The sequence below is a fragment of the Archangium violaceum Cb vi76 genome (genome assembly GCF_000733295.1).
Lineage (GTDB): Bacteria > Myxococcota > Myxococcia > Myxococcales > Myxococcaceae > Archangium > Archangium violaceum.
Genome location: NZ_JPMI01000273.1, coordinates 1 through 50,868, shown reverse-complemented (window position 1 = coordinate 50,868; position 50,868 = coordinate 1). Strand labels below are relative to the sequence as shown.

38 protein-coding genes and 1 pseudogene are annotated in these 50,868 nt (G+C 70.2%); 16 read left to right on the top strand and 23 right to left on the bottom strand.

Annotated elements, in window-relative coordinates; translation table 11 throughout:
- The first annotated feature begins 9 nt into the window (after positions 1-9).
- Positions 10-900, top strand: coding sequence for a hypothetical protein (locus tag Q664_RS37290; protein WP_043407133.1), 891 nt, complete (start codon positions 10-12; stop codon positions 898-900).
- Positions 901-1,249: 349 nt separating this feature from the next.
- Here Q664_RS37290 and Q664_RS59540 read toward each other — a convergent pair whose 3' ends face one another.
- From Q664_RS59540 to Q664_RS61605, 4 genes are all read right to left on the bottom strand, one after another.
- Positions 1,250-3,439 (bottom strand): PAS domain-containing sensor histidine kinase, encoded by a 2,190-nt coding sequence (locus Q664_RS59540; protein WP_052519150.1) that lies wholly within the window; start codon positions 3,437-3,439, stop codon positions 1,250-1,252.
- A 121-nt stretch (positions 3,440-3,560) separates the two neighbouring features.
- Entirely contained in the window at positions 3,561-4,646 is a 1,086-nt protein-coding gene (locus Q664_RS37280; protein ID WP_043407130.1) for a CgeB family protein, read from the bottom strand.
- Positions 4,647-4,712: 66 nt separating this feature from the next.
- Complete coding sequence (locus Q664_RS37275; RefSeq protein WP_235217029.1) at positions 4,713-5,891, bottom strand: glycosyltransferase family 4 protein; 1,179 nt, start codon at positions 5,889-5,891, stop codon at positions 4,713-4,715.
- 200 nt (positions 5,892-6,091) lie between these two features.
- Positions 6,092-6,901 carry a peptidoglycan-binding protein gene (locus Q664_RS61605; RefSeq protein ID WP_084610601.1) on the bottom strand — a complete coding sequence of 270 codons (810 nt, stop codon included), beginning with the start codon at positions 6,899-6,901 and terminating at the stop codon, positions 6,092-6,094.
- Positions 6,902-7,229: 328 nt separating this feature from the next.
- On the opposite strand from Q664_RS61605, the gene Q664_RS37265 reads away from it, so the two are divergent.
- From Q664_RS37265 to Q664_RS37255, 3 genes are all read left to right on the top strand, one after another.
- Complete coding sequence (locus Q664_RS37265) at positions 7,230-7,955, top strand: hypothetical protein (protein WP_200883820.1); 726 nt, start codon at positions 7,230-7,232, stop codon at positions 7,953-7,955.
- A gap of 92 nt (positions 7,956-8,047) precedes the next feature.
- Complete coding sequence (locus Q664_RS37260; RefSeq protein WP_043407125.1) at positions 8,048-8,791, top strand: DUF2381 family protein; 744 nt, start codon at positions 8,048-8,050, stop codon at positions 8,789-8,791.
- Between the two features lie 17 nt (positions 8,792-8,808).
- On the top strand, positions 8,809-10,704 hold the full coding sequence (locus Q664_RS37255; RefSeq protein WP_160174583.1) for a serine/threonine-protein kinase: 1,896 nt from the start codon (positions 8,809-8,811) through the stop codon (positions 10,702-10,704).
- A gap of 18 nt (positions 10,705-10,722) precedes the next feature.
- Here the strand turns inward: Q664_RS37255 and Q664_RS37250 are convergent, their stop codons facing one another.
- Positions 10,723-11,913 (bottom strand): hypothetical protein, encoded by a 1,191-nt coding sequence (locus tag Q664_RS37250; RefSeq protein WP_043407116.1) that lies wholly within the window; start codon positions 11,911-11,913, stop codon positions 10,723-10,725.
- A 310-nt stretch (positions 11,914-12,223) separates the two neighbouring features.
- Between Q664_RS37250 and Q664_RS37245 the strand changes: the two genes are divergently transcribed.
- Together Q664_RS37245 and Q664_RS56810 are read left to right on the top strand one after the other, a co-directional pair.
- A complete protein-coding gene (locus tag Q664_RS37245; protein ID WP_043407113.1) occupies positions 12,224-12,406 on the top strand; it encodes a hypothetical protein in 183 nt (60 codons plus the stop codon).
- A 19-nt stretch (positions 12,407-12,425) separates the two neighbouring features.
- A complete protein-coding gene (locus tag Q664_RS56810) occupies positions 12,426-13,313 on the top strand; it encodes a hypothetical protein (protein ID WP_043407110.1) in 888 nt (295 codons plus the stop codon).
- Between the two features lies 1 nt (position 13,314).
- Here Q664_RS56810 and Q664_RS37235 read toward each other — a convergent pair whose 3' ends face one another.
- From Q664_RS37235 to Q664_RS37210, 6 genes are all read right to left on the bottom strand, one after another.
- Positions 13,315-13,893: a hypothetical protein gene (locus Q664_RS37235; protein ID WP_043407107.1), complete on the bottom strand. Its 579-nt coding sequence runs from the start codon at positions 13,891-13,893 to the stop codon at positions 13,315-13,317.
- Positions 13,894-13,906: 13 nt separating this feature from the next.
- Complete coding sequence (locus Q664_RS37230) at positions 13,907-14,374, bottom strand: hypothetical protein (protein ID WP_152622565.1); 468 nt, start codon at positions 14,372-14,374, stop codon at positions 13,907-13,909.
- Positions 14,375-14,521: 147 nt separating this feature from the next.
- The gene (locus Q664_RS37225; protein ID WP_084610600.1) at positions 14,522-15,088 is read right to left on the bottom strand and encodes a peroxiredoxin; all 567 of its coding nucleotides are present in this window, start codon (positions 15,086-15,088) and stop codon (positions 14,522-14,524) included.
- A 45-nt stretch (positions 15,089-15,133) separates the two neighbouring features.
- Positions 15,134-16,414: an amidohydrolase family protein gene (locus Q664_RS37220; RefSeq protein WP_043407101.1), complete on the bottom strand. Its 1,281-nt coding sequence runs from the start codon at positions 16,412-16,414 to the stop codon at positions 15,134-15,136.
- A 313-nt stretch (positions 16,415-16,727) separates the two neighbouring features.
- Positions 16,728-17,531, bottom strand: a complete 804-nt coding sequence (locus Q664_RS37215; RefSeq protein WP_043407098.1) for a hypothetical protein — start codon at positions 17,529-17,531, stop codon at positions 16,728-16,730.
- Positions 17,532-17,557: 26 nt separating this feature from the next.
- Complete coding sequence (locus Q664_RS37210; protein ID WP_152622564.1) at positions 17,558-18,586, bottom strand: hypothetical protein; 1,029 nt, start codon at positions 18,584-18,586, stop codon at positions 17,558-17,560.
- Positions 18,587-18,836: 250 nt separating this feature from the next.
- On the opposite strand from Q664_RS37210, the gene Q664_RS58360 reads away from it, so the two are divergent.
- The 4 genes from Q664_RS58360 (at position 18,837) to Q664_RS37195 (ending at position 21,968) form a co-directional block, all read left to right on the top strand.
- Positions 18,837-19,022, top strand: a complete 186-nt coding sequence (locus tag Q664_RS58360; protein ID WP_152622563.1) for a hypothetical protein — start codon at positions 18,837-18,839, stop codon at positions 19,020-19,022.
- The gene (locus tag Q664_RS37205; protein WP_152622562.1) at positions 19,019-19,894 is read left to right on the top strand and encodes an extracellular catalytic domain type 1 short-chain-length polyhydroxyalkanoate depolymerase; all 876 of its coding nucleotides are present in this window, start codon (positions 19,019-19,021) and stop codon (positions 19,892-19,894) included. Before Q664_RS58360 ends, Q664_RS37205 begins: the two co-directional genes overlap by 4 nt.
- 125 nt (positions 19,895-20,019) lie before the next feature.
- On the top strand, positions 20,020-21,186 hold the full coding sequence (locus Q664_RS37200; protein ID WP_152622561.1) for a DUF8173 domain-containing protein: 1,167 nt from the start codon (positions 20,020-20,022) through the stop codon (positions 21,184-21,186).
- Positions 21,183-21,968: a carbohydrate deacetylase gene (locus Q664_RS37195; RefSeq protein WP_052519149.1), complete on the top strand. Its 786-nt coding sequence runs from the start codon at positions 21,183-21,185 to the stop codon at positions 21,966-21,968. The genes Q664_RS37200 and Q664_RS37195 overlap by 4 nt, the downstream gene beginning before the upstream one ends.
- Here the strand turns inward: Q664_RS37195 and Q664_RS37190 are convergent.
- The gene (locus Q664_RS37190; RefSeq protein WP_063934829.1) at positions 21,957-25,937 is read right to left on the bottom strand and encodes a DEAD/DEAH box helicase; all 3,981 of its coding nucleotides are present in this window, start codon (positions 25,935-25,937) and stop codon (positions 21,957-21,959) included. The genes Q664_RS37195 and Q664_RS37190 overlap by 12 nt on opposite strands.
- Before the next feature lie 213 nt (positions 25,938-26,150).
- Here Q664_RS37190 and Q664_RS37185 point away from each other — a divergent pair, with 213 nt between their 5' ends.
- Positions 26,151-28,607 (top strand): S8 family serine peptidase, encoded by a 2,457-nt coding sequence (locus tag Q664_RS37185; protein WP_235217028.1) that lies wholly within the window; start codon positions 26,151-26,153, stop codon positions 28,605-28,607.
- A gap of 242 nt (positions 28,608-28,849) precedes the next feature.
- Here the strand turns inward: Q664_RS37185 and Q664_RS37180 are convergent, their stop codons facing one another.
- Positions 28,850-29,470 carry a glutathione S-transferase family protein gene (locus Q664_RS37180; RefSeq protein WP_043407088.1) on the bottom strand — a complete coding sequence of 207 codons (621 nt, stop codon included), beginning with the start codon at positions 29,468-29,470 and terminating at the stop codon, positions 28,850-28,852.
- Positions 29,471-29,544: 74 nt separating this feature from the next.
- Between Q664_RS37180 and Q664_RS37175 the strand changes: the two genes are divergently transcribed.
- Positions 29,545-31,497 (top strand): carboxypeptidase regulatory-like domain-containing protein, encoded by a 1,953-nt coding sequence (locus Q664_RS37175; protein WP_052519148.1) that lies wholly within the window; start codon positions 29,545-29,547, stop codon positions 31,495-31,497.
- 24 nt (positions 31,498-31,521) lie between these two features.
- Positions 31,522-33,606 carry a neutral/alkaline non-lysosomal ceramidase N-terminal domain-containing protein gene (locus Q664_RS37170; RefSeq protein ID WP_043407085.1) on the top strand — a complete coding sequence of 695 codons (2,085 nt, stop codon included), beginning with the start codon at positions 31,522-31,524 and terminating at the stop codon, positions 33,604-33,606.
- A 12-nt stretch (positions 33,607-33,618) separates the two neighbouring features.
- On the opposite strand, the gene Q664_RS37165 is transcribed toward Q664_RS37170, so the two are convergent.
- The 3 genes from Q664_RS37165 to Q664_RS37155 form a co-directional block, all read right to left on the bottom strand.
- Complete coding sequence (locus Q664_RS37165) at positions 33,619-35,082, bottom strand: glutamate synthase subunit beta (protein WP_043407082.1); 1,464 nt, start codon at positions 35,080-35,082, stop codon at positions 33,619-33,621.
- Between the two features lie 3 nt (positions 35,083-35,085).
- The gene (gene gltB, locus Q664_RS37160; RefSeq protein WP_043407081.1) at positions 35,086-39,642 is read right to left on the bottom strand and encodes a glutamate synthase large subunit; all 4,557 of its coding nucleotides are present in this window, start codon (positions 39,640-39,642) and stop codon (positions 35,086-35,088) included.
- A gap of 141 nt (positions 39,643-39,783) precedes the next feature.
- Positions 39,784-41,688: an ATP-binding response regulator gene (locus Q664_RS37155; RefSeq protein WP_043407079.1), complete on the bottom strand. Its 1,905-nt coding sequence runs from the start codon at positions 41,686-41,688 to the stop codon at positions 39,784-39,786.
- Positions 41,689-41,870: 182 nt separating this feature from the next.
- Here Q664_RS37155 and queF point away from each other — a divergent pair, with 182 nt between their 5' ends.
- Positions 41,871-42,275, top strand: coding sequence for a preQ(1) synthase (gene queF, locus Q664_RS37150; protein WP_043407076.1), 405 nt, complete (start codon positions 41,871-41,873; stop codon positions 42,273-42,275).
- A gap of 3 nt (positions 42,276-42,278) precedes the next feature.
- Here the strand turns inward: queF and Q664_RS37145 are convergent, their stop codons facing one another.
- Both Q664_RS37145 and Q664_RS37140 read right to left on the bottom strand, forming a co-directional pair.
- On the bottom strand, positions 42,279-42,497 hold the full coding sequence (locus tag Q664_RS37145) for a hypothetical protein (RefSeq protein WP_043407074.1): 219 nt from the start codon (positions 42,495-42,497) through the stop codon (positions 42,279-42,281).
- Between the two features lie 27 nt (positions 42,498-42,524).
- A complete protein-coding gene (locus Q664_RS37140) occupies positions 42,525-43,541 on the bottom strand; it encodes a serine/threonine-protein kinase (protein ID WP_043407152.1) in 1,017 nt (338 codons plus the stop codon).
- A 210-nt stretch (positions 43,542-43,751) separates the two neighbouring features.
- Here Q664_RS37140 and Q664_RS58355 point away from each other — a divergent pair, with 210 nt between their 5' ends.
- Both Q664_RS58355 and Q664_RS37130 read left to right on the top strand, forming a co-directional pair.
- Positions 43,752-43,952: a hypothetical protein gene (locus Q664_RS58355; protein ID WP_043407072.1), complete on the top strand. Its 201-nt coding sequence runs from the start codon at positions 43,752-43,754 to the stop codon at positions 43,950-43,952.
- 105 nt (positions 43,953-44,057) lie between these two features.
- Positions 44,058-45,152 (top strand): phospholipase D-like domain-containing protein, encoded by a 1,095-nt coding sequence (locus Q664_RS37130; RefSeq protein WP_052519147.1) that lies wholly within the window; start codon positions 44,058-44,060, stop codon positions 45,150-45,152.
- Positions 45,153-45,155: 3 nt separating this feature from the next.
- Here Q664_RS37130 and Q664_RS37125 read toward each other — a convergent pair whose 3' ends face one another.
- The 5 genes and pseudogenes from Q664_RS37125 to Q664_RS53175 all read right to left on the bottom strand — a co-directional run.
- Positions 45,156-45,521, bottom strand: coding sequence for a response regulator (locus tag Q664_RS37125; RefSeq protein WP_043407066.1), 366 nt, complete (start codon positions 45,519-45,521; stop codon positions 45,156-45,158).
- Positions 45,518-47,098 carry a DUF7125 family protein gene (locus tag Q664_RS37120; RefSeq protein WP_052519146.1) on the bottom strand — a complete coding sequence of 527 codons (1,581 nt, stop codon included), beginning with the start codon at positions 47,096-47,098 and terminating at the stop codon, positions 45,518-45,520. Before Q664_RS37120 ends, Q664_RS37125 begins: the two co-directional genes overlap by 4 nt.
- Complete coding sequence (locus tag Q664_RS37115; protein WP_160174582.1) at positions 47,091-48,170, bottom strand: sensor histidine kinase; 1,080 nt, start codon at positions 48,168-48,170, stop codon at positions 47,091-47,093. Before Q664_RS37115 ends, Q664_RS37120 begins: the two co-directional genes overlap by 8 nt.
- Positions 48,171-48,356: 186 nt before the next feature.
- Positions 48,357-49,193, bottom strand: a pseudogene (locus Q664_RS61600) (Imm52 family immunity protein).
- A gap of 21 nt (positions 49,194-49,214) precedes the next feature.
- Positions 49,215-50,868, bottom strand: a 1,654-nt coding sequence (locus Q664_RS53175; RefSeq protein ID WP_052519143.1) for a Tox-REase-5 domain-containing protein, incomplete at its 5' end; no start/stop codon positions are given.

Below are 50,868 nucleotides of genomic sequence, written 5' to 3'. Positions count from 1 at the left end.
ATCTAGCGGATGAGCCTCGACAAGGTCATTGGCTCGTACATCGCCGGCATGGCACTGCCCGTGTCGGCGATGTCTGGCTCCACTTTGTCCTCTCGCCAGATGGAGGACCTCTCGGGCCTCCCGAGGCACGAGAACATCATCCTGGGCCAGATCTCAAGCGAGCACGATAAAGGACTGAGCGAAGTACGCGCCGGAGCGTTCGACAAAGCCCTCAAATGGTTTGGGCGCGCTCATCACATCATGGAGACCGGACTCGAGACGGAGGAATCTCGACTGGTTGGGACTTCATTCCACCTCGCCGCTGTAGCCTACCTGGACTTTCATCTTGCCAGGTATCAAGAGGCGGAACAGGGGCTCCACGAGGCGATGGTCGCCTGCAAGCGACTGGCGGAGGAGCACGGGCACCGCCATGCCGCGGCGCGGAGGGTGCATCTGGCGCGGAATCTCGTGCGTGTGTCGTGGATGCATGGCAAGCATGGCGACGCGGTGGCGATGGCCTATCAGCTCCTGACGTATTTGTGGGCTGACAAGACGGTCTGGCCGTTTGGTGCCGCCAGTGATGTCCGTGTCGAACTGAAGCCCAGCGAAGAAGAGGCGTTGTGGCTGTCCGACGAGCTCCTGTCGGAGCTCCCTGCCATGGTGGACTCCGCGCGGAAGAGGAAGCGTGGCTTTCCACCGGAGCCCATGGGTCTCGCGGCGGCCCTGGGACATTGTCCCGTGAGAGAGCGGGTACGTGCCACCTATGCGCTTTGCCAGTCCGCGACCGACCGGCGCGAGCACGAGCTCGACACGGCCTTGTCCACGTTCTTCGCCTTGGGCAGGGGCAGTTTCGTCTTGACGTGGCGCAAGGTCGAGTGGCTCTCCCGGCAATGTGGGGTGGCCTTGCCTTTGGTGGAGTGATTGGGCCACCCGCGCATGGACGTGGTCAGCACCCACACCGTGAAGGGCAGGGAGGGGAGGAGAGCCGGCACACTCAGCGAGGGGAGCTGGTCGAAGCCCTCCAGCCACCGCACCAGCGCGAACAGGCCCGAGAGCACGGCGAGCTGCGGGAACATCGCCCCCCGACAGGAATCCGGGCTGGCAGGCATGCCCATCGGGCAGGAGCGCGCGCGCCCTGGCCGGCAAGCCGGGCGCCGCCCGGGCCCATGAGCTGCGCCTGAAGAACGAGGGCTGGGGCTCGCGCCACGACTCCTCCGTCGGCTTCCTCCGTCGGCTGCCCCGGCCCGCGGTAGGAGCGGCCTCCCCCGCCTCAGGGGGCATCGGGTGCCGGCAACCGCGGCAGCTCCACCGTGAAGGTGGCGCCCTGGCCGGGAGTGCTCTCGGCGGAGATGGTGCCCCCCATGGCCTGGAGCACCTGCTGCGTCACGTACAGCCCCAGCCCCAGCCCGCCGTAGTGCCGCTCCGACACGCCCCGCTCGAACTTGTGGAAGATGCGGGGCAACGCGTCCGGCTCGATGCCGATGCCCTCGTCCCTCACCACCAGCCGGGCCCGCTCGCCCATGTCCTCGACACGGATGGACACGGGATGGCCTCCCCCATACTTGAGGGCGTTGGAGAGCAGGTTGGACACCACCTGCTCCAGCCGCAGCCGGTCCCACTGCCCCACCACCGGCCCGTCCGTCACCAACCGCAGGGGGCTCTCGCTCCGCTCCGACTCCTCCTGGAAGCGCGCCGACACCTCCCGCGTCAGCTCGGACAGATCCACGGCCTCCCGCTCGAGGCGCAGCCGCCCCGCGCTCAGGTGCGACACGTCCAGCAGGCCGTCCACCAGCTCCGACAACCGCTTCACCTGGCGGCGGCTCACCTCCAGGTGCCCGAGCAGGCGCTGGGCCAGGGAGGGCTCGCACCGGGCCTCTATCTCCCGCCAGAGCACCCGCAGCTTGAGCACCAGGGGCGTCAGCGGCGTCTTCAGCTCGTGGCTGGCGATGGAGAGGAACTCGTCGCGCAGCCGGACCGCGCGCTGCGCGTCCCGGTAGAGCCGGGCGTTGTCCACCGAGAGCGCGGCGCGCCGGGCCAGGTCCTCCGCGGCCTCGAGCTCCACCGCCCCGTAGTGCCGGCCGGAACGCGCGGTGGTGATGAAGGTGAGCGCCCCCAGGGTGCGCCCGCGGGCCAGCAGGGGCACGGACATGAGGGAGATGGGACCGGTGGCGGCGATCGTCCGGGCGTGCTCCTCGTCGTGCACAGGGGAGGAGAATCGCTCGGGAGGCATCTCCGGCAGCAGCACGGGCCGGCCCTCGAGGATCGCCTTCGTGGGAGGGTGCTCGGAGTTTCCGTTCGGCCGGGCCGGAGAGCGGCGCAGTTGCTCGGCCAGGGCCCCATCGGCCGGGTCCGCCGACGACACCTCCACCCGGCGCACCGAGCCGTCCTCCTCCAACAGGTCCACCAGGCACCAGTCCGCCAGCGTGGGCACGGCCAGCCGCGCCAGGGTGGAAAGCGTCGTGCCGTAGTCCAGCGTGGAGGCCAGCGCCGTGCCCGCCTCCGCCAGGAAACGCTGGAGCTCCTCGCGCTGGCGCCGCTCGGTGATGTCGATGACCGAGCCGATATAGCCGAGGAACGCCCCGCCCGGCCCGAAGCGGGGAGCCGCCGAGTCGATGGCCCAGCGGTACTCCCCATCCGTGCGGCGCAGCCGGTAATCCAGCCGGAAGGGCGCGCGCCGCGCATTGGCCTCCACGAAGATGGCTCTACTCGGCGCGGCGTCCTCGGGATGGACGGCGTCCAGCCACCCGAAGCCCAGCCCCGTCTCCTCCGTCTGGCCGGTGAACGCGTACCACTGCCGGTTGAGGTAGGTGCACCTGCCGTCCGGAGCCGTCACCCACATCATCACCGGCGCGTGGTCCGCCATGTTGCGAAAGCGCGCCTCGCTCTCCTGGAGCGCCCGCTCGGCGGCCTTGCGTTCACCAATGTCCATGAGCGTCACCAGCACCCGGTCCGCCCGCCCCACCACCGCGTCCCAGCTGAAGGTGAGGAGCACCTCCAGGCGCCGCCCGTCCAGCGTCCGCACCACCGTCTCCGACTGCAGGAAGGGACGGCCCTCGGCCAGCGTCACCAGCTGCTCGACGAACACCTTCAGCGTGTCCGGCAGGAAGATGCGCTCCAGCGAGCCGAGCATCTCCTCGTGGCTGGAGGCACCGAACATCCGCAGCGTGGCGTCGTTGACGCCCAGCACGCGCACCCGCCGCACCGCCTCCAGGATGAAGTCCGGGTGGGCCAAGCACCAGGCACGCACGTCCCGCACACCCTGGTGCCGCAGCTCGAGCAGCAGCTCCTGCACCCCCGAGAAGTCCTCTTCCCAGATGGAAACGCCTACCCGCTGGACGATGTGGCGGGCATGTGCCGCGCGCTCCTCCAGCTCGGCGAGCCGCCGCAGCAGGGCTGCCCGGTCGTCATCGGAACGAGCGCCCCGGCGTCCCTCGGTGGTCTTCCTGGGTGCCTTGGGCATGGGTCTCCGGCTCGCCCCGCCGCGTGGTTCCAATCGCGCGGGCGCATGCTAGGCGCAACCCGTGAGGGGGCGCGGGAATTCACCAGGAACTGTGACGACAGGAACATTCCCGGGACGCGGCTCAGCCCAGGCCGAGTGCCTGCTCCACCTGGACCGCGCGGTGCGCGTACGTGTGCTCGGCCAGGACCCGGCGGCGCGCCGCCTGCCCCAGGTCCCTCACACCGTCGTCGGTGAGACACAGCACCGCCTCGGCGACCTCCAGGCCGTCCTGCGCCACCAGACACTCGCGCCCCGGCTCCAGGAAGAGCTCGATGCCCTCCCAGGCGTCCGTGATCAAACAGGCACCCACGCTCGCGGCCTCGAAGAGACGCGGCGCTGGCGAGAAACCGAAACGCGCCATGCCATCCCGGCTGATGTCGAGCACCGAGCGCGCCGAGCAGCGCAACGCGTTGTGCTCCCGGAGCGGCACGGGGCCCACGTACCGCACGTTGACGGGCCGCGGCCGCTCGCCCCACCCCTCACCGCCCAGCAGGAAACGCTTGTCGGGCAGGAGATCCGCGGCACGCAGGAAGAAGGACTCCACGCGCCGCTCCAGGTCCGGCTGCCGGTCGTCCAGCAGCGCCAGGTCACAGTCGAACCGGTGCTCGGCCCCCACCGGCGGGTGCGCGTCTGGATCCACCGCGCCGTAGATGGGGACACACTCGCGCGCGCCGAGGTCGCGGTAGGCCAGCACCACCGGGTCTCCCCCGCCCAGCGTGAAGACGCGGTCATAACGCGGCACCAGCGCCCGGAAGGGGTCCTCCGGGTTTCCCGCCATGCGCTCCAGGGAAACGGGAGCGTCCAGATCCCAATACACCACCTGGGTGCGGCCGGACCGGAGCTCCAGCACGCGGGCGTCCAGCCACTCGTCGAGGAAGCCCACGTGGCTGGCCTTCACCACCACGTCCGCCTCCCGGGCCTCCTCCAGACAGCGCTCGAGCCCGGCGGTGCCCTCCACCGAGTACACCACCACCGTCGCCCAATCCGGAGCCACCTTCAGGTCCCGGTGGCGCTGACGCTCGGGGAGCGCCGGCTCGTAGAACGTCACCTGGTGGCCCCGGGCGTGGAGCGCCTTGAGCAGGCCGCGGTAGTACATGACGGCCCCGTTCCACCGGGCGGAGACGAGACTCGCGCCGAAGAAGGCGATCCGAAGTCCGTGGCTGCGCATGCGACATCCTTTCCCGCTCGAACCGGCCCCCCAGTCCGGTATCGACGCCCATCCAACAGCCGCCGCTCAGGTGGCACGCGCCAGCTGGGGCTGGACGGTGGACACGCCCCCGGACGCACGGTCCAGGTCGGCATAGACAGCAAGGTAGGCATCCGCCATGCGATCCGGGGAGAACTCCAGTGCACGCGTCCGTGCAAGGGTGGACATCCGGCTGCACAGCACGGGCTCCGACACCAGCCGGCGCAGGGCGCGCGCGAGCATGTCCGTGTCCTCCGGTGGAACGAAGACGGCCGCGTCCTCCCACATCTCGCGAAGGGAGGGGATGTCTCCCAACACCAGCGCACACCCGGCGAGCGCGGCCTCCAGCACCGGCAGGCCCGAGGGCTCGTAGCGCGCGGGGAGCACGTAGATGGAGGCCCGGCCCATGTAGCCGGCGAGCTCCGCCTGCGGCAGCCGCCCCAACGCGCGCACATAACGGGCACGCACCTCACCGCCATGGGGGTGCAGGCAGTCGCCAGCCACGAGCACGGGCCAGTCCAGCCGGGGCGCCACCGTCTCCAGCACCTCCAGGTTGCGCGCCTCGTCCCACAGCCGGCCCGTGGCGAGGATGAAGGGCTCGCGCACGGGGCCCGGCGGGAAGTCCTCGTGGCGGCGTGAATGGGGGATGACGCCGGAGGAGCGCAACGGCCCGTAGTGCCGCGACAGGGAGGCCAGCAACTCGGAGGTAGGCGCCACCACATGGCCCGCGGCGCGCAGCCCCCGCGTCACCTCCCAGCGGTAGCGCACGTCCCGCTCCAGCGCTGGCTCGCTCTTCACCGCCTCCCACCACGACAGGGGACACGCGTGGGCCACCACCAGCGGACGGTGCCTCCAAGGCAGCGCGGCGTGGCAGTAGCCGTTGAGGTGCACCGCGTCCGGCTGGAAGCGGGACTCCAGCTCCATCAACCACTCCCCCGCCGCCGCCACGTCGTCCCAGGCGTCCTCGGGGCCCTCCAGCCGCCAGGTGCTCTGCTCGACGGTGAGCCCCGGCACGCTCCGCACCTGGGCCCACTGCAGCGCGGTGAGCGGCACGCCCTGCACGGCCAGCGTCACCTCCACCCCCCGGCGGCCCAGCGCCCGGCTCAGCTCCAGCGCGTACGTCCACACGCGGCCCCCGGTGCTCGCCGTCATGAGCACACGGCGCACCTTCCCGGACACGCTCGAGCGTGCGGAAACGGTGGCGGGCAGCGAGGAAAGTTCGCGCATGGTCATAAGCGGTAACACACCCGGGGCCCCGAGCCAGACGGGGGGGCCTCCTGGAGCCCCGGCTGCTGAACGGATCAACGCCCCGGATGCTCGTGGGTCAACGTCTCCGCCGTGCGAAACCGGACAGGGTGCTCCAGCGGTCTGAAAACGTTCTTGTCACACCCCGGTACAACGCAGGGAGCCCGGGCACCGCACCCGGCTCAGTGGGTGAGGACCTCCAGGGCGCGCCGGTAGTAGGCCTCGCGCTGCGCGAGCCCGTTGAAGCCGCCATTGATGCGGCGGGTGATCTCCCGGAAGTCGCCCACGTCCGCGAGCGCGTTGAGTCCCCGGCTCGTCCAGAACCAGGCCGCGACGCGGAAGCCCACGTCGACATCGGCGGCCCGCTGGGGGTTGCCCTCCAGATCGATGCCCAGGGCACGGCCCGCGGCCCGGTAGTTGTTCCGGCCCGTGAGCTGGATGGGGCCGCGGCCCTTGTAGCGCATGCCATCGCCCGGCCTCGTGTTGCCCAGATCCCTACGGCCCTCGTACGCCTCACCGGTGGCGAGTTCCTCGAAGAAGCGCAGCTCGGCGCTCTCGTGGGCGAGCTGGGCGAGGAAGGCCGCCTGGCGCTGGGGGGTGAGGATGTCGGCCTCGACCATGGCCGCGTCGAGGTGAGGCAGGCACTCGCCGGCACGGCTGGCGAGCAACCGGGGCATGATCTCCCGGAGCTGCTTCTCGTTGAGCCGCACGGTGATGGGGACCTCGGGAGGCTCGCCCTCGACGTGGACACCGAGCGCGGTCCAGGTCCGCGTCCCGACGATGCCATCCACGACCAGGCCCCTGGACTGCTGGAAGGCCTTCACGGCGGCCTGGGTCCTCCGGCCGAAGATGCCATCCGCCACCCCCGCGTCGAAGCCGGCCGCCAGGAGCTTGCGTTGCAGCTCGGCGACCTCCGGGCCACGCGACTCCAGACGCAATTCGCGAGGCGTGGTGGAGGATTGAAGGGACGAGATGTCGAGCGAGGGGGGCATCGGAAAACCTCCGCGTGGAATGTCACTTTCACGATGGAGGGGGGCCCGCGGATTCGTGAGCAGCCCGCCGGTCGGACCAGCCACGCATCACCCGCCCTACCGGCGAGCAACAGAAGAAACGGTTGGACGTCCGACTGCGTGGCATGGATGGTCGCCGCGTGAAAACGACATCGGACTGGAGGCTCATGGCCATGAGCCTCGGCTCCCAGCTTGCGCGGGTGAAGCCATGACATACCGGCCCCTTCCATACGAGCTGTACGACACACAAGAAGCGGTTGGGAAACAATGGGTCGCACATCCATCTCCGGAGCACAGGCGACTCCTCGGATTGGCACGAGATGCGCTCCTCTTCGTCTACGCGACTGGCCAACCGTATCGCTTCGAGGACTTCCGCAGGGCTCTCGAAGCTCGCGGTCACCCGCCGCCCGGCACATTCGAAACACCTGGAAATGACTTCGCGAGTCTCGAGGAGCAGCTGAACAGCACGAGGAACTTCCTCACGGGGCGCCGCGACGAGGCCGATTCCACCCGAGACAAGGAGGTGCTCCAGGCCATCGTGGACACACTCCATTTCATCTCCTCGACCGGGCAGCACCGCGCATTCAATGAATATCTCGAGCATCTGGAAGCGGATGCACCTCCGTATGTCATTGCCTCGTTCGAGACGGAGAAGGCAGCGAAGGCATGGCTCGAGAATCAGCCCATTCCTCCCGATTCCGCCAGTGTGCTGATCGCAGACGCCTATCACTGGGTCGTCCATGACGAGCGGGTGGGCATCTTCCGTCTACCGCGCGTCCGCGACCTCGGGTACCACCTCGCCGATCTCAAGAAGAGACATCCACCCGCCGCCGTCGCGTCCTTCGCCACGCGCGAGGAAGCAGAGGCCTGGTGGAAGGCCCAACCCACGCCCGCCAGATGGGCCTGGGTGTCCATCGCGGCTGAGCCCTATCTCGCGGTGTATCACCCCAACATCCAACACCACGCCCTCTACCCCCTCTCCATGGCCGATGGTTACGAGGTGGAGGATGACGAGGTGGAGCCCGGCGAGCCGTAGGGACACGGCTCCAGGTCTCTCGCCTCCGGGGCGAACATCTCCGTGCATTCCGGCTTGACCTCGCAGGTTCGGCGGCAGGAAGTTCCCAGCCCATGCTGCCCACCCTCTGCGGTCACCTCGCCCTGCTCGCCGCCCTGTCCGCGGACCCGCCGACTCTCCCGCTTCCCCAGGTCACCTCCCCGCGACCCCGCCCCACACAGGAGGTGATTCCAGAGGTCACCTCCCCACCGGCCCCGCCGGGCCACGCCGCCCCAGGCACTCCCCCCACGTTCCGCTTCATCCCCCCGCTCGACCCGGCGGCCCTCTCGCGGCGCAACGGCGAGCCGGGTACACCCACCCTGACGGCCGAACCCGGGACCGCACGGCCCGAAGCCATGAACACCGGGTCGCCTCCGCTCCGGCCCGAGGACGCCCACGCCCACGAGGAGCCGGGGCTGCTCGCGCGGCTGGTGCTCTCGGGACGACTGCGCCGCGGCGGCGTCACCGTCGCGTGGTGGAAGGGCCCCGACGCGCCCTCCCCCGAGGATCCGATCTCCATCGACGAGAGAACCCTCTACCTCGCCGAGACGCTGGCCGTGGTGGCCATGACGCTGGAGTTGTCCCCGGCGGCCACGACGCCATGGGTGCCGGGCGAGGCCTGGCTGTTGGATGCACGCGGTGGCGTGGTGGGCCGCTTCCCGGTGTGGATGGAGGGGACACAGCTCAGCCCGGGGGAGAAGCGCACCGTGGTCTTCGAGGTGGAGCGTGTTCCCGGCGCACCGCCCCGGACGCTCCGGCTGGAGCTGCGGGAGCGGAACGGTGGGCCCACCGTGCGGGCCGGAGACGTGAATCTATGAACGGGGAGCGATTGGACATGAACGAGCCCATCCTGAACGTGGCATGGCTCGAGCCCGGCACGGTGGTGGCCGGCTGGCGCCTCGGAGAGAAGCTGGGGGTGGGAGGTTATGGGGCCGTCTACCGGGCGGAGTCGGTGACGCAGCCGGGCACCTTCTGCGCCATCAAGGTGTTCCTCAACCCCGCGGACGTGCGGGCTGGACGCGAGGCGGCCCTGCTCATGGACAAGGCGGTGCACCCCAACGTGGTGCGCTGCCTGGGCGTCGGCCGCTGGCCCCACCCGGCCCGGGGACACCTCTTCCTGGTGCTGGATCTCGTGCCCGGCCTGCCCCTGCACCTGTGGGTGGAGGAGCACAACCCCGACTTCGCGCGCGTGGCCTACGTGAGCGCGGAGGCCGCCCTGGCGTTGGGCACGCTGCACAAGCGGGGCGTCCTGCACCGCGACCTCAAGCCCGAGCACCTGCTCGTCCGGGAGACGGACACGCGCCCCGTGCTGGTGGACTTCGGCTCGGGCGACTACGAAGGGGCGGGGACGCTCACCGAGACGCCGCTGCCTCCGGGCACCACCCACCTGCGCAGCCCCGAGGCCGCGTGCTTCTGGCTGGCCCGGGAGGACAACCCCCGGGCGCGCTATGCCTACAGGCCGGCGGACGAGCTGTACGCGCTGGGGGTGTGCCTGTACCGGGCGCTCACGGGGCACTACCCCTTCCCTCCGGGGGACATGAAGTTCATGCAGTACCTGGACATCGCGCACCGGGAGCCGGTGGCGCCCATCGACGTCAACCCCCGGGTGCCACGCGCCTTCAGCGACGTCGTCATGAGGCTGATGGCCCGGCACCCCGAGGCGCGCTACCGCGATGGTGAGGAGACGCACGCGGCCCTGCTGGCGGCTGTCACCTTCGGAGGGCGCGAGTCCTGGGAGGCCAGCGTCTTCGAATGGGACGAGTCACCCACGGCGGAAGGGCCCGAGGGAGCGGTCACCTCCAAGCGGAGCATCCGCCGGCCGCCTCCGCCTCCCGTGCGGGAGCAGCCGCCACATTCTCCGCCCTCTCCGGAGCGGCCACCGCGCTGGCGGTTGGCCCCGCTCGCGGGACTCGCGGCCCTGGTGGGCCTCACGGCGGCAGTGCTCCTCTTCACTCAGCTCGTGACGAGGTGGGGCACGCCACCGGAAGCCCCACCTTCGTCCCCCCACCCCACCGCTCAGGTAGCCAGACACCACCCGCCCGCAGTGGTTCAGGAAGTGGCGCCCGGAACGGACGCACCGGACACTGCGCCCACCGCGGCCCCGCCCTCCCCGGCGGACGTCGCCCCCGCGGCCACTCCCCCAGTGCGACAAAAGGATGAAGCGTCGATGAAGAAGAAGAACGGACCTGGAAGCCCCCAGCCCGAGCAGCGGCCCTCCCCTCCCCAGACGGCCTCCTCCGATGCCTGGAAGCGAGCGCTGCTGATCTGCCTGGTCCAGGGCGGAACCGCCTGCGCGGGTGCCCAGCTCAAACCCCAGCGAGGCCCCTGCCCTCCCGAGGCCCTCGCCGCCATGAAGGCCCTGCGCATCGACATCCATGATGGACGGGAGGCCTGGCTCGATGTCACCAAGCCGCTTGCGCTCGGCGGGGACAACTACGCGGATGGCCCCGTCATCAGCAGTTTCGTCCGTGAGTTCGGTGGCATCCCGCGGGGCTCGATGCTCTACGGCCGGCTGTGGGTGACCGGCAACGGGACGGACAACGAAGGGCGCAAGCAGATCTTCGGCCGCTGGGACAAGGTGAAGCTGCCGGATGGACGGGAGATGCCCGTGTGCTTCAACCTCATGAACCGGGATGGCACCTATGAGTCCAGGGTGGGCCCCCCCGGCTACGCGCGGCTGCCGCGCACCGTTCCGCTGGTGGCCGTCGACCGCTTCGTCTTCGAGGATTGAAGCCCCGCGGTCCTCTCTTCAGGGCCCGGCGGGCTCCGCCACCTCGGAGCCGCCGTCCCGGCCCTCCCGCGCGCGCTGCCGCTCGAGCCACGCCTTGTACTCCGCCGACTCCATGAAGGCCCTGGCTTGCGGCCCCTCCTGGATGCGCACCCGCATCTGACGCCCTCCCGCTCCGCGCTCCATCTCCTCGAGAATGTGCACCGCGCCCGCGTGGTCCGCCTCCTCGATGGCCACGCTCAGCAACTCCACCCGGGGCTCCCACAACCCCGGGTCCTCCTCGAGCGCCTTCTGCAACAAGCGCTTCGCCCCCTCCAGATCGTCCTGCCCGTGCAGCATCCGGCCCCGCAGGTAATCCATGTAGGGGTCCGCCACCCTCCGGTCGAGCCGGTCGATCGCCGCCATCATCACCGCGCTCTCTCCACGCAGCATCGGGTTGTCCAACGCGAACAGGTCCAGCAGCGGCTCCTGGGGGAAGGCCTTCTCGAAGGCCAGCAGCCCCAGCGCGTACTCCGCCTCGTCCAGCGACGCGAGCACCTCCAGGCGCTTGAGCTGCACGAACTTCTCCCCGCGCACCCGCGGCGGAAGCCGGTCCATCTCCTCCACCGCCTCGCGGCCCTGGCCCGCTCCGAGCAGGCGCTCGATGCGCCGCCACCGCGGCAGCTGCTCCACCCATTGCCGCTCCACGCCGCGCAGCTTCTGGGTGAGACACTGCCCGCGTTCGGCCGCGGCCAGCAGGAACACCCGCCACATGGACTCGCTGATGCGCTCGCCCTCCAGGTAGGGGAAGAGGTCGACGATGACGGCCTCGTTCCGGGCGTTGCGGCCCAATTCCAGCTCGAGGTAGTTCAACCCCGAGCCGGACAGGATACGGAAGAGCGCGAAGGGCGTGCGCCCCCGCATGCGCACCTGGAGCAGCCGGGCATGAAGGCCCTGCCCTTTCGAGCCCAACAACCGGCGGCCCATGGGCCATCCGTCCGCGCGCACCTCGCCGGTCAGCGCCTCGAGGAAGGTGCTCGAGACCGGCAGGCCCCGCGTCACACGCTGGAGGAACTGCTCTCCATCGAGCCGCGCATCCAGGGTGGCCTCGTCTCCGGCGAGAAGCGCGGCCTCCACCTCCCGGGCCAGTGACAGGAAGGCCGGGTCCACGGGCGAGGACACGGCGGGGGGAGACGTGGGCACAGCGAGCAACAGCCAGAGCAGGGGGAGCATGCGCCCCGGTCTATCACAGATGATGACTCGCGAGGTAGCCCGGCCGACTTGACTCCCGCAGTCACGGGACCGCAGACTCCAACGGACGCAGGCGCCGGTCTCGCGTCCAGGACCACCCGCTCCAGCGCTGCCTTTCCTCCGACGTCTCCAGGGTTTGCGCATGGGCATGGCGTCAATCCCATGAAGTCTCGACGCGCGTTGCTCCTGATACGTCAGGTGTCCCGATGTCACCCGGACCACTGGGAGGGGATGATGCCGCGAAGGCTGCTGCTACTGGTTCCGCTGCTCGTGCTGGAAACGGGTTGTCCGCATGCCTGGGGGCGCGGAGGGCACCATCGACGAAGCCCTGGCCAAGGACATGAGGCAGTACCTGTCGAATCAGAACTGCACACTCGAGGAGGAGGAGGAGTGGGAGGAATGCGGCGAGGACTTCTGGAGCAGGCCGAGCAGCGAGCAGCGGTCGTGTCCGCTGGAGTGCCAGCCTCCCAGGTAGCAGCCATGGGGGTGGGTGGATGAACTGGCGCACGGTTCTCCCAGGCCTGCTCGGCCTGCTGCTGCCGCTGCCCTTGCTGGGACTGCTCTACCTGGCCATGTTCCACCAAGGCACCCAGCCCTCCCCTCCCGAGGGACACATCCTCGTGCCCATGCTTTCGCCGCAGGTGCGTCAGGGCCTGCGTACCTACGAGCAGGACTGCCGCACGGATGCGGACTGCGAGTCGCAGCTCCGCTGCTTCCACAACCTGCGGACGGGGCGCCAGTACTGCACCGACAGCACGTGCTGGGCAGACCAGGACTGTCCGGAGGACTTCGCCTGCCGGACCCTGAGGGCCAGCAACAAGGAGGACCTCATCCGCGTCTGCTCGCTGCAGGGCAGCCGCAAGGAGGGCGAGCTCTGCGAGGAGCATCCCGCCCTTCTCGTGGACGGGTGTGAGAAGGGCCTCATCTGCTCGGGATTCTGTGGCCGGCCCTGCCGTCTGCATGAGCCCTCCAGTTGTCCCGAGGGGTACGTCTGCAAGGAGGGGGACCACGCTCCCTCCTGCGTGCCTACCTGCGAGGGCCGCGCCTGCCCCGAGGGCCAACGGTGCGTCTCCCTGATGGGAGGGCATGGCTCCGTCTGCATGACGGTCCACGGCCAGGACTGCGAGCTGAATCCCTGTCCCCAGGGGATGTCCTGCACCCGGAGTACCTACCCGACGACCCCGGGCAAAATCTGGATGCAGTGTCTACGCCGATGTGGCCGGAGCACGCTGCCCTGCCCCGAGGACTCGGCCTGCTTCTTGTTCCAGTGCCGCAAGGCGTGCTCGCCAGAGGGACCACCGGTCTGTGAGCCGGGCTTCGCGTGTGGGAGCAACCCATCTGGCCAGCAGTGGGTGTGTCTGCCGAGCACACGGTCCGAGTAGCTCACCAGAGGTCATCGGAGAAGAGGCAGTGAAGAAGCCTCACCTTTCCAAACCCTGTGTTGCCAATCTGGAGATCCGGCACGGGCGTGAAGAGCACGTCGTTGGGCAGCCGGACGGAGCCGAACGACTCCTGGGCGAGTGCCTCCAGCTTCGCCTCGTACGGCTGGTACTCGGATGGAAGTGGAGGAAACCATTCCTGGGAGGCCGACCGTTCCTCGTCCAGGTCCACCTCCCGCGAGGCGTGGAGGAGGTGAACTGGCGCGAGAATGCTCGTGAGCACCACCACGGCCTTGTGCTCCCCCGCGGGCACCTGGGAGTCGGGCAGGTAGACCCGGACACGACGGCTCGGGTCATAGGGAAGACCCGGCAAATCCCACACCGTGCACTCGGGAAGCTGCTCGCGAATCCGCCGAAGGAAGCGCTGCCACGCCGTATCGTCTCTCTGGGCCGCCCGGCGCAAGGCATCCAACCTGAGGAACTCCTCACTCGTCCTGTGTCGCGGGTCGTCACCGTGGATTCCCACCGGGTAGTAGCGGTGCACGAGTTCGATGAGGGCTTCCACGGAAAAAGGTGCGTCCATGGGGCTCTGACTTTCAGTCCTCGGGGAAGGATCTGGGCTTGATTCCGAGTGTGGCGAATTTCGTCACCTTGACGCCTTTGATGGACTCGTTCAGGCGTCTCGACATTCCCAGCCGGAAGTGCTCGCAAGCAATGGCCGTGACGGTCTCATGTCCAAGCAAGACCACTCGAGCGGACTCGTCCGCGGCACCGGAGGCTCTCTGCTGTGCGACCGTATTCGAGATGGAGCGCTGCTTGTTGGCGAAGGGCACTCCGACCTCGACATCGCACCATGCATACAGCGGTCTGCGTTGAGAGGCCCGGGACAGGAGGATGTTCACCTGAGCCACCTTCCACCCACCCGGCCCTTTTCCTTCATGGGACACGATGTCGTGGAACTCAAATGCACTGGGCGGGATGTGCCCTCCGGAAAAGGTCGTGCACGCACCCAACGGGAGTGCGGCAAGTACCACGAGAATCCGCGTCCAGACGTTGCGACTCATGGTCCCCCCCCTCAAGCTCAGAGACTCTTCGACAGGCAGCAGGCCGATGACGCGAAACGGAGGGGCCGGAACCCGGGAGCTCCGGCACCCTCACCCCGTCCCTCTCCCGAGGGGAGAGGGGATGGGGGTACTGTGACTTCACGGGCGCTACTTCTTCGTGTCCGGGCCCTTGCCCGCGTCCGCGTCCTTGCCGGCTTCCTTCACCGCCGCGTCGGCATCCGCCTTCGGCTTGCGGATGGGACAGGACACGATCGCCCCGTTCGGATCGATGGCGTCCTTGCCGGACTCCACCTTGAGCACCTTGCGCTCCTCGCCAATCACGAACGTGTAGCGGTTCGCCAGCTTCAACACCGGCGTCTTCACGTCATAGAGGTTCGTCAGCTTCGCGTCCGGATCCGGGATGAACGGGAACTGCGCCTTCAACGACTCCTTGAACTTCGCCAACGTCTCCTTGTCATCGGTACTGACGGCCAGGACCTGGCCGTGGAGCTTCTCGACTTCCGCGTAACGGTCGCGGTACGCCGAGAGCTCGCGGGTTCAACCCCCTGTGAAGGCCTTGGGGAAGAAGGCCAGGATGACCGGGCCTTGCTTCACCATCTCCGACAACGTGTACGACTTGCCGGCGGTGTCCTCCACCGTGAAGTCCGGCGCGACGTCCCCTACCTGGGGGGAGGCTCCCGCGAGGAAGCCCGCTACGAGCGTGGGAATGAGCATGCCCCGAGTTAACGGCTTCGCCGTTTCCGGCGCAACCCGGGCGCCCTACTTCTCGCTCATCCGGGCCCACACCGCCGCGGCCGCCTCGCGCGCCTGCTCCGCCACCACCGAGGGGTTCACCGACAGGGGCCGGCGCGCCCACACCCGCCACACGCCGTCCACCATCACCGACTCGACATGGCGCGAGCCCAGGCCGAACACCACGTGCCAGGCCAGGTTCTCCGCCGTCAGCGGGGTGGCCGGCAGGTAGTCCATGATGAGCAGATCCGCCACCGCGCCCTCGCGCATCTGCCCCACCTGCAGCCCGAAGGCCTGCGAGGCCAGGCGCTGCCCGTTGGCCAGGTAGCGCAGCACGTCGATGGGCTGCCCCGCGTCGCGCGAGCGCAGCCACGCCGCCTGGGCCTCGGCGAACATGTCCGCGCTCACCCCGTCGGCGCCCAGCGTCGCCCGGTGGCCGAACTTCAGCGCCGGCGCGTAACCCACCTCGGCCTCCATGTTCGAGCGCGGCGTGTGCGCCAGCCACGCGCCCGTGGGCAGCAACTGCGCCAGCTCGGGCCACGCCAGGTGCCCCACGTGCGCCAGCAGCGCCTGCGGAGACAGCAGCCCGCCATCCACCAGCCGCATCACCGGCGAGGAGCCGTAGCGCTCCACCGAGAGCTTCTCATCCAGCGGATCCTCCGCCAGCGGCACGTGCAGCCCGGCGCCGGTGCTCTTCACGGCCTCGGCGATGCCCTCCAGGGCCTCCTTGCTCACGGTGAAGAGGGGGGCCGAGCCCACCTGTCCCCGGAGCCGCCCGCGCGCCTTGCGCGTGAAGGCCACCGTCTCCTCCAGGCCCTCCTCGCGCCCCAGCGCGCCGCGCCGGTCCGTCACCGCGTAGGCGAGCACCCCGCGCAGGCCCACCTCGTGCAGCCCACGCCCCACCCGCAGCAGCGAGCCCTGGACGGCCCGGGGCGAGGAGTGCAGATCGAACACGGAGGTGGTGCCACACTGGAGGGCCTCGAGGCCCCCGGCGGTCGCGGCCACCTGCACCGCGTCCAGGTCCAGCGCGTCCTCGTAGCGCCAGCGGACCTTCTCGAGCAGCTCCTCGTAGCCGTCCAGCTTGGGCCGGGGCATGCCGCGCCCGAGGCTGGCATAGAGGCGCTGGTGTGCGCTCACCAGGCCCGGGAAGACGAGCTTGCCCGAGAGCGTGAGAACCTCGTCATCCGGGGCGGCCGGCAGCTCGGGCCCACGGGCCACGATGCGCTCGCCCTCGATGCGCAGGTCCACCCGCTCGACACACGCGGGTTCGAGCTCGACGACGATGCCACCTTTCAGGAGCGTGCCCACCCGTCCCTCCGGTTGTCCGAGACCGTTACGTCAGCGCGCCCCGCCCCCGGACGCCGACCGGACGGTAGGTTAGCACTCCGCACGCGTCATGGGGCGCTACAGCGGGAAAAGAACCATCCACCCACGGAGGGCTCCCAACGCGCTGCGCAACAGGAAGGTCACCGCGAGCCTCCGCCAGACGTCCGGTGGAAGACCCGGACCCACCGGGGGCACCAGGAGATTCACCCCGGGTAGGGGGTACACCGCCCGCCAGGCACCACAGGTGGGCCCACGGCCCGGGTGGAGTACCGGGCACGGCCCTCCGCGTCACCTTCTATTGCAGACCGAGCTCGTGCTCCCAGTCGTACAGCTTCTCGAGCAGATCCGCCGTGCACGCACCGGACACACGCTCGAACGCGGAGGGTTCGAGTGCGGCGAGGCGCTCGCGCTGGAAGGAGGGGTCGGCCACGACAGCGCGGTGCTTCAGGTCGCGCGCATACGCAAGGGCACGAGGCATCTGCCGGAGGATGGCCTCGAGGCTGTCCTCCCGCGTCGCTCGCGCCATGCGCTCCGCGGCCGTCTTCAGGCGTGCGTACACCGGGGTTTCACCCACCGGGCACCACGCATCCATGGCCCAACCGCAAGAGGCCACCATCAGTTCCTCCAGGGTGAGCGCGGGCCCCAGGGTCTTGAAGAGGTAACGCACGGACTGGAGCGGCTCCCAGAAGCGCAGCACCGCCTGGAGGCGCAGTGCCGACAGTTCGGCACTCCGTGGAGCATCCTGCGCGGTCACGAAATACAGCGCGCCCCAGGCTGTCTCACGGAAGCAGGCCTCGTAGGCATCCCTCACGGGAAATGGGTCCTGCCATTCCGGAGCTTCGGACAAGGCGAGCATGACCTCCGACACCATGTACAACCGCCAGGCCGGTTGCTCGTGCTGAAAGTCGGCCACCCCGTGGGTCAACACGACTCCGCCAGGGGAGACCTCCAGCATCTGACGGGGGACGGGAAAGGAACCATCCTTCCGGAACTGCTCGCCGCACCGCAGCCCCTCCTTCTTCGTCTTCTGGTGGACCGCAGGATGGAGACCATGCAGGAAGGACGGCAGTTGCAGCGAAGCATGCTGTCCAGGTGCCATGACACGCCTCCTATCAGAGCGGGTCATCAATGAGGAAGAGACATGCCCGCGGCAGCGGGAACCTGCGCCGGAGGCGAGGTAGGCCCAGGCCGCGCTGGAAAGGGGATGACCTGTCCACCTCCCTGCGCAGGAGGCTGCTGGACGCCCGGACCTGAGCTCAACCGGCCGAAGATCGCTCCCGAGAAGAAAGCTGTCGCGGCATTGCCCACGACGTCGATGACGATGCCGACCGCTCCGCTGAAAGTGGTGAGCTGTTCTCGCCGGTTGAGCATGTCATCCACTGCTTGCCCTACCCACGCGCCATATTGCCGCATCTCCTGTTCGGTCAGCTCCACCCACTGCCCGGCCTCATAGGCTGCCGCCTGGGACTCGAAGCGTTGCTGACTGCGAGTCCACCGATACTGGACCACGCCTGGCTCGGTGGTCTGCCACTCCAACCGCCAGATGTATTGTCCCCGGGCGAAACGAATCAGGATCTCTCCGCTGAACTCCTTGCCACCCGTGAAGGGTCTGCCGACCCGTACCGCACGATTCAATGCGGTCAGGTAGAGTTGTGCCTCCTGGCGGCCCTCCTGAAGCCCCTGCGCATTCCAGGGTTTGATCTCGAAGAGGCTTCGGCTGGATACATCGGCGATGTCAGGGCGTAGACTGTGCTCGCCAGGGAGCAACCGAGACGTATCCCCGATCCTCGATTGTTCGAGGATGCTCTTGAGCGACTCGACGTTGTAATGAACCTGATTGCCTGGATGCTTCACGCTGTACATATAGACAATGAGCCGGTGCGCGGCGTTGCCGAGGAAGAACTCCCAGGGCATCAGTGAATCCGGATTCCGGCCGGGGACGTTGTAGCCCCGAACAGCAGGACCCGAGGACGGCTCGACCGGCGCCGGGCCATCGCTCATCGCCAGCAGGCACCGGGGTACCTCCGCATTCCATGCAGGTGGCCCACTCTGGCTGGAAGTCGTGGCGCAGCCGATGAGCATCCACGAAACCAGCAGTGCCACCCCACACCGCACGGGATGAGAGCTGGACAGACTCCAGATGACGGTATTCACGGACGTCTCCCGCTCCGCTCACACGGACAAGCACGGAGTCAGCAGGCAGTAGAGGACGGGGAGTGTGGGAAGGCCATGTCTTCCCAGGTGGGGTCATACCCTCTCCGACCTGGGGGCAGTCCTCTTCCAGCGGGACAACATCTCCGGCCCCCTGCGCGCCCGCCGGAGCGTTCACTGTCGGCCCGATGCACGGAGAAGGCGTAGCCGCGTGCTGCCAGCCGCGCACCGGAGCCTTAGTGCTGAGGGCGCCATGAATACTCGCCCTTCCCCGCTGAACATCCTCGGCGCCACCGCGCTGCTGTTCACGGCGGCCTGTTCCGGCCGCACCGCGGACCCCGAGCCCGAGCCCCCTCCCCAGGTCCCCGACTACGGCCCCCCGCCGCCCCCGCCCCCGCGCCGCTTGCCGAGCGCACCTCCTGCACCGGACTCACCGTGAGCCCAGGTACCTACGACTGGAGCATCACCCACGAGGGACGCACCCGCCTCTTCCGCATCCACATCCCCCAGAATTACGACGCGACCCGGCCCACACCCGCGGTGCTCTCCTTCCATGGCTATGGCTCCAACGAGCAGGAGCAGGAAGACCTGAGCCAGATGTCCGTGCAGGCCGAGCTCCGGGGCTTCATCGCGGTGTACCCCCGCGGGCTCAACCAGAACGACATCGCCGGTACCAACGACCCCCAGTCCGAGGACACGCGCAGTTGGAACGCGGGCGTCTGCTGCGGCCCGGCGCAGATGGCCACCCCGCGCGTGGACGACGTGGCCTTCGTGGACGCGATGCTCGCGTACCTCGACACGCGCGTCTGTCTGGACACCCAACGCATCTACGCCACCGGCCTGTCCAATGGCGGCTTCTTCTCCTACCGGCTCGCCTGCGAGCGCGCGGGGCAGATCGCCGCCATCGCCCCCGTGGCCGGCATGGCGGGCTTCGAGCCCTGCGAACCCGTGCGCCCCGTCTCCGTGATGCACTTCCACGGCACGGACGACCAGGCCATCCGCTACGAGGGCGGCACCATCCCCTTCCTCGGCGGACCCTACATCTCCGCGCAGGCCTCGGTGGCGCGCTGGGCCGCCTACAACGCCTGTCTCACCAGCGCCATCACCACGTACGACCAGGGCGACAGCACCTGCAGCACCCTCACCAACTGTGGCCAGGGCACCGCCGTCACGCTCTGCACCGTGCAGGGCGGTGGCCACACCTGGCCCGGGGGCCTCATTCCGCCCGAGGCCGGCCTCGGCTACACCACGCAGGACCTCGACGCCACCGAGCAGATGTGGCTCTTCTTCCAGGCCCACCCGCGCCCCTGACGGAAGGCCCGCGCTCCGGGCGATGGTGCCTGCGGCGGAAGGCATGGCCGCTCCCGGTGCCTTGCCCGGTCGAGGGGGAACCTCCAGCGTTGGACATGAACCGTCACACGCGGGAGGGCTGCATCATGTCCACCAAGGCCGAGTGGTACCGGAGTCCCTGGCTCCCCTGGCTCCCCTCCCTGCTGGTGCTCTGGGCCCTGGCGCCCGGCCTGGCGGGAGCCGCCGAGTTCCGCAGCGGCGACGTGGTGCGGGTGGGTCCCCAGGAGGTCATCGACGAGGACCTCTATGCCTTCGGCAGCGTCGTGGACATCCAGGGCACCGTCCGGGGCGACGTCATCGCCATGGGACGGCAGGTAGACATCTCCGGCACCGTCGAGGGGGACGTGATGTCCGCCGCCTCGAACACCCAGATCTCCAGTCCGGTGCGCGGCAGCCTCCGGGCCGCGAGCGGCGATCTCTCCGTGAGTGGGCCCGTGGGCGAGGACGCCATGCTCGCCGCCAACAACCTGCGGCTCACCCCCGAGTCCCGGGTGGGCAAGGATCTCTACCTCGCCTCGGGCGATGCGCGGCTCTACGCCCCCGTCCAGGGCGAGCTGCGGGCCGCGGCGAGGACACTCACGCTGGCGGCCCCGGTGGGCCAGGACGCGCACGCCGAGGTGGGCACGCTGCGGCTCACCGACGAGGCCCGCGTCGGCGGGAACCTGAGCTACCGCAGTGACCAGGACGCACAGCTCGCCTCGGGCGCCGTCGTGTCGGGCACGGTGGAGCATCTCGCCCCCCGGCACGACCAGGGAAGGAGCCCCGCCATGGGCCTCTACTTCTGGGTGCGCTCGCTCGTGGGGCTGTTCGCGCTGGGGCTGCTCTTCTCCCTGCTCGCACCCCGGTTCGCGCGCCGGGTGACGGCCATGCTGCGCCAGCGGCCCCTGCCGAGCCTGGGCTGGGGGGCCGCGCTCCTCGTGAGCGTCCCCTTCCTCGCCGCCCTCGTCTTCCTCGTGGGCATGCTGCTCGGCGGCTGGTGGATCGGCCTCTTCATCCTGGCCCTCTACGCCTTCGCCATCGCCCTGTCCTTCCCGGTGGTGGGCCTGTTCCTCGGCCGGTGGCTGCTCGAGCGCTTCCACAAGACGGGGGCCCACCTGGCCGTGGCGCTGCTGCTGGGGCTGGTGCTGCTGACGCTGGTGGGGCTCGTGCCCATCCTGGGCGGGCTCGTCGCCCTGGCCACCATCCTCTTCGGCCTGGGGGCGATGATGCTCAGCCTGCTGAGGGGCCGCGAGCCCACCGGGGCCACGGTGTGAGCGAGCCGGAGCGAGCCCTCATCATCAACGCCGATGACCTGGGGTACGACCCGGCCGTCACCCGGGGCATCCTCCGCGCCATGCACGAGGGCATCGTCTCCTCGGCCACGTTGATGGTGAACACGCCCTACTCCGAGGCCGCCGCCCACGAGGCCCGGGGCCTGCCCATCGGCCTGCACTTCAACCTCGCCCGGGGCCTCCCGGTGTGGGCGGCCTTCCCCGGCGAGCTCCTCCAGGGAGGCGTCTTCTCGGAGCCGCTCGCCCCGCGCCTGACGCCGGACGTGGTGGAGGCGGAGGCGCTCGCCCAGTTGGAGCGGCTGGACGTGCTGCTCGGCCAGCCGGCCACGCACGTGGACGTGCACGAGCAGCTGCACCAGCACCCCGGTGTCTTCGCGGGCCTGGTGCGTGCCGCGCGAGCGCTCCGGCTGCCAGTGCGCTCCACGAGCCCGCCCATGCGCCATGCGCTGCGGGCCCACGGCGTGCGCACCAATGACCATTTCCTCGGGGAGGTGGGGGCGGAGGCGTACTGGACGCTGGAGCGCCTGGAATGGCACCTCGCCACGCTGCCCGGGGAGGGCGTCACCGAGCTGATGTGCCACCCGGGATACAGGCCCGAGGCCGTGAGGAGCGGCTACGCCCGGCAACGAGAGGTGGAGCTGGCCACCTTCCTCCACCCGAGGGCGCACATGGCGCTCACGCGGCTGGGCGTGAGGCCCACCGACTTCCGCGTCCTCACGCGGCCCGGCCTCGCCCCCAGCCCCTGGCTGCACTCACCCCGGTGACAGGCCCCGCTCCGCCGGGACACCGTGTGCCCTGGCCGGACGCGCGGAGAGCAGGTGCGCGGAGGAGTCCTCCCCCTCGGCCCCGTAGCGCAGCAGCCCGAGCAACTGCTCGGTGGACAGCGCCGCCGCCCCATCCGCCTCGGACAGCAGGCTGTTGGCCAGATCCCGCTTCTCCTCGTGCAGCGCGAGGATGGCCTCCTCGATGGTGCCCTCGGAGATGAGGCGCGTCACCGTGACGGGCTTCGTCTGGCCGATGCGGTGCGCCCGGTCCGTGGCCTGATCCTCCACCGCCGGGTTCCACCACGGGTCCAGGTGCAGCACATGGTCCGCCGCGGTGAGGTTGAGGCCCGTGCCCCCCGCCTTGAGCGAGATGAGGAAGACGTCCCCCTCGCCCCGCTGGAAGGCCGCCACCCGCGTCTCCCGCTCGGCCGCGGGCGTCTGGCCGTCCAGGTACTGCATGGGTACACCCCGCGCCTCCAGCGCCTCGCGCACCAGCGCCAGGTGCTTGACGAACTGGCTGAAGACGAGCGCCCGCCCTCCCCCGGCGCGCACCGCCTCCACCACCTCCACCAGCCGCTCCAGCTTCGAGGACGGCAGCGGCGAGTCCCCATCCACCAGCCGCGGGTGACAGGCCGCCAGCCGCAGCCGGGTGAGCGCCGCCAGCACCTCGAAACGCTTCTTCGGGCCCTTCGCGTCCGCCAGCCGCGCCAGCGCCGCCAGCCGCGTGTCCTCGTACAGCCGCCGCTCACCCTCGGAGAGGGTGATGGGCACCACCGTCTCCACGCGGGCGGGCAGCTCGCGCGCCACCTCCGCCTTGGTGCGCCGCAACAGGAAGGGCCGCACCACCCGCGCCAGCGCCGCGCGTGCCTCCGGATTCTTCGTCCGCTCGATGGGCCCGGCGAAGCGCGTCCGGAAGGACTCGCGGCTGCCCAGCAGCCCCGGGAAGACGAGCCGGTACAGACTCCACAGCTCCGACAGCCGGTTCTCCACCGGCGTGCCCGAGAGGGCGATGCGCGCCTCGGCCTTCAGCGCCCTTACCGCCTTCGCCCGCGCCGTGTCCGGGTTCTTCACCGCCTGCGCCTCGTCCAGCACCAGCGTGGCGAAGGACACCTCGGAGAAGCGCTCGGCATCGCGCATCAGCAGCGTGTAGCTCACCACCACCACGTCACCCGCGCCCAGGCCGGAGAGCAGCTCCTCGCGCTCCGCCTCGCGGTAGCCGTGCATCTTCAGCGAGGGAGCGAAGCGCGCCGCCTCGCGCATCCAGTTGAAGCACACCGAGGTGGGCGCCACCACCAGCGCCGGGCCGGCCTCCGCGCGGTGCAACAGCAGCGCGAGCGTCTGCAGCGTCTTGCCCAGCCCCATGTCGTCCGCGAGGCACCCGCCCCCACCCCAGGCCGCCAGCCGCGCCATCCACACGAAGCCCTCGCGCTGGTAGTCGCGCAGCCGGGCCTTCAGGGCGTGGGGCACCGGCACCTTCATCTTCTGGGCCTCGCGGATGCGCCCGGCCAGGTGGCGCCAGTCCGGGGGAGCCTCCACCGTCGCGCCCGCTTCCGCCAGCCCGTCCAGCGTGGGCGCCGCCGCCGCGCTCACCTCCCACTTGCCGTGTGAGGGGTGCGCCAGGTCCGCCAGGGGCGCGAGTTGCTGGCGCAGTCTCTCGGTGAGCCGCATCCAGCGGCCCGGCGCCAGCGGCACGTAATGGTGCCCGCGCCGCATCGCATCCAGCAGCAGGGCCAGCTCCACGCGCTCCCCTTCCAGCTCCACGCCCCCCCGCACGCCGAACCAGTCGTGCTCCCGGAGCACCTCCACCCGCAGCCCCTGTGCATCCGGCGAGCGCACCACGCTCCACGGCCGCTCCTCCCACTCCACGCGCAGGGAGGGGCCCGTCAGGGGCTCCAGCCGCTCCAGCAAGCCGAGCGCCGCCTCCGGGCCCTCCAGGGTGAAGTAGCCACGCGTCTCCACCGGCAGGCCCAGCCGCTCCAGCAACGCGGACGCCTCGGCGCGCTCGGCCTCCAGGTTCCTCCGTGCCCTCACCCGCTCCGTGCCCCGCAGGCCCCGGACGACGTCCGCGCCCTCGCCCGGCACCAGCGGCGGAGCCTCGGGCAGGGGCCGGACGAGCAACGAGCCCTCCAACGTCTCCCCTCCCGTGGGCCGCAGGCGCAGCAACAGCCCGGGCACGGCGGGGACCTCGCGCGCCTCCAGCGCCGGGGGCAGGGACACGGGCACGGCCGACTCCACCCCGCCGAGCCGGTGCAGCAACTCCGCGCGCGACGAGGCGGGCAGATGTCCCCCGTACTCCACCAGCGGCGTCAGCACCGCCAGGGCCTCGGGCGAGGCGGACACCATCGTCACCCGCGGAAACTCCCGCTCCACGTACAGCCAGGGCAGCGGCGCCCGCCCCGCCATCAACCCCTGGAGGATGCGCATGGGCACCGGCTCTCCACCGAAGGTGGGGCGTACCCGGAGCCCCTCCCGCGCGTCCTCGCCCTCCTCGATGGAGAAACCCAGCGACGCGGAGCGCACCCTCAGCGGTGTCTCCGGATTCGCCTCGAACACCAGCCGGGGGTGGTGCTCGAGCAGCTTCAGCGCCTGGACGAGCAACCGCCGGCGATCCGCGGGCTCGTGCAGCATCCGCGCCGAGAGGCGGCACAGCTCGAAGGCCTCCACCTCCTCGGGGGAAGCGAGCGCGGCCCGGGCCTCGGCCTCGTCACGCAGGGCCACCTGCGCTCCCTTGGACAGCCCGCCCCGCTTCAACGGCCGGTGGAGGTAGGGCCGCAGCCGGGGCTCGCCCTCGGCGAAACCCTCCAGGCGGAAGCTGACCTGGGCGGGGGTGGAAGCGGACTCCTGGCGGGTACGGAGCCCGAGCCCCACCTTGTCCATGGCGGCCAGCAACCGCTGGCCGGGCACCACGAAGAGCCGCTCGGCGAGCCGTGTGTTCTCCTTCGCCCGCCGCGAGTCCCCGAGCGCGGCGAGCACCACGTCGATCGCGGTGAGGGCGTGAACGCAGCGCGCCGGCCCGCTGCGAGCACACGTCGAGCACGTGAGGGCGCCCTCGTCCCCTTCGAGCAGCAAGGGCAGATCCACCCGCGCGCACTGGTGCTCGGAGTACTCGGGATGAGCATGCGTCCCGGAGCGCCCATACCCGGACTCGTGCACGTGCGCGACCGGGCGATTCTCCGGGAAGTGGAGCACACGCTCGTTGTCGGGCAGGAGGCGGGGAGCGGCGTGCTCCCGGACCCGGGCCCGCTCCCGCTGGAGCAGCGGCACGAGGGGCTCGAGCCGCGCATCCGTGGGAGGCGGAAACCCGCGGCGGGTGCGCTCCAGTTCCAGCCCCAGGCTCACCCGGTGGGCCTCGACGCGGGCCCGGAGCCACGCGGCGCGTTTGAAGAGCTCCCGCTCCTTCTCGGACCAGTCGTCGGGGAGCGGCCGTGAGCCGTCCAGGATGGAAGCGACCGGGTCATTCCCCAGGAGGTAGAACCTGTGGGAGAGGGCGAAGCCGCGGGGCAGGAGCGAGTCCAGTTCCAGGATGGGAACGACGCGCAGATGGGAGACGTGGTGCGCCTCCATCCAGGCCGTCACCTCCTCGGGACTGGAGGGCGGGGACTCCTCCTGCCCGGCGGAAGCCTCCTCGCCCTTCTCGGGACGAATGGCATCGAGCACGGCCACCCCGAGCGCCACCACGTGCTGACAGATGACGGCGGACCGGAAGCGGGAGCACGGGCAGTTGCCCAGCAGCCCCTGCTGGGTCGCGGAGACCGTCACCGGGAGAGGACCCCGGCCCCGGCCGCGAACCTCTCCGTGCAGCACGTCCGTCACGGCGAACCAGGTGAGCACCCCCCCGTGTCCGGCCAGGGTCGCGCCCTGGGAGTAGATGTCATCCCCCGCGAGCAACTGGAGCTGTTCCCGGGTGAGCCAGTGCCGCAGCCACTTGCCGGGCAGGGATGTGGACTTTTGTGGTAATGCCTTCGGCATGACCTCCAAGATAACGTCGGAAAACGCTCTTGTCCGCGTCCACGTTCACGGACTGGCGGCCGCCGGGCGACCGGCCAGGTAGGACCCGGAGCGCGAGCAACATCGGACGTGGACGAACAGCCTCGAGCACCCGATGGCACCCTGGACGCACCGACTCATGACCTTCTAGCGTCTGGCCCGCGCCACCTCATTTCCCGCATCCAAAGGACCCGTATGATCCGCCGCCTTGCGCTCCTGGGGCTATTGGGCCTCACCGCCTGTACCCTCTTCGACGACGATGAGCCCTCGACCCCCCCTTCCTCCGGCACGGTGCAAGGCGCCCTGACTCCGTTCCAGGGACAATCCGCCGGGGCGGCCATCACCCGGGCTCCGCTTCTGGAGGAGGCGGGTGCGCGAAACCTCTCGCGGGCCGTGGCCAGCGCCCTGGCCGCCAAGGGGGTGCTGCGCACCGGTTACCCCACGACCCCGCTCCCGGCGCGCGAGTCCGTCATCACGGGAGAGGTCATCGTCCGCTTCGACGAGGCGAACCTGCCCGTGGAGACGGTCCTCGCCCGGGTGCGGGCGGCGGGCTACCGCGCCGTGCACAAGGGCCACATCAGCGAGCACCTGCACGTCATCCGCTACGAGCCCACGGGCGTGCAGGCGCAGTCCGGCACCCAGGGGACGGCGTCCGTGCGCGCCCTGACGAGCGAGGAGCACACCTCGCTCGTCCAGAGGCTCTCGGCGGTGCCCGGGGTGCGCTACGCGGAGAGCAACCTGCGCGTGAAGGCCTTCTCCGTCCCGAATGATCCGCTCTACTCCCGCCAGTGGCACTACCCCAACATGAACCTGCCGGCCGCCTGGGACATCACCACCGGTCTGGACTCCATGGTGGTGGCGGTGGTGGACACCGGCATCGTCCGGCACCCGGACCTGGACGCCCGCGTCATCCCGGGCATGGACCTCATCTCGGACCCCGCCAACGCGGGGGATGGCAACGGCGTCGACAACGACCCGACGGACATGGGCAAGGACTCGCCCAACGGCGGCTCCTCGTTCCACGGCACGCACGTGGCCGGCACCATTGGCGCGCTGTCCAACAATGGGCTGGGCGTGGCCGGCGTCACCTGGAAGGGCAAGCTGCAGCCGGTGCGCGTGCTGGGCGCCTCGGGCGGCTCGCTGTCGGACATCGCCGCGGGGATGAACTGGGCCGCGGGTGGCTCGGTGCCCGGCGTGCCCGCCAACCCCACGCCCGCGCGTGTCATCAACCTGAGCCTGGGCGGCACCGGTACCGCGCCCCAGTCGGTCCAGGAGCTCGTCAACCAGGGCGTGGAGAGGGGCTCCATCTTCGTCATCGCCGCGGGCAACGAGAACCAGAACGCCACCAACACCTTCCCGTGCAACATGCAGAACGTCATCTGCGTGGGCTCGGTGCGCTTCAACGGCAAGCGCAGCAGCTTCTCCAACTACGGCGCTCCGGTGGACGTCATGGCCACGGGGGGCCAGACCAGTGAGGACCGCAACGGCGACAGCTACCCGGACGGGGTCCTCTCCACCCTGCCCGACGCCCGGAACCAGCCCGGCTATGACTGGTACAACGGCACGAGCATGGCGGCCCCCCACGTGGCGGGCATCGTGGCGCTGATGTTGGCGGTCAACCCCGCGCTCACCTCCGCCCAGGTGGAGGCCATCCTCAAGGAGACGGCCGACACCTCCAGCCAGTGCACCGAGGGCTGTGGCGCGGGCCTCGTCAACGCCCAGGCCGCCGTGCTGCGGGCCCAGGGCACCACCGGCCCGGAGGCGGCGCCCAGGCTCGGCGTGAGCACCACCCAGCTCTCCTTCGCGGGAAGCGGCTCCCAGCAACTCACCGTGCGCAACGTGGGCGGCGGCACGCTCCAGGCGAGCGTGGGTGTCACCGGCGCTCAGGCCTCCGCGGTGTCCGTCTCCAGCCGCACGCTGTCGATCGACGCCTACAAGTCCGTCCCGCTCACGGTGAACGTCAACCCGGGCTCGCTGCCCGACGGCAACTACGTGGCCCAGCTCTCCCTCCGGGCCACCACCGGCACGGGCTCCGCCGACGTGCTGGTGAAGTTCCGGGTGGGCGCCACGCAGGACAAGGACGCCGTCATCGCCTTCGCCTACAAGGATCTGTTCGGGGAGTGGAAGGTGGACGATGCGGGGGTGGCGCTGGTGCCAGCGAGCGGCGGCTACAGCTACTCCCTCGAGCTTCCTCCACGGACGTACTACGCGCTGGCCACCATCGACGATGACGAGGACAACGAGTTCTTCGAGGAGGGCGAGCGCGTGGGCTTCTGGCGCGACGCCACCGAGCTGGAGTCCATCGAGGTGGAGACGGAGCAACTGGTGAAGGACGTCAGCTTCACCCTGGTGCCCTACCGGTCCACGGAAGAGGAGCCGGCCTCGGTGGTGGGACAGCCCTGCACCAGCGATTCGCAGTGCGGCACGGCGGGCCTGTGCGTGACAGCCGCCTCGGGCTACCCCGGCGGATACTGTACGAAGGACTGCCTCGAGTCCGCCTGTCCGGCGGGCTCCAGGTGCTACTCCAACACCGACAGCACCCGTGCCTACTGTTTCGCGACATGCTCGGGCATGGGAAGCCAGGGCACCTGCCGGACGGGCTACTTCTGCTACGACGACGGCACCGGCGGCGGGGCCTGCGACATCCCGTGACGCCGTGACGCGGAAGGGGTGCCCGGCTTCATCCAGGGCCGGGCCCCCCGCGCGGGGACAGCGGGGACGGCGGACCAAACCATCGGAACAAAGTCCATTCAGGGGTGAGTGAGTCCGCCTTCCGGGCGCGCTCGTCACGAACTTGTCCAGTTGTTGGACAAGTCTGGCGAGACCGGGCCCGGAGGGGTCCCTCCTGCTTTCGAGCTGAGGACAGACCCCTGAACGGACTTACTTCGGCTGGCTTAGCCGTTCACCTTCTTCCACGAGGGACGGGTGCTGAGGCGCTGCCACCACGACTTCACGTGCGGACGCTCGGTGATGAGGGTGCCGTGGGGCGTGGCCGAGAGGTACTGCAGGTAGGGCATCCAGGAGATGTCCGCGAGGGAGAACCGGTCGCCCGCGAGGTAGGCCTGCGACATGAGCGCGCGGTCGACGACGTCGAGCGCCTTCGCCGTCCCGTCACGGCCCTTGTTCACCTTGTCCATGTCGGGCTTCCCACCGCCCATCATCGGCTTGAAGAACGTCTCCATGATGATGGCCATGCTGCTCGGGGAGAAATAGGACTGCTCGACGCTGAGCCACTGCTCCATGCGGCCCAGCGAGGGCAGATCGCTCGGGGTGAGCTTCTCGCCCGGCAGCTTCGCGTCGAGGTAGCGGATGATGGCGCGCGACTCGTACATGGTGAAGCCGTCATCCTCGAAGAAGGGGATGACACCGAAGGGGTGCCTGGCCACGTACTGGGGCGCCTTGTGCTCGCCCTTCGTCAAATCCACCATCACGAACTGGGCCTCGTGGCCCTTCTCCGCGAGCGTGGTGAGGACCTTGCGGGTACAGGTGCTGAACGGATGACCGTAGACCTTCATGAAAGTGCCTCCTGGGGAGTGAAGCGGCGCGAAGCTATAAGAAGGACCCGGGGGTTGCGCTAGCCTTCCGTGCCATGGATCGGAAGCGCACATTCGGGTGGCTCGCCGTCGTGCTGGTGCTCCTGGGAGGCCTGCTGCTCGTCCTCGGGGGACGGGGCGGACCGGACCCCCAGGCCACGCGGTCCCCAGGCGCCACGGCCCAGAAGCCCGCTCCCGCCACGACGGCAACGGAGACGGCACCGGAGCCGAAACCCACCCACACCACGGCGGCCCCGCCCACGCGCCTGGTGCCGGCCACGTATGCCGAGCGCTCGACGGAGCCACACGGGGCCTTCGAGGGCCGTGTCATCTCGGCCACCACGGGAGATGGCGTGGAGGGCGCGGAGCTGACCTTCGCGGGCCCGGGAGGCGCCACGTCCACGCGCACGGATGCGAGTGGACGGTTCCGCTTCGTGCCGTACTCGGGGGGCACGTGGCAGCTCGCGGTGGTGACGGCGCGGGGCTACCTGCCCTTCGGCCCCGAGTGGGGGCAGAGCCCCATCCGCTTCACGGCCGTGCCGGGCCAGCGCCTCTCGGACCTCGTGCTCGCCCTGACGCCCGAGGTGGAGCTGCTGGGGCGGGTGGAAGGCCCGGACGGGAAGCCGGTGGCGGGAGCACAGGTGCGGGTGCTCACCGGCCGGAGCGGGGAGTCGGTGCTCTTCCCGACGCCGGACCGTTACACGTCGGATGCGAGTGGGGAGTTCCGCTTCCACGGCCCCGAGGGCGCCATCGTGGAGGCCCGCCACCCGGCCCACGCCTCCGCCCAGGCCGAGGTGACAGCGGGGACCCTGCTGACGCGCCGGCTGGTGTTGAAGCTGGGCAGGCACGAGGGCTCCGGGGACGTCCCCCTGGACGAGTCGCTGGCGGGGCGGGTGGTGGACGCAAGTGGAACGGCCGTGGCGGGGGCGCTGGTGTCGGTGGAGTCCGCGGAGAGCGCATGGCCCAAGCAGTACGGAGACGCGCACGGCTACGAGCAGGTGACGGACGACGAGGGGCGCTTCACGATCGAAGGCGTGGCGCCGGGGCTCTATGACGTCACCGCGAGGTTGATGGGGCTGGCGCCGGGAGAGCTCCAGGACGTGACGGCGGGGAGGAAGGACCTGGTGCTGACGCTCGCGCGGGGAGCGAAGCTGGTGGGCACGGTGCGAGACGCGGCCACCGGCAAACCCATGCCCTCCTTCACCCTGGCCGTGTTCACGAAGCGGGGGCCCCTCCAGCGAATCCCCTTCGCGCAGCTCTCGTTCATCGACGCGCGGGGCCACTACGAGCTGGCCGGAGTGCCCACCGGGGGCTACGTGGTGCAGGTGGCCGCGTACGGCTACGCCCCGTCCGAGACCCACGTCGAGGTGCCACGAGGAGCCTCGGGGACGGTGACGGCGGACGTCTCGCTCGGGCGAGGGGCGAAGATGACGGGGCGGGTGGTGGAGGAGGGCACGAACCTGCCCCTGGAGCGCGCGCGCGTCTCCGTCGAGGGCATGGGCGCGGAGAGCGCGCTGTCGGTGCGCTACGACGCCCTCACGGACGCGGAGGGCCACTTCACGCTGGATGGACTGCCCTCGGGGCAGATGTCCCTGCACGTCTCCGCCGAGGGGCACCACAGCCGCATCATCTCGGGGATTCGCGTGGGCCCCGAGAGCACGGCCCCCCGGATCCTCGAGTTGAGGAAGACGGAGGAAGGCGAGGAGCCGCAGGTGGACATGGTGGGCATCGGCGCGGTGCTGGCGCCGCGAGAGGACGCGCTGGTGGTGGGCCAGGTATTCGAGGGAGGAGGCGCGTGGGAGGCGGGGCTCGCCACGGGGGACGCCATCGTGCGCATCAACGGACGCCCGGTGGTGGAGCTCGGCTTCCCGGACGCCATCCAGAGCATCCGAGGCGTCGAGGACAGCCTGCTGGTGCTCGGGGTGCGCAAGGCCCCGGCGCCGGGCACGGAGGGGAGCCCCGCTCCCATCGTGGACATCACCGTGAAGCGGCGACGCATCCGCAAGTAGGCCACACGAAAGGAGCGACATGCCATGACCAGCCTTCCGTCGATCGTGCTGGGTCTGGAGGAGCCACCCGAGGATCTCACGGTCGCGCGTGTCCCGCCCGGGAGGACGCTCACCGATGGAGTCCTACGGGCCGGAGCCGCCCGGGTGGACATCACGCCCGGCTTCCTCACGCCCACGGCGGGCTGGTCCCTGTCGGGGCACAGGATGCGAGCGATGTGGGGACGGCTCCACGCGCGCGTGCTCGTGCTGGATGATGGGCACGGCGAGCGGGTGGCGCTCATCGCGGCGGACCTGCACGCCGGCTCGCGCTACCTGGCGGAGCGGCTCGCGGAACGCACCGCGCCCCTGGGCCTGCACATTGGCCGGCTCTTCCTCGCGGGCACGCACACGCACGGCGGACCGGGCAACTTCTACGGCAGTCCGTTCTACGACTCCTTCGCGCAACCCAAGCCAGGGCTGGACGCGCGAGGTGTCGCGTACCTCGTGGAGCGGCTGGAGCGGGGCGTGCGCGAGGCCTGCGAGCGCCTGCGCCCGGCACGCGTCGGGCACGGCGTGTCCCGGCTCTGGGGGTACTCGCGCAACCGGAGCCTGAAGGCCGCCCGCGACAACGTCCCCGGGGTGGAGGACGCCGCGTTCCGCCGTGAAGCGGAGTCCCTGGGCTTCCCCGGGGGCACACCGTCCGCCGTCCCCTCGGGGCTCTCACTCGAGCAGGTGAGCGTGGATCCACGCGTGCAGGTGCTCTGGGCGGACGAGGCGCAGCCGCCCCACCGGCCCATTGGAGCCTTCGGCACGTTCGGGGTGCACTCGGCGATGCTGGCGCTGAACCACGCCCTGGGAAGCGCGGACCTCTTCGGGGTGGCCACCCACCATGCCGAGCACCTGATGCGAAGCGCGGAGCCGGGCACGGAGCCGATCCTCGGGCTCGCCGCGGGCACCGTGGGGGACTCGGACCCGACGCTGCCTGGCCTGTCGGTGGACGAGCTGAAACGGCAGCGCCACGGCCGGACGCGGAACCTGGAGCTGGCGGAGAAGGTGGGGCAGGAGCTGGGCCAGCGCCTCTTCGAGGCCTGTGGAGATGCACGTGCGCGGGCGGAGACGTCGGTGCGCCTCTCGGTCCACTTCGACGAGCCCACGATTCGCGACGCCACGCTGTCGGATGGCACGCGGCTGCCACATGAGGCCCAGGTGGGAGGCCCCACACTCGGTGGCTCGGAGCTGGGTGGAGGGGTTCCCCTGCTCTTCCGCGAGGGGATGCGGAACACGCTGGGCGACACCGATCCACAGTGGCCCAAGGAGCCACCGCTCCTGCTGGAGAGCATCCTCTCCGATCTCTTCAAGTACCAGCCTCCGGCCCTGCCGCTGCGGTTGCTGAAGGTGGGGAGCGTGTGGCTGATGGGGCTTCCAGGCGAACCCACGTCCTGGCTGGGTAACCGCCTGGACCGGGAGCTGCGGCAGATGGGGGCACGGGAGGTGATGGTGGCGGGCGTGTGCGGCGACTACGTGGGCTACCTCACCACGGGGGCCGAGTACGAGTGCCAGCACTACGAGGGCTCCAGCACGATCTGGGGAAGGAACACGGAGCGCTGGCTCGTCGAGCACAGCCGGGCCCTTGCGGGGAGCGCACCGGGCCGAGTCCCCTCGAACGAGGCACGCTTCCCGGTGAGATGGGGCAAGCACGAGGAGCTCTCGATCCCGAGGCCGCCCATGAAGGACGCCCTCCCCTTCTGGCCCCGGCGGCCCCGATTCGACGAACCGAGGCTGTTCCGGGGGCGCCTGCTGCTACGGGGAAGCTGGTTCGCCTGGGCGCCCCAGGAGGGCCGGGAGTTGGGGCGAGGGCCCTGGGTCCAAATCGAGGACGCAGCCACGGGAGAGGTGGTGCACAGCCGCGGGCTGCCCGTGGATGACCAGCATCAGCGCTTCCTGCTGGAGTTCACCGACGACGAGGACCACATCGATTGGCGCTGGTCGGTGATGCTCGAGGACTGGCGGCACCTGGTGGGGCGGAGGGTGCGCTTCCGCACACTGGGACCGCGAGGCGTCCGCGTGCAGCCGCCTCCGGGAGCACAGTGGCCCGAGCGCCAACTGGTGGCGGACCCACCGGAGGACTGAGAGACGTCCCGGTCACCCGAAGGCGCAGTCCTTGCCCTTCGTTGGCAGCGCGGAGGCCTCTCGGGTGAGGTACGTGTCGACGGCCTTCGCCGTCTCGCGTCCATCCGCGAGGGCCCAGACGATGAGGCTCGCCCCGCGGCTCGCATCTCCCGCGCAGAACACGCCGTCCACCGACGTGGCGAAGTGCGAGTCCACCTGCACGTTGCCGCGCGGCGTGAGCTTCGTGCCGAGCTGCTCGGCCAGCAGCCCCGTGTCCGGCCCCGTGAAGCCCATGGCCAGCACCAGCAGGTCCACCTCGTAGACCGTCTCGGAGCCGGGCACCTCCACCAGCCGGGGAGCGCCATTCGCTTCCCGCTGCACCTCCACCCGCACCGCGTGCAGTGCCCGCAGCTGCCCGTTCTCACCCACGAGCTGCTTCGTCATCAGCCCGAACTCGCGCGCCCCACCCTCCTCCTGGCTCGACGAGGTGCGGAAGATGAGCGGCCAGCGCGGCCACGGGTTGCCCTCGGCGCGCACCTTCGGCGGAGCCGGCATCAGCTCCACCTGCGTCACGCTCGCCGCGCCCTGGCGCAACGCCGTGCCCAGGCAGTCCGAGCCCGTGTCACCGCCACCCAGAATCAGCACCCGCCTGCCCGCCGCGTTCAACCGGGGCTCGAGCGTGGCCAGCCCCGACACCACCCGGTTCTGGTGCTCCAGGTAGTCCATGGCCTGCACCACGCCGGACAGCTCGCGCCCGGGCACCTCGAGCTCTCGCGCCTTCCTCGCGCCCATGGCCAGCACGACGGCGTCGTACTGCTCGCGCAGCGCGGCGTAGCCCGGCTCGCGGCCCACGTCCACGCCACAGCGGAACTCCACGCCCTCGGCCTCCAGCAGCTTCAGCCGCCGGTCCAGCACGGACTTCTCCAGCTTGAAGTCGGGAATCCCATAACGCAGCAGACCCCCGAGCCGGTCATCCCGCTCGAATACGGTGACGCTGTGGCCCGCCTGGTTGAGCTGTGCCGCCGCCGCCAGCCCCGCGGGCCCCGAGCCCACCACCGCCACGCGCTTGCCCGTGCGGCTCGCCGGAGGCCGGGCACGTACCCACCCCTCGGAGAAGGCCCGCTCGATGATCTCCTTCTCCATCTGCTCGATGGTGACGGCGTCCTGGTTGATGCCGAGGACGCACGCCGCCTCGCAGGGAGCCGGACACAACCGTCCGGTGAACTCGGGGAAGTTGTTGGTGGCGCTCAGGGCGAGGAAGGCCTCCTTCCACTTGCCCCGGTACACCGCGTCGTTGAAGTCCGGGATGGGATTGCCCAGCGGACAGCCCTGCTGACAGAAGGGCACGCCACAGTCCATGCACCGCCCCGCCTGCCGCTTCGCCTCCTCGGCGGACAGCGGCAGGACGAACTCACGCGAGTCTCCCACGCGCTCGGACTTCTCGCGCTTGGGGGCGTGCACGCGCTGCCACTCCATGAAGCCGGTCGTCTTTCCCATGGCTCAGCCCTCCCCTCCCACGACCTGGAGCCGTGGCAACGTGGCGGGAGGCGGCTTGCGAGCCGCCCGGCGCGCCTGGAGCACGCGCTTGTAGTCGGTGGGCATCACCTTCACGAACTGCGGCACCATGCGCTCCCAGTTGTCGAGCACCCGCTGCGCCAGCTTGCTGCCCGTGTGGTGCAGGTGCCGTTCGATCATCCCGTGGACGAGCCAGATTTCCGACTCGTCCACGAGCGACTCCAGCTCCACCATCTCCAGGTTGCAGCGCTCGCGGAAGGAGCGCTCGCGGTCGAGCACGAAGGCCATGCCGCCGCTCATGCCCGCGGCGAAGTTGCGCCCGGTGGGGCCGAGCACCACCACCGCGCCGCCCGTCATGTACTCGCAGCCGTGGTCGCCCACGCCCTCGACGACGGCCTGGGCGCCGCTGTTGCGCACCGCGAAGCGCTCGCCGGCGAGCCCGCGCAGGTACACCTCGCCGGCCGTGGCACCGTAGAGGACGGTGTTGCCCACCAGCACGTTCTCCTCGGGGGTGAAGCGGCTGTCCGAGGGCGGGTAGACGATGACGCGCCCGCCGGAGAGCCCCTTGCCGAGGTAGTCATTGGCATCGCCCTCCAGCTCCAGCGTCACGCCGCTGGCGAGGAAGGCCCCGAAGCTCTGTCCCGCCGAGCCCTTCAGCCGGATGCGCAACTGCCCGTCCGGGAGTCCGCGAGCCCCATGGCGCCGGGCCACCTCACCCGAGAGCATGGCGCCCACCGCGCGGTGCGTGTTGCTCACCGGGCGCACCAGCAACGTGGGAGCCCCGCCCTCCAGCGCCGCCTGGGCGTCCTTCAGGAGGTCATGGTCCAGGTGGTCGGACACGTCCTTGCTCCACGCCGAGTCGCACCGCCGGGGCTCCTCGGAGGGAGCGTGGGGGAGCGTGAGCAACCCGGAGAGGTCCACCCGCTTCACCTTCCAGTGGTCCGAGGCGGGCCGCTGGCGCAGCAGGTCCACGCGGCCCACCAGCTCGTCCAGCCGGCGGGCGCCGAGGGCCGCCATCTGCCGACGCAGGTCCTCGGCCACGAGGTAGAAGAAGTTCACCACGTGCTCGGGCTTGCCGTGGAAGCGCTCGCGCAGGCCCGCGTCCTGGGTGGCGATGCCCACCGAGCAGGTGTTGAGGTGGCACTTGCGCAGCATGATGCACCCGAGCGCGATGAGGCTCGCGGTGGCCATGCCGAACTCCTCGGCGCCGAGCAGCGTGGCGACGAGCACGTCCCGGGCGGTACGCAGGCCGCCGTCCACCTGGACGCGGATGCGCCCACGCAGACCGTTGTGCACCAGCACCTGCTGCGTCTCCGCGAGCCCCAGCTCCCACGGGAGGCCCGCGTGCTTGATGCTGGAGAGCGGCGAGGCGCCCGTCCCGCCCTCGTAGCCGGAGATGACCACACCGCCCGCGCCGGCCTTGGCCACGCCCGCAGCGATGGTGCCCACCCCCACCTCGCTCACCAGCTTCACGCTCACCCGCGCCGCCGGGTTCACCGACTGGAGGTCGTAGATGAGCTGTGCCAGGTCCTCGATGGAGTAGATGTCGTGGTGTGGCGGCGGGGAGATGAGCGTCACACCCGGCGTGGACCAACGAACCCGGGCAATGCGCTCATCCACCTTGTGGCCCGGGAGCTGTCCGCCCTCGCCGGGCTTGGCGCCCTGGGCCATCTTGATTTGGAGCTCGGCCGCGTTGACGAGGTACTCGGTGGTGACGCCGAAGCGGGCGCTGGCCACCTGCTTGATGGCGCTGCGCCGCAGGTCTCCGTTCTCGTCCCGGGAGTAGCGGCGAGCCTCCTCACCGCCCTCGCCGCTGTTGGAGCGCCCCCCCATCCGGTTCATCGCGATGGCCAGCGTCTCGTGGGCCTCGGCGCTGATGGAGCCGAAGGACATGGCGCCGGTGACGAAGCGCTTGACGATCTCCGACGCCGGCTCCACCTCCTCCAGGGGCACGGGGGTCTGCCTCTCGGCCGCCACCTCCAGGAGCCCGCGCAGGTTGCAGAAGGCACGCGACTCGTCGTCCGCCAGCTTCGAGTACTCGGCGAAGACGGCTGCGTCATTCGCGCGAGCCGCCTGTTGCAGCTTCGCGATGGTGGCGGGGTTCCACTTGTGCGTCTCGCCCCGGCGGCGCCACTGGTAATGGCCGCCCACGGGGAGCAGCTCCGCCTCGTGCTCGGCCGCCGGACCGAACCCGAGCCCATGCCGCTCGCGCACCTCGCGCCCCAGCTCGGGCAGGCCCACGCCCTCCACGCGCGAGGGCGTCCCGGTGAAGTGCCGCTCCACCAGGCTCCGCTGAAGGCCCACGGCCTCGAAGAGCTGCGCGCCGCGGTAGGACTGGAGCGTGGAGATGCCCATCTTGGACATCACCTTGAGCAGGCCCTCTTCAATGGCGTGGATGAAGTTCTCCTGGGCCTTCTCCTGGTCCACCGGCAGCTCGCCGGCGTCGGCCAGGGCGCGCAGCGTGTCCAGCGCGAGGTACGGGTTCACCGCCGAGACGCCGTAGCCGAAGAGGCAGGCGAAGTGGTGCACCTCGCGGGCCTCGGCCGTCTCCAGCACGAGGCCCGTGTACATGCGGATGCCGTCGCGCACGAGCCGCTGGTGCACGGCGGACACGGCCAGCAGCGCGGGGATGGCGGCATGGGCCGCGTCCACGTCCCGGTCGCTCAGCACGAGGATGTTGGCGCCCGCGTCCACCGCTTCCACGGCCGAGCTGCACAGCCGCTCCACGGCCGCATCCAGCGCGTCCTCTCCCCCGTTCACCGGGTACAGGAGGCTGAGCGGCTGCGTCTCGAAGATGCCCTCGTTGCGGATGGCGGCCAGCTTCGCCAGTTGCCCGTTGGTGAGGATGGGGCCCGGCAGCGACAGGCGGTGGCAGTGCTCCGGCGTCTCCTCGAAGGTGTTGCCCTCGGGGCCCAGCCCGGTGGCGAGCGTCATCACCAGCGACTCGCGGATGGGGTCGATGGGCGGGTTGGTCACCTGCGCGAAGAGCTGGTGGAAGTAGTTGAAGAGCGAGGGGGCCTGGTCACTGAGCACGGCCAGGGGCGTGTCGGTGCCCATGGAGCCCACGGGCTCCTTGCCGCCCTCGGCCATGGGCCGCAGCAGCAGGCGCACGTCCTCGTCCGTGTAGCCGAAGGCGCGCTGGAGCCGCCACAGCTCCTCGCCGCCCAGCCGCCGCGGCGCGGGCACGGTGGGCAGGTCATCGAAGGTGAAGACGTTGTGCTGCAACCACCGCCGGTAGGGCCAGCGGGTGGAGATGTCGCGTTTCACCTCCTCGTCCTCGAGGATGCGGCCCTCGAGCAGGTCCACCAGCAGCATGCGGCCGGGGGTGAGGCGGCCCTTGCGGCGCACCTGGGAGGCGGGCACGTCGAGCACGCCCGTCTCCGAGGCGAGGATGATGCGATCGTCCTCGGTGACGAGGTAGCGCGCGGGGCGCAGGCCGTTGCGGTCCAGCGTGGCGCCGATGAGCTGTCCATCGGTGAAGGCGATGGCGGCCGGCCCGTCCCACGGCTCCAGCAGGGAGCTGGAGTACTCGTAGAAGGCGCGCCGCTCGTCGCTCATGAGCGTGTGGCCCTCCCACGCCTCGGGGATCATCATCATCATGGCGTGGGGCAGCGGACGGCCGCCCAGGTACAGCAGCTCCACCATGTTGTCGAACTGGGCGGAGTCACTCTTCCCGGGGACGATGAGGGGGAAGAGCGGCGCCAGGCTGCCGCCGAACCTGGCCGACTGCAGCAGCTCGCGCCGGGCGTTCATCCAGTTGCGGTTGCCGTGGAGCGTGTTGATTTCGCCGTTGTGGGCGATGTAGCGGAACGGCTGCGCCAGCTCCCAGGTGGGGAAGGTGTTGGTGGAGAAGCGCGAGTGCACGAGGCCCAGGGCGCTCACGCACTCGGGGTGCTGCAGGTCCACGTAGAAGCGCGGGAGCTGCCGGGGCAGGAGCAGGCCCTTGTAGATGAGCGTCTCGGCCGAGAAGCTGGCCACGTGGAACTGGCCGTCCGGGTCCAGGGCGCGCTCGCGGATGCGGCGCTCGGCCAGCTTGCGGATGCGGAACAGCTTGCGCTCGAAGGCGCTGGGCACCACGCGGCGCCGGGCGACGAAGAGCTGGCGGAGGACGGGGGCGCTGTCGCGGGCCAGCCTCCCCAGGTGGGAGGAGTCCACGGGCACGTCCCGCCAGCCGAGCACGCGCTGGCCCTCGTCGGCGGTCACCTGCTCCAGGGCGGCCTCGCAGGCGATGCGCGCCTCCGCGTCCGAGGGGAGGAACACCATGGCCACGCCGTACTGGTGGCGCGGAGGCAACGCGAAGCCCAGCCGCTCACGCTCGAAGAGGCGATGGGGAAGCTGGATGAGGATGCCGGCGCCATCCCCCGTCTCGGGGTCCCTGCCGGCCGCGGCCCGGTGGCTCAGCCGATTGAGGAGCTCCAGCGCGTCCTCGACGATGCCGCGGGATTTCTCTCCCTGGATATGGGCCACGAAGCCGACTCCACAGGCATCGTGCTCGGTGTCCGGTTCGTACAACCCATAGCGGCCCGGGCCTCGCTGCGACATCAGCACTCCCTCTCGGCGGGTGAATTCTTCAACGCGGAGAGTCTAGTGCACTGCGTCAGCCCGTGTAAGCAGGCAAGAAAGATTCAGTGACGTCCGCAAGCGCCCGGAGCGCTCAGGGGAGCGGGGGCCCGGTGGGGGTCCTCACGGGAGCATGAGGGCTTCCAGGGGGACACGCTCCGGCTCCTCGGTACGCTCCCGCTCGCCGGCCAGCCCGAGCGTGGCGCGGACGGCGGTGAGCAGCTCCTGCTCCCGGTAGGGCCGCGAGCACTGGGAGTGCTCCGGGTGGGCCCAGGCGGGCCGCGAGGCCCCGGCCAGGACGATGGGGATGGGCCGGGCGCGCGGCAGCTCGGCGAAGGCGGACAGGAAGAGGCCCAACTGCGTGGGCGGGGCCCCCTCGGACAGCAGCACCAGGTCCACCGGCAGCGAGGCGGCGCGGCGCAGCGACTCCACGCCCCCGTGCGCGGTGAGCACCTCGAAGCCCTCGGCGCGCAGCACGCGCTCGGCGGTGAGCTCCTGCACCGGATCCTCGTCCAGCAGCAGCACCCGGCGAGGCAGACGGCGTACCTCGTTGGCGGACATGCGCGGCAGGCCCAGGGTGAAGGTGGAGCCATGGCCCTCGGCGCTGGACATGGACAGCGCGCCGTGGTGCAGCTGGGCGATGGAGTGGCTGATGAAGAGCCCCAGCCCCAGCCCGCCGAAGTGGCGGTGCGAGGAGTTGCCCGCCCGGTGGAAGCGCTGGAAGAGGCGCGACTGGTCCTGCGTGGGGATGCCGATGCCCCGGTCCTTCACGTGCAGACGGGCCTCACCGTGCAGCGCCTCCACCTCCACGCAGATGGGCTCGCCCTTGGGGCTGTACTTGTCCGCGTTCTCCAGCAGGTTGATGAGCACCTGCTCCAGCCGCTCCCGGTCCGCCTGCACCCAGAGGTGCTCGCGCGGCACCACCAGACTGAAGGGACGCTCCAGAGTGTGGCGGAACTGGTCCACCACTTCCGCCACCAGGTGGCCCAACTCCAGCGGCGCGAGCTGCAGGGACAATTGGCGCTCCTCCAGTCTCGAGACATCCAACAACTCGTTCACCAGCCGCTCCAGCCGCTCCACCTGCCGCTTGGACTTGGTGACGGCGGCGGGATCCACACGCTGGCCCTGGGCGAGGCAGCGCTCCAGGAAGCGCAGGTTGAGCTTGAGGGGCGTGAGCGGCGTCTTCAGCTCGTGCGAGGCGATGGACATGAACTCCTCGCGCACGCGCAGGGCCGCCTGGGCCTCGCGCAGCAGGCGGGCGTTCTCCACCGTCACCGCCACCTGCCCGGCGGCGGCGCTCCACAAATCCAGCTCCCGCAGGGAGAAGGAGGTGCCCTGCTCCTTGTAGAGGACGAGCAGCCCCAGCGCGCGCTTCTGGGACAGCAGCGGCACCGCGGCGAAGATGGAGCCCACCGCGTCCCCGTAGCCGCGCTGGACGCCAATCTGGGGCTGGCGGGTGATGAGGGCCGCCTCGAAGGAGTCGGCATGGTCCTCGAGGGCGTCCTCGGGGGAGTCGGCGCTGGCCAGGTCGGACACGGCCACCCGGCGCAGGGGCTGGCCCTCCTCGGACAGGTACACCTCGGCGCGGCGCACCTGGGCGCAGCGCACCACGGCCAGCACGGCGGCCTTGCAGACGCTGTCCACGTCCAGCGTCTCGCCCACCTCGCGGGCGATCTCCTGGAGGGCCTGGGCGAAGGCCACGTCGTCATCGGCGCCGGAGGGCTCGAAGAGCAGCCAGGCCCCGGGGTTGGCGCCCGGGCCCGAGGGCCGGGTCCGGATGCGCATCTGCTTGAGGCTGGAGGTGATGGCATGGCCCGAGTGGGAGCGGCCCTCGCGCAGGGCGCGCTCGAGGGCATCCCGGCCCCAGCCGCCCTCGAGAGCCGAGAGCACCGGGTCTCCCACCTGGAGGACCATGCCCGTCTTGGCGCCGAAGTCCGGCTCCAACCATTCCACTCGCAGATCCGGCCCGAGCCGCACCACGGCCTGGGGAACGCACGCGAGGATGTCCTGGAAATCGGAGGGCAGCATTCGGGGCGAGGATCTGAGTTACGCCCCTGCCACCGGAGACACAAGATGGGTCGGCCCCGGCTGCTCCCCCCTGGACAGAGGGGACGTTGGGGGGCGGACAGGAGGGGGGACCCGGCAGCCTGGGGAGCGTTCGCCGTACAGGGGCTGAAATCGGCTCAGTGTGTGTTAGACGACACCCCGCCATGCCTTCCCAACCGACCAAGGAACTGAAGACCTTTCCCAACCCCGCCCGGGATCGCGACTACGAGATCGCGTTCGACGTGCCGGAGTTCACGTGCCTCTGCCCGCTGACCGGGCAGCCGGACTTCGCGAAGTTCAAGATCCGCTACGTGCCGGACGAGCTGTGCGTGGAGCTGAAGAGCCTGAAGCTCTACATGTGGTCGTACCGGGACGAGGGGGCCTTCCACGAGAAGGTGACCAACACGATCGCCGACGACATCGTGCGCGCCATCAAGCCGAGGAAGCTGACGGTGGAGGGAGACTTCTTCGTGCGCGGCGGCATCGGGACGCTGGTGACGGTGACGCACGAGAAGAAGGGCCGGGGAGCGAAGGCGGCGAAGAAGAGCGCCCCCGCGCGCCGCAAGTAACCCCTACTGCTGTTCCCCGCCCATCTTCTGCTCCAGCTCCCGCGCCCGCTGGTCCGCATCGGACTCGATGCGGCTGGCGGCGCCGCGGACGTTGTCGAGCTGCCTCTTGGCCTGACTGGTTTCCCCTTCCGGCTCGGAATCACGCGGGGCGTGGCTGAGCGCGTAGTACGCGACGCCCGCGGTGACGGCGATGGCGAGGATGAAGGTGATCAGCTTGCCCATGACGAAGAACTCCCGGGGTGCGTGCGCTCACCGGAGGGTGAGCTGCCGCACGAGCCCCATCCAATACGAGTGGGAGAGGGCCAGTCCAGTGCCCAGGGCTCCCGCGGCGGCGACGAAGGCGAGCAGCCAGCGGACCCACGGCCTGGAGAGCAGCTTCGAGGCCGGGTCCTCGAAGCTGTCGGCGACGTCCAGCTCCTTCTGGGTGAGGTGGGCGAGCGCCTCGGTCTCGGTGAGCTTCTTGCGGTGGCGGAGGAAGCCGACGAGGAGCGCCTCGTAGGACATGCGCACGTGCTGGGCGAGGAACAGCTCCAGCTCGCGGCGCATGGCGGCGGCGTTGGCGAAGCGAGCCTCCGGCCGCACCTCGAGGGCGCGCTTCACGATGTCCGCCAGCGGCTTGGGGATGTGGGGCGCCACCTTGCTCAGCGGCGTGTACTCGCCGTCGCGGATGCGGGCGAAGACCTCGCCGGTGTTGCGGCCCAGGAAGGGGCGGGCCCCCGTGAGCGCCTCGTAGAGCAGCACCCCGAGCGCGAACAGGTCCGTGCGCCCGTCCACCGGCGCGCCCGTCACCTGCTCGGGGGACATGTACGAGGGGGTACCCACCGCCATGCCCTGCGCGGTGAGGGCCTCCAGGCCCACGTCCTTGGCCACGCCGAAGTCCATCAGCTTCACGTCGCCGGACTTGGAGAGCATCACGTTGGCCGGCTTGAGATCGCGGTGGATGATGCGGCGGAAGTGGGCGTGCTCCAGCGCCCCGGCGATGCGCGCGCCGATGGCGGCACCCACCTCGGGAGGCAGCGGCCCCTCCTTGATGAGCTCGTGCAGGGTGGGCCCGTCCACGAACTCCATCACCATGAAGAGGACGTCGTTCTTCTCCACCAGGTCGTACAGGGTGACGATGTTCTGGTGGCGGAAGGCGGCGAGCGCGAGCGCCTCGCGGCGGAAGCGCGACACGGCCTCCTTGTCACGCACCGGGTCCGCGAGCATCTCCTTGATGGCGACCTCGCGCTGCAACATCTCGTGAAGCCCCCGGTACACCTGGGCCATGCCTCCGCGCCCCAGCTCTCCGAGCACGCGGTAGGCGCCTATCTTCCGATGTCTGACGACGGGCTTCTCACTGGCTGGCACGCACGCGAGGCTAGCGATTTGCCCGCGAGGCGTCGACACGCCCGGAGTGCAGACAGCCATGCGGTAGAAATCCCTGTTCACGAGAGAGCAGAGCCACCCACATCACGCACCCGCTACGCTGCGCGCGCCATGAAGAAGACCCTCCTCCTCCTTCCCGCCGTATTCATGCTGCTGCCCGGCTGCATCCTCATCCGCGACACCCATCACGTGCACCGGACCAAGAAGTCCGAGATGAAGTCCCGCCCCGACTGCCACCCCAGCCAGTACTGGGATGGCGAGCAGTGCCGCCACAAGGGCAAGGGCAAGGGCGCGCGCAAGCACGACGACTGACGCATGGCCACACGGATGGACTCCCCGGCACGAGATACCCTCACCCCGACCCTCTCCCGGAGGGAGAGGGAGGGCGCATCCGGGGCGGAGCAGTCTGAACAGGGGTTGTCCGCGGAGACGCACGGGCAACGCATCACGCTGCTCGACGGGGGCGCCGAGGCCTACCCGCGCATGCTCGCGGCCATCGACTCGGCCACCCGGCGCGTCCACCTGGAGGTCTATGCCTTCGAGCACGAGGGCGTGGGCGCCCGCTTCGTCGAGGCCCTCATCGCCGCCGCCCGCCGGGGCGTGGAGGTGAAGGTCATCGTCGATGGCTGGGGCTCCATCGGCGGGAGCCGCGCGCTGGCGGACAGGCTGCGTCCGGCCGGCATCCAGGTGCGCGTCCACAACCCCCTCACCTCCGTGCTCCTGATGGGCCGCCTCTGGCGCAACCACCGCAAAATCCTGCTCGTGGATGACACGGTGGCCTTCCTCGGTGGCATCAACATCGGGGACCACTACGCCGCGGCGGAAGGCAGGCCGGGGTGGGCGGACCTGGCGCTGGAGCTGCGGGGCAGCATCTGCGCGCAGTTGGGGGCACGGCTCACCGCGGGAGCATCCGCGCTGGAGGCGGGCCCGGTGCGCATCCTCCTGTCCGGCTTCGGCGGCGGTGGGCGCCTGCGCGCGCGCTACCTGGAGGCGCTGAAGCAGGCCCGGCACGAGGTGGTGCTGGCCCACGCGTACTTCCTGCCGGACCGGGGCTTCGTGCGCGCCCTCACCCGCGCGGCGAAACGAGGCGTGGCTGTCCACCTGCTGCTGGCCGGCCGCAGCGACGTCCCCTTCGCCCGCGCGGCCACCATGCGCCTGTACCGCACCCTGCTGCGCGGAGGCGTGCACATCCACGAGTGGACGGAGACCACCCTGCACGCCAAGGCCGCGGTGGTGGACGACCACCGCCTGCTGGTGGGCAGCTTCAACCTGGATCCGCTCTCACTGGTGAACCTGGAGACGCTGGTGGAGGTGGAGGACGCGGGCGCGGCCGGGCAGGCCACCCGCTGGGTGCGGCAGCACCTGGGCCGGGCGAAGCCGGTGACCCTGGGGGACTGCGCGCGCTCGGGCCTCCAGCGCTGGCTGCTGGACGTGGTGGGGCTGGCGGTGGCGCGCTTCGCCGAGCACGTCGCCAGCTTCATCGGCTCGCGGCGCATGCGCCACCGGGGCTGACGCTCAGGCCCTGCCCGCCACACCGGAGACCCGGGCCACCGCGTCCAGCAACTGCTCCAGCCGGAAGGGCTTCTTCAGGAAGGCCTGCCAGTGGCGAGGCGCCGAGGCTCTCGGTGCGGTCTCGCTCATGAGGATGACGGGCACCCCGTCCAGGCCGGGCGTCTTGCGCATCTCCTCGAGCGCCTGCATGCCGGAGAGGATGGGCATCATCACGTCCATCACCACGACGTCCGGGCGGTGCACGCGCAGGCTCTGCAGGGCATCCCGGCCATTGCCGCAGACGGCCACCTCGTAGCCCTCGTCCCGCAGCACGTCCGCCACGACCTGCTGCACGTCGAACTCGTCCTCGACGACCAGGATGGTCCTCATCGTTCCCTCCCGCCGCCCCGGCCGCCCCGCCCGAGCATCTTCTTGAGCACCCCCGGCTTCTTCTTCCTGGGCTTCTCCGCCTTCGTCTTCTTCTTCCCCCCGTTGCGGATGCGCCCGTGGCCGCTGAGGATGGCCTCCGCGCTCTCGAAGGAGTCGGCCACGTCGATGCCCTCGCGGGAGATGCGGAACTCGCGCAGCGAGGTGTCGTAGCGGCTCTCGCGCATCTTCATGATGGAGAGCAGCCGGTAGATTTGCGAGCGCAGCTCCACATAGCGCAGCAGCAGGACGGACTCCACCACGTTGGCGAGCTCCGGGGTGGGCAGGTTCAGCTCGGGCTGGAAGAGCTCCAGCTCGTCCGTCATGACGGTGGTCACGTCCTGCATGCGCAGCTGGTTGGTGAGCGCCGAGAGGAAGCGGGGAACGCGGTCCGGGTACACCGCCGCCGCCCGGAAGCCCTCGGCCCCGTCGATGAACAGGCGCCGGCGCTCCTTCTTGTCCTCGGCCCGCAGCTTCTCCAGCAACTGCTCGGCCAGCGAGTCCATGAAGTGCTCCAGCGGGGGCTGCCAGACCAGCTCGATGCGGCCGTCCTTTACGTACCGATTCAGGGGCAGGCCCACGTCCTCGGCCTTCTCGATGAGGCGGGGGGGCGGCTCGTAGAACCCGAAGTAGGTGCCATGCTGACCCTGGCGGGCGCCCTCCACCAGGAAGCAGAGCCCCAACAGCGTCTTGCCCGTGCCCGGCGCGCCGATCAACGCGGTGGTGGAGCCCGAGGGCAGCCCCCCGTCCAGCATCTCGTCCAGCCGCTTCAGGCCGAAGCCCATGCGGATGCGCTGCTCGTGCGCCTGCTCGGGCGGTCTGGCGAACTGGATCTCCGTGCGCGGGTGGATGGCCAGGCCATCGCCGGTGATCTCCACCTCGTGGCGGCCCCGGAGGTAGTCGCTGCCACGGAACTTGTGCACCGTCAGCTCGCGCACCGCCCGCGGGCCCACGAGCTTGTCGGACAGCTCGATGACGCCGTCCACCACGGCGTTCTCCACGTGGGTGCGCTCGCGCACGTTGGAGACCAGCAGCGTGGTGCAGCCCAGCAGGTTGGTGAAGGCCTGCAGGCCGTGCACGAACTCCCGGTAGGCCTGGGGCGAGGTGGAGAACTGCTCCGCGCTCTCCATGCCGTCGATGACGAAGAAGGTCGCCTGGCGGTCACGCAGCGTGCGGCGGATGAGCTCCATCAGCCCGCTGAAGCCCCCCTCACGCACCTGCTGGTAGCCGCTGATGTAGTAGAGCCGCTCGGGGATGAACTCCGGCTTGAAGAAGCTCAGCGTGGAGAGGTGCGAGAGCATCTTCGCGTGCGACTCGATGAGCAACGTCATGTAGACGCAGCGCCCCTCCTGCTTCTGGATGTGGTTGCAACACAACTGGTTGGCGAGGATCGTCTTCCCGCTGCCCGGAGGCCCCATCAGGGCGTAGATGCCGCCGAGCTTGAGCCCTCCCTTGAGGATGAAGTCCAGCCTCGGAATGCCGCTCTGGATGCGGGGGTCCCGCGCCGCCTTGTCTGTGCCCTCTGTCTCGGACTCACTCATACCCCTCCTCTGCCGCCTCCGTGGGCAGGCGCAGCGTGAAGCAGGAGCCTCCGCCGTCGCGCGCCGTCAACTCCACCGAGCCCCCATGGGCACGGGCGATTTCCCGGACGATGTACAGGCCGAGCCCCAGGCTCACCACGCGGTGGCCCGAGGAGGAGCGCTCGAACGGTTTGAAGATGCGCTCGCGGTCTTCCGGGGCCACGCCGACGCCCCGGTCCGCCACCTGGAGCGACACCACGCCGCCGCGCAGCTCGGCCCGGACCGAGATGGGCCCGCCCGCGCCATATTTGATGGCGTTGGTGACGAGGTTGGTGAGCGCCTGCTCCACCCGCATCCGGTCCCAATGGACCTGGACCTGGGGACAATCCTCCAGGGTCAGCGCCGAACCCGCCTGCCGCGCCTGCTCGGTGAAGTGCTCGCACACCTCGCGAACGAGGGAGCCCAGCTCGAAGCGCTCACGCTCCAGGTCGAAGCGGTTGTTGCGGGCCCGGCTCACGTCGAGCAGGTTCTGCACCAGCACGCCCAACCGGCGCACCTGGCGCAAGGCGGGCTCGAGCCGCTCGGCCACCTGGGCGCCGGAGAAGCCCACGTCGCGGCGGGCGCCCCGCTGCAGCCGCTCCAGGACGAGCTGGATGGCGGTGAGGGGGGACTTGAGCTCGTGCGAGGCCACGGACAGGAAGGTGTCGCGCGCCCCGAGCGCCCGGAGGAGATCCTCCTCGGCCCGGCGCCACTGCGTCACGTCCTGGAAGGACACGGTCGCCACGGCCGGTGAGCGCGAGCGATCCAGGCGCGAGTGCACCACGAGGAACCTGTCGCCCTGGGGCGTCTTCCAGCGGAAGAGCGCGCCCTCCAGGGGCTCGCCCCGAGCGGCCCGCCGTACCGGGAACCGCTCGGGAGGCAGGGGCGCGCCCGTCTCGTCCAGGACGGAGCCAGGGGCGGGAGCCTCGAGGGAAAAGGGGAGTGCTCGTGCCGCCGCGTTGGCGGACAACACCTGGCCCGTCCCCTCCTCTACCCGCAGCACGGGCACGGCGAGGAAGTCGAGGATGCCCTCCTGTGCCGACTGCTCGGACACACCCGTCTCCATTTCATCCACCCGCACAGCACGAACGGATGGAGCCCGCGGCACCCGGTGTCGCATGATGTGACCGCAGTCCCGCAAGATGGGCACGGGGTCAAGGATGGCAACCGCGCCGGAGAAGCCCGCTCGTCCTCCAGCGTTGCCTGATGGACGAATGGGGCCACGAAACGGGCAGCCCTCTCAGGTGGCCGGCCGCCTGGAAACAACCGGCTCGAGCAGGCCCTTCGCGCGCAGCTCCTCCTGGACACGCCGGCCCAGGGCGAGGTGCTCGGGGTTGGAGGCGGTGAGGCGCTCTGGAGGGAGGAGGTCGGCTCAGAAGAGGCTCTTGAGTAGCCCAGCACCGTCCAGCAACGCACGCACGTGGTCGGCCAGGGCGGCGTGAGCCGGCTCGTGTCCGTTGAAGCGTTCCGGCGTGAGGATGACGAGAGAGCCCTGGTCCTCCACCGGCTCGACGCGCACGGGCTCGGGCAGGGGCGGCATCTCGCCCATGCGATGTGAGAAGTACATCAGCCAACCCGTGTAGGGCTGGCCCACGGGATGCTCTCGAACCCGCTGATAGGCGTCCGAGAAGACAACACCACAGTCAGGCTCCCAGGCCAGCACCATGGCGCGGAGGAGCCTGGCCAATACAGGCACGGTGAGCACTCGCTCCGAGCCCGGCTCCTCCCTGGGCAGGTCGAGCAAACAATTGTTCAAGGCTCCTACGGCGTCATCACCACAGGTGAACCTGACCGCGCCACCACGCTCATCCTCTTCATGCCCCGTCCAGGCTCCAAGCGTGAAGCCGACATTTCCGAGCCTGTATCCCCTCTTCTTGAAGAAGCGCGTGAATGTTTCGGCGGTGGGCTCGAACCGAAGCTGGAGCGCCTTCTTGCGCGAGTCCGCTTTTTCGAACCAGCGGGTGTAGATGGGATCGCACTCCGAGAGGAGGCGGAAGAAAGTCTCCGCCCGTCGGGCACACACCTCGGCGGACTCCACCCGGCATCCCCAATAGACAGCAGCGTCGTAGGTATCCATCGTCCGAGACATGCCCGAGGGTTACGGCGGCGTGTAGACCACGTCAATGCCCCTGATGCTTTCCTTCTGAAACAACCCCTTGAGGACATCCACCATCCTGGGTTCCGCGACATGCCAACGGATGGGAATGCCGTTGGCCACCCGGCTCTGCCGCCTGGCCTGGCTGACGAGCCTATCGGCCCCCTTGAAGTACTTCCTTGCCTTGAGGTCCGCATCGAAGTGCTTGTCGTAGCCCAGGCCCTTGGTCTCCTGCAGGAGGCGCTGGTCCAGGTCGAAACCATCGAAGTCGGCCTTCTCGCCGTTGTGCCACACCCGGTATACCCAGCCCGCCGGGGCCTTCGTCACCTTGTGCTGGAAGGCACGTGAGCGCGGTGACATCCGCTCGTTCTTGGGCACCCACTGCCCCGGTCCACCCACCGGTGGCACCCAGCCACCACCTTGGCCCGAACCCACCTTGGCCAGGTGCAGACCCCAGGCGACGCTCAGCCCCTGGCCCGCCACCGCCACGGCCCGCCCGGGCACCGCCACCAGCCCCAGCACCAGCTCGCCTCTCTTCGTCAGCGTCAGCAGCGGCACTGACAGCCGGCCCAGCTTCTCGCCCCACGTCACCGCCTTCACCGCTCCCGCCCCTGAGCTCCCCACCGACAGCAGCACGTTGGCCATCAGCCGTGACACCTCGCGCACCCGCTCACCCCGGGGCTTGTGGCGGAAGGCCTCCCAATACTCGGGGGCATTCTGCAAGAGCACGCGCACCGCTCCCGGAAGCCGCGTCAGGCCCTCCAGGCTCTCACCCGGATGGAAGACGAGTCGGCTCAACCCCTCCAGAGTGTCCCCCAGCGCCAGCCCCGCTCCCTCCAACGCCGGTACCACCACGCCGTCATCCGGCACGTAGGGGCCCAGGGGCTTCGCACCCCGAGGCACCTCCAGCCCCGTGTCCACCGGCCACAGCTGCCCCGCCTCCACCGCGTAGAAGGGGCCCACCTCGTAGCGGCCCGCGCGCAGCGTGCCGTCCTCGGCCAGCCGCACCTCGCCGGCCCGCTGCACCGCCTCGCCCGTCACCGCCCGCACCAGGTAGCCGTCCGGGCGCACCACCCGCAGCCGGTGGAAGCGGTCCATGCGCGCGTGCAACTCCCCACGCGTCACCGGCCCCGCGCCCGTAGCCACCTCCAGCAGCAGGTGCGCCGCCATGCGCTGACGGGGAAACTCCCCCAGCCCCGCCTCCGCCTCCAGCAGGTGGGCCAGCAGTTGCACTGCCTGCTGGGGCGACAGGGTGCTCCCATCTTCCGGCAACACCTCGGGGGACACGCCCACCTGCACCAGCAGGCCCTGGAAATGGTCCATGCTGAAGGGCACCGGCCAGGGGCTCCCGTCTCCCACGCCATCCCTCCAGCCCACGAGGCCCTCCACTCCGTCCTCCAGCGGCTCGTCCTCTTCTCGCACCGGGCGGCGTACCCGCGAGCCGGACTCGCCCCCGGGGGCGTCCGCCGTCAGGGCCGGGGCACCTGGCGCCTGCTCGTCGACGTCGTCCTCCGGGTCGTCTTCCTCGTCGAGCGCGGGGGCGTCCCCGGGTGGCATGGCCGTGCGGATGGAGTCGTCCACGGGCCCGGGTGGGCGCGCCGGGGTGAAGAAGGCTGGCGTCAGGCGGTGGGGGCGGGGGCTGGTGAACAGCCCCGGC

What these genes read in the sequence shown, in the direction of transcription:
- Q664_RS37245 (WP_043407113.1), top strand. Translation starts at nt 12,224, where the DNA reads ATGCCTGGGGGCGCGGAGGGCACCATCGACGAAGCCCTGGCCAAGGAC.
- Q664_RS37200 (WP_152622561.1), top strand. Translation starts at nt 20,020, where the DNA reads ATGTCCACCAAGGCCGAGTGGTACCGGAGTCCCTGGCTCCCCTGGCTC.
- Q664_RS56810 (WP_043407110.1), top strand. Translation starts at nt 12,426, where the DNA reads ATGAACTGGCGCACGGTTCTCCCAGGCCTGCTCGGCCTGCTGCTGCCG.
- Q664_RS37155 (WP_043407079.1), bottom strand. Translation starts at nt 41,688, where the DNA reads ATGCTGCCCTCCGATTTCCAGGACATCCTCGCGTGCGTTCCCCAGGCC.
- Q664_RS37175 (WP_052519148.1), top strand. Translation starts at nt 29,545, where the DNA reads ATGGATCGGAAGCGCACATTCGGGTGGCTCGCCGTCGTGCTGGTGCTC.
- Q664_RS37170 (WP_043407085.1), top strand. Translation starts at nt 31,522, where the DNA reads ATGACCAGCCTTCCGTCGATCGTGCTGGGTCTGGAGGAGCCACCCGAG.
- Q664_RS37190 (WP_063934829.1), bottom strand. Translation starts at nt 25,937, where the DNA reads ATGCCGAAGGCATTACCACAAAAGTCCACATCCCTGCCCGGCAAGTGG.
- Q664_RS37165 (WP_043407082.1), bottom strand. Translation starts at nt 35,082, where the DNA reads ATGGGAAAGACGACCGGCTTCATGGAGTGGCAGCGCGTGCACGCCCCC.
- Q664_RS37280 (WP_043407130.1), bottom strand. Translation starts at nt 4,646, where the DNA reads ATGCGCAGCCACGGACTTCGGATCGCCTTCTTCGGCGCGAGTCTCGTC.
- gltB (WP_043407081.1), bottom strand. Translation starts at nt 39,642, where the DNA reads ATGTCGCAGCGAGGCCCGGGCCGCTATGGGTTGTACGAACCGGACACC.
- Q664_RS37180 (WP_043407088.1), bottom strand. Translation starts at nt 29,470, where the DNA reads ATGAAGGTCTACGGTCATCCGTTCAGCACCTGTACCCGCAAGGTCCTC.
- Q664_RS37290 (WP_043407133.1), top strand. Translation starts at nt 10, where the DNA reads ATGAGCCTCGACAAGGTCATTGGCTCGTACATCGCCGGCATGGCACTG.
- Q664_RS58355 (WP_043407072.1), top strand. Translation starts at nt 43,752, where the DNA reads ATGAAGAAGACCCTCCTCCTCCTTCCCGCCGTATTCATGCTGCTGCCC.
- Q664_RS59540 (WP_052519150.1), bottom strand. Translation starts at nt 3,439, where the DNA reads ATGCCCAAGGCACCCAGGAAGACCACCGAGGGACGCCGGGGCGCTCGT.
- Q664_RS37235 (WP_043407107.1), bottom strand. Translation starts at nt 13,893, where the DNA reads ATGGACGCACCTTTTTCCGTGGAAGCCCTCATCGAACTCGTGCACCGC.
- Q664_RS37145 (WP_043407074.1), bottom strand. Translation starts at nt 42,497, where the DNA reads ATGGGCAAGCTGATCACCTTCATCCTCGCCATCGCCGTCACCGCGGGC.
- Q664_RS61605 (WP_084610601.1), bottom strand. Translation starts at nt 6,901, where the DNA reads ATGCCCCCCTCGCTCGACATCTCGTCCCTTCAATCCTCCACCACGCCT.
- Q664_RS37250 (WP_043407116.1), bottom strand. Translation starts at nt 11,913, where the DNA reads ATGCTCCCCCTGCTCTGGCTGTTGCTCGCTGTGCCCACGTCTCCCCCC.
- Q664_RS37125 (WP_043407066.1), bottom strand. Translation starts at nt 45,521, where the DNA reads ATGAGGACCATCCTGGTCGTCGAGGACGAGTTCGACGTGCAGCAGGTC.
- Q664_RS37185 (WP_235217028.1), top strand. Translation starts at nt 26,151, where the DNA reads ATGATCCGCCGCCTTGCGCTCCTGGGGCTATTGGGCCTCACCGCCTGT.
- Q664_RS37140 (WP_043407152.1), bottom strand. Translation starts at nt 43,541, where the DNA reads ATGGCCCAGGTGTACCGGGGGCTTCACGAGATGTTGCAGCGCGAGGTC.
- Q664_RS37275 (WP_235217029.1), bottom strand. Translation starts at nt 5,891, where the DNA reads ATGCGCGAACTTTCCTCGCTGCCCGCCACCGTTTCCGCACGCTCGAGC.
- Q664_RS37260 (WP_043407125.1), top strand. Translation starts at nt 8,048, where the DNA reads ATGCTGCCCACCCTCTGCGGTCACCTCGCCCTGCTCGCCGCCCTGTCC.
- queF (WP_043407076.1), top strand. Translation starts at nt 41,871, where the DNA reads ATGCCTTCCCAACCGACCAAGGAACTGAAGACCTTTCCCAACCCCGCC.
- Q664_RS37230 (WP_152622565.1), bottom strand. Translation starts at nt 14,374, where the DNA reads ATGAGTCGCAACGTCTGGACGCGGATTCTCGTGGTACTTGCCGCACTC.
- Q664_RS37120 (WP_052519146.1), bottom strand. Translation starts at nt 47,098, where the DNA reads ATGAGTGAGTCCGAGACAGAGGGCACAGACAAGGCGGCGCGGGACCCC.
- Q664_RS37255 (WP_160174583.1), top strand. Translation starts at nt 8,809, where the DNA reads ATGAACGAGCCCATCCTGAACGTGGCATGGCTCGAGCCCGGCACGGTG.
- Q664_RS58360 (WP_152622563.1), top strand. Translation starts at nt 18,837, where the DNA reads ATGAATACTCGCCCTTCCCCGCTGAACATCCTCGGCGCCACCGCGCTG.
- Q664_RS37215 (WP_043407098.1), bottom strand. Translation starts at nt 17,531, where the DNA reads ATGGCACCTGGACAGCATGCTTCGCTGCAACTGCCGTCCTTCCTGCAT.